The 57,109-nt window shown below is 60.5% G+C and carries 52 protein-coding genes, 1 tRNA gene and 5 pseudogenes (1 of these 58 running past the window's edge); 31 read left to right on the forward strand and 27 right to left on the reverse strand.

Annotated elements, in window-relative coordinates:
• The 3 genes from NKH21_RS05185 to NKH21_RS05195 all read left to right on the forward strand — a co-directional run.
• Nucleotides 1-35, forward strand: partial view of a S10 family peptidase gene (locus NKH21_RS05185; protein ID WP_352863329.1) — the 3' end only. Its footprint begins 1,483 nt before the window's first position; only the last 35 of its 1,518 coding nucleotides appear in the window; its start codon lies off the left edge, out of view; it ends in the stop codon at nt 33-35.
• A 535-nt stretch (nt 36-570) separates the two neighbouring features.
• Nucleotides 571-1,626, forward strand: a complete 1,056-nt coding sequence (locus tag NKH21_RS05190; protein WP_352664492.1) for a sensor histidine kinase — start codon at nt 571-573, stop codon at nt 1,624-1,626.
• A complete protein-coding gene (locus NKH21_RS05195; RefSeq protein ID WP_352664494.1) occupies nt 1,623-2,297 on the forward strand; it encodes a response regulator in 675 nt (224 codons plus the stop codon). Before NKH21_RS05190 ends, NKH21_RS05195 begins: the two co-directional genes overlap by 4 nt.
• Nucleotides 2,298-2,336: 39 nt before the next feature.
• Here the strand turns inward: NKH21_RS05195 and NKH21_RS05200 are convergent, their stop codons facing one another.
• The gene (locus NKH21_RS05200; protein WP_352863332.1) at nt 2,337-2,801 is read right to left on the reverse strand and encodes a hypothetical protein; all 465 of its coding nucleotides are present in this window, start codon (nt 2,799-2,801) and stop codon (nt 2,337-2,339) included.
• Between the two features lie 898 nt (nt 2,802-3,699).
• Here NKH21_RS05200 and NKH21_RS05205 point away from each other — a divergent pair.
• The 5 genes from NKH21_RS05205 to NKH21_RS05225 all read left to right on the forward strand — a co-directional run bounded on the left by NKH21_RS05205 (nt 3,700) and on the right by NKH21_RS05225 (nt 9,140).
• The gene (locus NKH21_RS05205) at nt 3,700-4,704 is read left to right on the forward strand and encodes a LacI family DNA-binding transcriptional regulator (RefSeq protein ID WP_352664498.1); all 1,005 of its coding nucleotides are present in this window, start codon (nt 3,700-3,702) and stop codon (nt 4,702-4,704) included.
• Between the two features lie 73 nt (nt 4,705-4,777).
• On the forward strand, nt 4,778-6,130 hold the full coding sequence (locus NKH21_RS05210) for an ABC transporter substrate-binding protein (RefSeq protein WP_352863334.1): 1,353 nt from the start codon (nt 4,778-4,780) through the stop codon (nt 6,128-6,130).
• A 27-nt stretch (nt 6,131-6,157) separates the two neighbouring features.
• Nucleotides 6,158-7,084, forward strand: a complete 927-nt coding sequence (locus NKH21_RS05215; RefSeq protein WP_352863336.1) for a carbohydrate ABC transporter permease — start codon at nt 6,158-6,160, stop codon at nt 7,082-7,084.
• Complete coding sequence (locus NKH21_RS05220) at nt 7,077-7,919, forward strand: carbohydrate ABC transporter permease (protein WP_352863338.1); 843 nt, start codon at nt 7,077-7,079, stop codon at nt 7,917-7,919. Before NKH21_RS05215 ends, NKH21_RS05220 begins: the two co-directional genes overlap by 8 nt.
• Nucleotides 7,920-7,943: 24 nt before the next feature.
• Entirely contained in the window at nt 7,944-9,140 is a 1,197-nt protein-coding gene (locus tag NKH21_RS05225) for a glycoside hydrolase family 172 protein (protein WP_352863340.1), read from the forward strand.
• Nucleotides 9,141-9,220: 80 nt separating this feature from the next.
• On the opposite strand, the gene NKH21_RS05230 is transcribed toward NKH21_RS05225, so the two are convergent.
• Nucleotides 9,221-9,667, reverse strand: a complete 447-nt coding sequence (locus NKH21_RS05230) for a VOC family protein (protein WP_352863342.1) — start codon at nt 9,665-9,667, stop codon at nt 9,221-9,223.
• Between the two features lie 160 nt (nt 9,668-9,827).
• Here NKH21_RS05230 and NKH21_RS05235 point away from each other — a divergent pair.
• A pseudogene (locus NKH21_RS05235) lies at nt 9,828-10,267 on the forward strand (DUF2267 domain-containing protein).
• A gap of 85 nt (nt 10,268-10,352) precedes the next feature.
• Here the strand turns inward: NKH21_RS05235 and NKH21_RS05240 are convergent.
• The 9 genes from NKH21_RS05240 to NKH21_RS05280 all read right to left on the reverse strand — a co-directional run bounded on the left by NKH21_RS05240 (nt 10,353) and on the right by NKH21_RS05280 (nt 18,714).
• Nucleotides 10,353-10,631: a hypothetical protein gene (locus tag NKH21_RS05240; RefSeq protein ID WP_352863344.1), complete on the reverse strand. Its 279-nt coding sequence runs from the start codon at nt 10,629-10,631 to the stop codon at nt 10,353-10,355.
• Complete coding sequence (locus tag NKH21_RS05245; protein ID WP_352863346.1) at nt 10,597-11,595, reverse strand: flavin-containing monooxygenase; 999 nt, start codon at nt 11,593-11,595, stop codon at nt 10,597-10,599. The genes NKH21_RS05240 and NKH21_RS05245 overlap by 35 nt, the downstream gene beginning before the upstream one ends.
• A gap of 217 nt (nt 11,596-11,812) precedes the next feature.
• Entirely contained in the window at nt 11,813-12,625 is an 813-nt protein-coding gene (locus NKH21_RS05250) for an SDR family NAD(P)-dependent oxidoreductase (protein WP_352863348.1), read from the reverse strand.
• The gene (locus tag NKH21_RS05255; protein WP_352863350.1) at nt 12,622-13,623 is read right to left on the reverse strand and encodes a sugar phosphate isomerase/epimerase family protein; all 1,002 of its coding nucleotides are present in this window, start codon (nt 13,621-13,623) and stop codon (nt 12,622-12,624) included. Before NKH21_RS05255 ends, NKH21_RS05250 begins: the two co-directional genes overlap by 4 nt.
• Nucleotides 13,624-13,672: 49 nt before the next feature.
• Complete coding sequence (locus NKH21_RS05260) at nt 13,673-14,446, reverse strand: SDR family NAD(P)-dependent oxidoreductase (protein WP_352863352.1); 774 nt, start codon at nt 14,444-14,446, stop codon at nt 13,673-13,675.
• Between the two features lie 3 nt (nt 14,447-14,449).
• The gene (locus NKH21_RS05265) at nt 14,450-15,547 is read right to left on the reverse strand and encodes an ABC transporter ATP-binding protein (protein ID WP_352863354.1); all 1,098 of its coding nucleotides are present in this window, start codon (nt 15,545-15,547) and stop codon (nt 14,450-14,452) included.
• 10 nt (nt 15,548-15,557) lie between these two features.
• A complete protein-coding gene (locus NKH21_RS05270) occupies nt 15,558-16,460 on the reverse strand; it encodes a carbohydrate ABC transporter permease (RefSeq protein ID WP_352664524.1) in 903 nt (300 codons plus the stop codon).
• Nucleotides 16,453-17,391 carry a carbohydrate ABC transporter permease gene (locus NKH21_RS05275; RefSeq protein WP_352863356.1) on the reverse strand — a complete coding sequence of 313 codons (939 nt, stop codon included), beginning with the start codon at nt 17,389-17,391 and terminating at the stop codon, nt 16,453-16,455. The genes NKH21_RS05270 and NKH21_RS05275 overlap by 8 nt, the downstream gene beginning before the upstream one ends.
• 57 nt (nt 17,392-17,448) lie before the next feature.
• Nucleotides 17,449-18,714 (reverse strand): ABC transporter substrate-binding protein, encoded by a 1,266-nt coding sequence (locus tag NKH21_RS05280; RefSeq protein WP_352863358.1) that lies wholly within the window; start codon nt 18,712-18,714, stop codon nt 17,449-17,451.
• A 143-nt stretch (nt 18,715-18,857) separates the two neighbouring features.
• On the opposite strand from NKH21_RS05280, the gene NKH21_RS05285 reads away from it, so the two are divergent.
• A complete protein-coding gene (locus tag NKH21_RS05285) occupies nt 18,858-20,054 on the forward strand; it encodes an ROK family transcriptional regulator (protein WP_352863360.1) in 1,197 nt (398 codons plus the stop codon).
• Nucleotides 20,055-20,122: 68 nt separating this feature from the next.
• Here the strand turns inward: NKH21_RS05285 and NKH21_RS05290 are convergent, their stop codons facing one another.
• The gene (locus NKH21_RS05290; RefSeq protein WP_352863568.1) at nt 20,123-21,082 is read right to left on the reverse strand and encodes a DMT family transporter; all 960 of its coding nucleotides are present in this window, start codon (nt 21,080-21,082) and stop codon (nt 20,123-20,125) included.
• A gap of 356 nt (nt 21,083-21,438) precedes the next feature.
• Between NKH21_RS05290 and NKH21_RS05295 the strand changes: the two genes are divergently transcribed.
• Nucleotides 21,439-22,788 (forward strand): PQQ-dependent sugar dehydrogenase, encoded by a 1,350-nt coding sequence (locus NKH21_RS05295; RefSeq protein WP_352863362.1) that lies wholly within the window; start codon nt 21,439-21,441, stop codon nt 22,786-22,788.
• A gap of 281 nt (nt 22,789-23,069) precedes the next feature.
• Here NKH21_RS05295 and NKH21_RS05300 read toward each other — a convergent pair whose 3' ends face one another.
• From NKH21_RS05300 to NKH21_RS05345, 10 genes and pseudogenes are all read right to left on the reverse strand, one after another.
• On the reverse strand, nt 23,070-23,327 hold the full coding sequence (locus NKH21_RS05300) for a hypothetical protein (RefSeq protein WP_352863364.1): 258 nt from the start codon (nt 23,325-23,327) through the stop codon (nt 23,070-23,072).
• Between the two features lie 339 nt (nt 23,328-23,666).
• Nucleotides 23,667-24,206: an NADH-quinone oxidoreductase subunit B family protein gene (locus NKH21_RS05305; protein WP_352863366.1), complete on the reverse strand. Its 540-nt coding sequence runs from the start codon at nt 24,204-24,206 to the stop codon at nt 23,667-23,669.
• Between the two features lie 12 nt (nt 24,207-24,218).
• Entirely contained in the window at nt 24,219-25,736 is a 1,518-nt protein-coding gene (locus NKH21_RS05310) for a hydrogenase large subunit (RefSeq protein ID WP_352863368.1), read from the reverse strand.
• Nucleotides 25,737-25,754: 18 nt separating this feature from the next.
• A complete protein-coding gene (locus NKH21_RS05315; RefSeq protein ID WP_352863370.1) occupies nt 25,755-27,206 on the reverse strand; it encodes a hydrogenase 4 subunit F in 1,452 nt (483 codons plus the stop codon).
• Complete coding sequence (locus NKH21_RS05320) at nt 27,203-27,865, reverse strand: hydrogenase-4 component E (protein WP_352488877.1); 663 nt, start codon at nt 27,863-27,865, stop codon at nt 27,203-27,205. The genes NKH21_RS05315 and NKH21_RS05320 overlap by 4 nt, the downstream gene beginning before the upstream one ends.
• The gene (locus NKH21_RS05325) at nt 27,865-28,821 is read right to left on the reverse strand and encodes a respiratory chain complex I subunit 1 family protein (protein WP_352488879.1); all 957 of its coding nucleotides are present in this window, start codon (nt 28,819-28,821) and stop codon (nt 27,865-27,867) included. Before NKH21_RS05325 ends, NKH21_RS05320 begins: the two co-directional genes overlap by 1 nt.
• On the reverse strand, nt 28,812-30,833 hold the full coding sequence (gene hyfB / locus NKH21_RS05330; protein WP_502911850.1) for a hydrogenase 4 subunit B: 2,022 nt from the start codon (nt 30,831-30,833) through the stop codon (nt 28,812-28,814). The genes NKH21_RS05325 and hyfB overlap by 10 nt, the downstream gene beginning before the upstream one ends.
• Nucleotides 30,830-31,144 (reverse strand): helix-turn-helix domain-containing protein, encoded by a 315-nt coding sequence (locus NKH21_RS05335; protein WP_023675522.1) that lies wholly within the window; start codon nt 31,142-31,144, stop codon nt 30,830-30,832. Before NKH21_RS05335 ends, hyfB begins: the two co-directional genes overlap by 4 nt.
• Before the next feature lie 375 nt (nt 31,145-31,519).
• Nucleotides 31,520-32,287, reverse strand: a pseudogene (locus tag NKH21_RS05340) (YoaK family protein); the annotation flags it as partial.
• 115 nt (nt 32,288-32,402) lie between these two features.
• Nucleotides 32,403-32,675, reverse strand: coding sequence for a helix-turn-helix domain-containing protein (locus NKH21_RS05345; protein WP_352863373.1), 273 nt, complete (start codon nt 32,673-32,675; stop codon nt 32,403-32,405).
• A gap of 422 nt (nt 32,676-33,097) precedes the next feature.
• On the opposite strand from NKH21_RS05345, the gene NKH21_RS05350 reads away from it, so the two are divergent.
• The 10 genes and pseudogenes from NKH21_RS05350 (at nt 33,098) to NKH21_RS05395 (ending at nt 45,346) form a co-directional block, all read left to right on the forward strand.
• Nucleotides 33,098-33,163: transfer RNA gene (locus tag NKH21_RS05350), tRNA-Leu, on the forward strand.
• 692 nt (nt 33,164-33,855) lie between these two features.
• Nucleotides 33,856-34,311 (forward strand): annotated as a pseudogene (locus NKH21_RS05355) (HAMP domain-containing protein); the annotation flags it as partial.
• 240 nt (nt 34,312-34,551) lie between these two features.
• Nucleotides 34,552-35,643, forward strand: a complete 1,092-nt coding sequence (locus NKH21_RS05360) for an HlyD family secretion protein (protein ID WP_352863375.1) — start codon at nt 34,552-34,554, stop codon at nt 35,641-35,643.
• Between the two features lie 23 nt (nt 35,644-35,666).
• A complete protein-coding gene (locus NKH21_RS05365) occupies nt 35,667-37,253 on the forward strand; it encodes an MFS transporter (protein WP_352863377.1) in 1,587 nt (528 codons plus the stop codon).
• A gap of 309 nt (nt 37,254-37,562) precedes the next feature.
• Nucleotides 37,563-40,958: a PAS domain-containing protein gene (locus NKH21_RS05370; RefSeq protein ID WP_352863379.1), complete on the forward strand. Its 3,396-nt coding sequence runs from the start codon at nt 37,563-37,565 to the stop codon at nt 40,956-40,958.
• 399 nt (nt 40,959-41,357) lie between these two features.
• The gene (locus tag NKH21_RS05375; RefSeq protein WP_352863381.1) at nt 41,358-41,999 is read left to right on the forward strand and encodes a response regulator transcription factor; all 642 of its coding nucleotides are present in this window, start codon (nt 41,358-41,360) and stop codon (nt 41,997-41,999) included.
• 2 nt (nt 42,000-42,001) lie between these two features.
• Entirely contained in the window at nt 42,002-42,379 is a 378-nt protein-coding gene (locus tag NKH21_RS05380) for a response regulator (RefSeq protein ID WP_027026534.1), read from the forward strand.
• A 2-nt stretch (nt 42,380-42,381) separates the two neighbouring features.
• Nucleotides 42,382-43,074: a response regulator transcription factor gene (locus NKH21_RS05385; protein ID WP_352863383.1), complete on the forward strand. Its 693-nt coding sequence runs from the start codon at nt 42,382-42,384 to the stop codon at nt 43,072-43,074.
• Nucleotides 43,075-43,459: 385 nt separating this feature from the next.
• On the forward strand, nt 43,460-44,452 hold the full coding sequence (locus NKH21_RS05390; RefSeq protein ID WP_352863385.1) for an alpha/beta fold hydrolase: 993 nt from the start codon (nt 43,460-43,462) through the stop codon (nt 44,450-44,452).
• A gap of 144 nt (nt 44,453-44,596) precedes the next feature.
• Nucleotides 44,597-45,346, forward strand: a complete 750-nt coding sequence (locus NKH21_RS05395; RefSeq protein WP_352863387.1) for a glucose 1-dehydrogenase — start codon at nt 44,597-44,599, stop codon at nt 45,344-45,346.
• Between the two features lie 286 nt (nt 45,347-45,632).
• Here the strand turns inward: NKH21_RS05395 and NKH21_RS05400 are convergent, their stop codons facing one another.
• Nucleotides 45,633-46,079 (reverse strand): DUF680 domain-containing protein, encoded by a 447-nt coding sequence (locus NKH21_RS05400; protein WP_352863389.1) that lies wholly within the window; start codon nt 46,077-46,079, stop codon nt 45,633-45,635.
• 171 nt (nt 46,080-46,250) lie between these two features.
• On the opposite strand from NKH21_RS05400, the gene NKH21_RS05405 reads away from it, so the two are divergent.
• The 8 genes from NKH21_RS05405 (at nt 46,251) to NKH21_RS05440 (ending at nt 51,298) form a co-directional block, all read left to right on the forward strand.
• Nucleotides 46,251-47,042, forward strand: a complete 792-nt coding sequence (locus NKH21_RS05405) for an alpha/beta fold hydrolase (protein ID WP_352863391.1) — start codon at nt 46,251-46,253, stop codon at nt 47,040-47,042.
• 66 nt (nt 47,043-47,108) lie between these two features.
• The gene (locus tag NKH21_RS05410; RefSeq protein ID WP_352863393.1) at nt 47,109-47,867 is read left to right on the forward strand and encodes an SDR family oxidoreductase; all 759 of its coding nucleotides are present in this window, start codon (nt 47,109-47,111) and stop codon (nt 47,865-47,867) included.
• 80 nt (nt 47,868-47,947) lie between these two features.
• Nucleotides 47,948-48,346, forward strand: coding sequence for a cupin domain-containing protein (locus NKH21_RS05415; RefSeq protein WP_352863395.1), 399 nt, complete (start codon nt 47,948-47,950; stop codon nt 48,344-48,346).
• Nucleotides 48,347-48,386: 40 nt separating this feature from the next.
• Nucleotides 48,387-49,034, forward strand: coding sequence for an HD domain-containing protein (locus tag NKH21_RS05420; protein WP_352863397.1), 648 nt, complete (start codon nt 48,387-48,389; stop codon nt 49,032-49,034).
• Between the two features lie 59 nt (nt 49,035-49,093).
• Complete coding sequence (locus NKH21_RS05425; protein ID WP_352863399.1) at nt 49,094-49,531, forward strand: CBS domain-containing protein; 438 nt, start codon at nt 49,094-49,096, stop codon at nt 49,529-49,531.
• Between the two features lie 120 nt (nt 49,532-49,651).
• Nucleotides 49,652-50,476: a sensor histidine kinase gene (locus NKH21_RS05430; RefSeq protein ID WP_352863401.1), complete on the forward strand. Its 825-nt coding sequence runs from the start codon at nt 49,652-49,654 to the stop codon at nt 50,474-50,476.
• Between the two features lie 73 nt (nt 50,477-50,549).
• Complete coding sequence (locus tag NKH21_RS05435) at nt 50,550-50,831, forward strand: GNAT family N-acetyltransferase (protein WP_027026545.1); 282 nt, start codon at nt 50,550-50,552, stop codon at nt 50,829-50,831.
• Nucleotides 50,832-50,866: 35 nt separating this feature from the next.
• The gene (locus tag NKH21_RS05440) at nt 50,867-51,298 is read left to right on the forward strand and encodes a DUF1810 domain-containing protein (RefSeq protein ID WP_352863403.1); all 432 of its coding nucleotides are present in this window, start codon (nt 50,867-50,869) and stop codon (nt 51,296-51,298) included.
• 95 nt (nt 51,299-51,393) lie between these two features.
• On the opposite strand, the gene NKH21_RS05445 is transcribed toward NKH21_RS05440, so the two are convergent.
• From NKH21_RS05445 to petA, 4 genes and pseudogenes are all read right to left on the reverse strand, one after another.
• On the reverse strand, nt 51,394-52,302 hold the full coding sequence (locus NKH21_RS05445; RefSeq protein ID WP_352863405.1) for a pirin family protein: 909 nt from the start codon (nt 52,300-52,302) through the stop codon (nt 51,394-51,396).
• Nucleotides 52,299-53,846, reverse strand: a complete 1,548-nt coding sequence (locus tag NKH21_RS05450; protein ID WP_352863407.1) for a mechanosensitive ion channel family protein — start codon at nt 53,844-53,846, stop codon at nt 52,299-52,301. The genes NKH21_RS05445 and NKH21_RS05450 overlap by 4 nt, the downstream gene beginning before the upstream one ends.
• A 31-nt stretch (nt 53,847-53,877) precedes the next feature.
• Nucleotides 53,878-55,167: a cytochrome b gene (locus NKH21_RS05455; RefSeq protein WP_352863409.1), complete on the reverse strand. Its 1,290-nt coding sequence runs from the start codon at nt 55,165-55,167 to the stop codon at nt 53,878-53,880.
• Nucleotides 55,168-55,184: 17 nt separating this feature from the next.
• Nucleotides 55,185-55,604: pseudogene (gene petA, locus NKH21_RS05460) on the reverse strand (ubiquinol-cytochrome c reductase iron-sulfur subunit); the annotation flags it as partial.
• A gap of 763 nt (nt 55,605-56,367) precedes the next feature.
• On the opposite strand from petA, the gene NKH21_RS05465 reads away from it, so the two are divergent.
• Entirely contained in the window at nt 56,368-56,616 is a 249-nt protein-coding gene (locus NKH21_RS05465; protein ID WP_352863588.1) for a hypothetical protein, read from the forward strand.
• A 212-nt stretch (nt 56,617-56,828) separates the two neighbouring features.
• A pseudogene (locus tag NKH21_RS05470) lies at nt 56,829-57,032 on the forward strand (DUF3788 family protein); the annotation flags it as partial.
• Nucleotides 57,033-57,109: the final 77 nt, after the last annotated feature.

Consider the following 57,109-nt stretch of genomic DNA (forward strand, 5'->3'; position numbering starts at 1 on the left):
AGGCCGCGTCCGAGCTTTACCGAACGACGCAATGAGACGGTTTGCGCAAAAAAGCGCCGGATGCGCTGTTCGCCCTCTCATCAGGCCCTAGTTCCATCGCGATTGATCGGTTACACACCTAGGATGGCGTCTTTTAGCGACGTTCGACAGCGGATTAGCCGGCTCTCCAGAATCGCGCCACTGGTGCGGCGTGCTGCCGAGCGGGCCATTCGGAATACCAGGCCACACAGGCTGACAAGCCTTGTCGACCGCTGGAATGCGCTGTCGCTGGCAACGCAGTTCCTGCTCGCGGGCGGTCTATTCTCCCTGTCGGCGATGGTGGTGGTGGGGATTTCCGTCACGAACCATATCGAAACCGTGGTCACGCAGAATTCGGCTTCCGCTACGGCTCTTTACGTGGATAGCGTTATTGCGCCGCTGCTTCCGGATATGCGCAAGAGCGAAGTCCTCGACGAGAGCGTCGCCCACGCGCTCGATGAAACGCTGGGACAAGGGGCACTCGGCACAAGGCTCGAATCCTTCAAGCTCTGGCGTCGCGACGGAACCATCCTGTATTCGACCGACAAGACATTGATCGGCAAGCGCTTTGAACCCGGCGACAATCTTCGGGCGGCATTCGCAGGCCAAATGGTTTCGGAGTTCGACAAGCTCGACGATCCGGACAGCGAGGCCGAAAGAGCCAGCGGCTTGCATCTCCTCGAGATCTACAATCCGGTGCTGCAGCCATGGTCGGGGGAAGTGGTGGCCGTTTCGGAATTCTACGAGGTCGCCACTGATTTTGAAAGAAACCTGCATCAGGCACTCATTCGAACCTGGCTGGACGTTGCCGCCGTCACGGCGGCCTTCTTTCTCGGGCTGTCGGCAATCGTGTTCCGTGGCAGCCGCACGATCAGTTCGCAGAGCCGCTCGTTGAAGCAGCGCATTGCCGAGCTTTCCGATCTGCTTGCTCAAAACAGACTGTTGAGGCTGCGGGTCCAGCGTGCCTCGCAGCGTGCCACCGCACTTAACGAACGCTATCTCAGGCGCATCGGTGCGGACTTGCACGATGGCCCCGCGCAATTGGTCGCTCTCGCGGCGCTGGGGATCGACAGCCCCGTCATTGCCGATCCCGCTACGCCGCAATCGAAGCGTGCACAGGAATTGCTGGCCATCAAAGCACATCTGGACGATGCCATGCGCGAGATCAGGAGCATCAGCAAGGGCCTTGTCCTGCCGCATATCGAGCATGCCGAGCTGGGTGAAATTCTCCAGCTAGCCGTACAGGCGCACGAAGAACGAACCGGCGTCAAAGTGAGATTATCGATGACCGGCGGCCATACCCCGTTGTCGCCGGCGGCCAAGATCTGCATCTTCCGCTTCGTCCAGGAGGCGCTGAACAATGGATTCCGTCATGCCGGAGGTGAAGGTCAGTCGGTGGAGAAACATTTCGACGGCGAGCGCGTTTGTATCGAAGTGGCCGACGCCGGCGCGGGTTTTGACCCGCGAATCGTGCGTCCCGAGAGACTGGGACTCGTTGGGCTGCGCGAGCGGGTTGAAAGCCTCGGGGGCCAGTTTACCGTGACTTCCTCACAGAGTGGCACAGTCGTAAGAATGGCCCTCAACATCGTTGAAATGGGGCAGACATGACAGTAGCCATCAAGCTCGCCATCGTCGACGACCACCCGCTGTTCAGGGAAGGCGTTGTGCGCACGCTCGATCAGATCGGCGGGTTCGAGATCGTCGGTGAAGGAAGCAGCAGAGACGATGCCCTGCGGATAATCGAAGACCAGCGGCCCGACATTCTGCTGATGGACATCTCGGTTCCTGGAGGTGGCCTTGGCGTGATCGGACCGGCCCTTGAGCGGCATCCGGCACTGAAAATTGTGATGCTGACCGTTTCGGAAGAAAACCAGCACGTGATGACCGCGTTGCAGAGCGGGGCAAGGGGCTATGTACTGAAGGGGGTCGGGTCGAGGACGTTGGCTGCGATCCTGCGCACGGTAGCGTCGGGCGAACGATATGTCTGTCCACAATTGTCGGCGCGCCTGTTGGCGGATCTGTCTGCTCAATCAAAAGAGCCGGCGAAAGCTGACGGACTTGCCGATCTCACCAGCCGCGAAAGGGAGATCCTGACGCTGGTTGCCGGGGGACTGAGCAACAAGCGGATCGGGCTTCGACTGAACCTGCACGAGAAGACGATAAAGCACCACATGACGCGAATCCTGGCCAAGCTCAACGTAAGCAACAGGACCGAAGCCGCGATGACCTTGCGCGATGCGACTGAGCGCCAGCATCCGACTGTTCGCGATCATGCTTGAGCCGAAATTGCCGCACGGCGCGGCGATGTGAACTGAGCCTCAGTTGATCATTTCAAGCAATCTGTCCCGATCGGAACGCGTCGCCAGGCGCCGAATGATGGTGCGACCCTTGGCATCCCGCATTTCATATTGGCCGCTATCAATGCGCTCGCTGAGGCCGTTCGAATGCACCACGCCAATGCTCGGCCCACTTACCTCGACCCGGTCTCCCGTGATGGCATTAATAAAGAGTCTTGGCCTGCTGTCCGGGTTTACCGCAGGGACGGGATCAGGGAGATTGTCGTCCTGCGACTTTGCTTTGCCCTTGCCGGCACCGGCGTTCGAGTTCGAATTGCCGGAGTTTCCACCCGAATTGCCCGAATTGCCGTTCCCATTCCCGTTCCCGCCCCCGTTCCCGCCATTGCCGTTGCCGCCGTCTTTGGCCCAGGCAGCCTGCAGGCCGAGCGTCGGCGACGGTCCATCGAACATGACGCGATAGGGGCTCACGACGAGAACGAAGGTCAAGACGACTACAGAAATGCCGACACGACGTCCTCGTGAAGATCCGGTCCTTCGTCTCCGGGTCGTCATCAATGAACTTGCCAGTCGCATGTCGGAAATCCCTTTAATCATACGGACCTGTCGTGCTGCCTCCTGTTCGAGTTCGTTTGATGCTTAAAACAACGGTTTGTATCCGGTAAGGTCAAGACCCACCAGTCCCACGATGGTAACTGGTGGGTCTCGCTAGCGCAGGAAGGGACTATTTACTGCGCAAGTCTTTTGCCTTCCCTTGGTTGCGTCTCTCTGCGGTAGCGCCGACTTCCACCGTCAGCCAACAATAAATCCAATGGCCGCGACCCCGAAACACAGGCCAAATAACGGAAAAAGCAGCCAACGTGCCTGGTGAATGCTCGGGTCCATGGCGGCCTCCTGTAACAGTCGGCATCGCAACGGGGCTCCTCGGAACTCAGTTCCTGAAACTCTCGCATTTCGGGCTTTTGCGATAGCAGCCTCGGACCAAAGTTTGGCTGCGCGGGTCCTTGGTCGATAGGCCTACAGACTGAAGTCCCTATCCCAGGAGCCGCCCTGCATTCGGCGACCTTTGTGTCCAACTGGCAGTTGCGATCCACCGCCCCCTTCGAATGCTTTGCGTTTCTGGCTCTATGGCAGCAACGCCGTTGGTCTACTGCCGCATCGTTGAAACGGCACCAATACAGACCCATATGCGAATTGCGTCGGATGTCTCCTCCCATTGCGTCCGGCGCGTTCCCCTCTGGAGGTTGTAGACCTTCACACTTGGCCGGGCTTAACAGTCCGGCCTTTTCTTTTGGCATTTGCGCAATCCGCCTGACGGCCCTAACTTGCGAGACATCGGTAAAAATCGATTTGCAAATGCATTCACATGCTCATAACCTGCCAAACCATGAGCACGATTTCCAAAGTTGCTACGCGAGCGGGCGTGTCGCGCACGACCGTGTCGCATGTCATCAACCATGCGGACCGGGTATCGAAATCGCTGCGTGAACGTGTACAAGCGGCGATCGACGAACTCGGCTACACGCCGAACCCGCAGGCGCAAAGTCTGCGCACCGGCCGCACCAACATCATCGCGATGCTGATCCCGGACATCCGCAACCCGTTCTATCCGGAACTGGTGAAAACGGCGCAGTCGACGCTCGAGGTGGTGGGCCTCGACATGCTGATCTTCAACACCGACGTGCCGGGCGGACATTCACAGGATCACGGCCGCGAATATTTACGCCAGATCGGGCGCAAGCGGGTCGACGGCGTCATCGTTGCCGACTTCGCGCTGCACGGCATGCACAGCGAACTGCTCAGCCTCGATCTGCCCGCCGTCTTCATCGGCCATCTGCCGAACCATGCTGTCGACAGCGTCCAGCTGGACGATTTCGGCGGCGGCTATCTGATGGGCGAGTATCTGGCGAAGAGGGGCCATCGCCGCGTCGCCCATGTCACCGGGCCTTCCTTTTTCAAGGAGGCGATGGCGCGTGCCGCCGGCTTCGAAAAAGGGCTCGCCGACAATGGCGTGCCAATCTCCGCCGATCTGCGGTTCGAGGGAAGCTATCTTGCTCCGTCGGGACGGGAAGCCGTTACCTGGCTTAAGGAGAAGCACGGCGGAAACCTGCCGTCGGCGATGTTCTTCGCCAATTATCTGATGGCCTCCGGTGCGCTGACCGAATTCTACGACCATGGGATCAATATCCCTCAGGATATCGCCATCGCAGTCTTCGATGACCTGCCTCAACTGGAATATGTCAGGCCGAAGCTGACCCGTGTCGGCAACAGTCCGACAATGCTTGCCAAGCTCGCCACGGAAATGCTGCTCGAACGGCTGGGTGCCAAAGTCGAGGGCGCGCCGCGCACCGAAGTGATCCCATGCGCGTTGAGCCCATTCGACAGCGCGTGACGCCAGATGCCGGCAATGGGAACGGAGGTCCCTTCGCCAACGTTCGACCGAACAACATCAAAGGGAGGAATTGATGACTGACAAAACGACCCGCGGCCGGCCATTGGCCAGCCTGAACCGCCGTCGGCTGATCCAGGCCGGCGCTACTTTCGCCGCCGGCCTCACAGGCTTCCCGTTTATCAACAGGATGGCCGTGCGCGCTCAGGAAGCGCCGCTGAAATTCTGGCAGTTCTATGCGCCTGGCGGAGACGTGAAGCCGCAGGTCCAGTGGTTCGAAAAGCTGGTGGCCGACTGGAACGACGGCCACGACCAGAAGGTCGAGCTCGAATATGTCGTCAACAGCGAATACATCTCCGGCTCCAAGCTGGCGACGGCCTTCGCGTCGGGCGAGGGCCCCGACATCTTCCTCATCAGCCCCGGCGATTTCCTGCGTTATTACAATGGCGGCGTGCTTGCCGACCTGACGCCGCATATCGAGGATGCCGCCAAAGCCGATTTCCCGGAAAGCGTCATCGCCAACCGCATGGTGGACGGCAAGATCTACGGCGTGCCGATGGAAGTCGAGCCGATGGCCTTCTACTATTCGGTCAAAGCGTTCGAGGATGCAAAGCTCAACGAGAACGACGTGCCGAAGACCTGGGACGAGCTGTTGGCGGTCGCCAAAAAGCTGACGACGCCCAGCCGCTACGGCGTGCTGTTCGAAACGACTCCCGGCTATTACCAGAACTTCACCTGGTATCCGTTCCTGTGGCAGGGCGGCGGCGAATTCCAGGGCAAGGACGGCAAGAGCGCCTTCGATTCTCCGGCCACCGTCCAGGCGCTGAAACTCTGGCAGGACGCCATCAATACCGGCGTGGCGCCGCGTCAGGTGGTCGGCGGCGGCTTCGACATCGTCGCCAATCTCGGGGCGGGGCTGTGCGCCATGCAGAACTGCGGCATCTGGGGCATTTCGGCGATGGACAACAACGCCAAGGACGTGCCCTACGGCATCTTCAAATTGCCGACGCCGGCCAATGGCAAATACGTCACCGTCGGCGGCGGCTGGGCCTTCGTCGCCAATGCCGGAGGCAAGAACCCGGATGCCTCCGCCCAGTTCTGCGCCTGGGCGCTGGCCTCGATGGACCAAGCCTCGATCGACCGTGTCGTAAACTGGTGCACTGTCGCCAAGAGCGATATGCCGCCGCGCAACAGCGCGCTGAAGGCCGGCGCCGATGTCTTCAGCACGGGCAAGTTCGGCACCTTCGCCAAGGAGATCCATCCGGGGACGCGCGCCGAGCCGCGGGTTCCGCCGGAAGCCTACAAGATCATCTCCGACGCCATCCAGTCGGCACAGCTTGGCGGGGTTGATGCCCAGCAGGCGGCGACGACGGCCAGTCAGCAACTAGACGCGTTCCTCGCCTCCTATTCCGGCGCGCCGATCCTTTAGGCGCTTTCCAACATGCATGTGGACCAGATGAAACCGCCAGCCGCGAGCACCAAATCCGCTCGCGGCCTTACCGCCAAGCAAAAGGAACTCTGCGCCGCATGGCTGTTCGTCCTGCCCGATGCGCTCGGCCTGCTGGTGTTCGTCGGCGTGCCGATGCTGCTTTCGCTCGCCGTCGGGTTCTTCGAAGTCAACGGCTTCGGCGGCTATAGATTCGTCGGGCTCGGCAATTATCGGCGCATGTGGGGCGACCCGCTGTTCTGGTCGTCCGTGAAGGTGACCGTGGCCTATGCCGTCATGCTGGTGCCGGCGCTCTACGGCGCCGGACTGGGACTGGCGCTTCTGGTGCAGAAGACCAACCGCTTCAACGCGGTCATGCGCTCGATGTTCTTTGCGCCGCAGATGGTCAGCCTCGTCGTGGTGGCCCTCGTGTGGCAGCTCATGCTGGTCGAAAAGGTCGGCATCGTCAGCCGGCTGGCACCGCTCGTCGGCCTCGGCGGAATTTCGCTGCTCGGCGACCCAAACCTGGCGCTGTTCACGCTGGTCCTGGTCAGCGTCTGGTTCCTGATGGGCTTCTATATGCTGATCTTCCTCGGTGGGCTCCAGGACATCCCGGCGGAGTATTACGAAGCCGCGAAGATCGACGGCGCCGGGCCGGCGACCAGCTTCTGGTACATTACCTTGCCCCTGCTCAAGCCGACCAGCTTCTTCGTCCTCCTGGTCTCGCTGGTCGCTTCTGTCGCCGGCGGCCAGGTCTTCGACCTGATCTATGTGATGACCAAGGGCGGTCCGGTCAATTCAACCTCGGTACTGATCATCTACATCTACAAGCAGGCATTCCAGTTCGGCGCCTTCGGCTATGCGTCGGCGATGGCATCGCTGCTGGTGCTGGCGCTGATGCTGGTCACGGTCTTCTTCTTCGTGCTGACGCGTGGCGGACGCTTCGAGCATGACTGACGGTCGAACTCCTTCCGGCCGTTCGCAGATACGGGCGGCGAGACTTGCCTGGATGCTGGCAACCGCCGCACTTGGCCTGATGACGGTATTCCCGCTTGTCTGGATGCTGGTCATCTCGCTCAAGCCGGCGAGCGACGTCTTCACGCCGAGCCTCATTCCGGAACGGCCGACACTCGGCAATTTCCTCTATGTGCTGACCGAGGTGCCGTTCCTGCGCTATCTCTTCAATTCGTTCTTCGTGTCGGCGACGGTGACGGTCGCTGCGCTGTTCTTCCATTCGATGGCCGGCTACTCGCTCGCACGGCTGCGTTTTCCGGGCCGCGACACCCTGTTCCTCGCCATGTTCTCGACCTTCCTGGTGTCGCTTCCGGTCATCATCGTGCCGCTTTTCATCCTGACGCGGATGCTGCACATGCTGGACAGCTATGCCGGGCTGATCATTCCGGCGATCTTCAACGCATTCGGCATCTTTCTGCTCAGGCAATATTACCTGTCGCTGCCCAGGGAACTGGAAGAGGCCGCGATCATGGACGGCGCCGGCTACTGGCGCATCTATTGGAGCATCATCCTGCCGCTCAGCCGGCCGATCCTGTCGGCGCTGGCGATCCTGTTCTTCCTCGCCAACTGGAACGCTTTCCTGTGGCCGCTGACGATCACCTCCGACCTCAACCTCTGGGTGGTGCAGGTTGCGATCGCAAATTTCAAGAGCCAGTACGCCGCCGCCTGGAATTACGTCATGGCCGCTTCGACCATCGTTGCCGTGCCGATGCTGGTTCTTTTCGTGATCTTCCAACGCCAGATCATGGAATCCATCAAGACAAGCGGCCTGAAATAACCGCTGAAGCAAGAGGAGAAACACATGGACAATGCCGGCCTGTCGCCGCTTCGCGGGCTCGCCAAATTGCGCGACGCCAAAACCCGCCGGTTTTCAAGCTACGACCGCACCGGCGGCAATGACGACCGGCTGCATATAGAACCCGGCCAGACGGTGGTGATTGCCGAGCACGACGGTGCCGGCATCGTCACGCATATCTGGGCGACGCTCGCCTGCAAGAGCGAGGCGTTCCTGCGCAAGATCGTGCTGCGCGCGTACTGGGATGGCGAGGAACATCCGAGCATCGAAACGCCGATCGGCGATTTCTTCGGCATGGGCCACGCCCGCACCCGCAATTTTGCCAGCCTGCCGGTGCAGGCAAGTCCAGAGGATGGCAAGGCCTTCAACTGCTACTTTCCGATGCCGTTTGCCAGCCACATGCGCTTCACCGTCACCAATGAGGCCGAGGACGACCTGCTTTTCTATTACTATGTCGATCTCGAACTGCATGAGGAACTCGAGGAAGGCCTGGGCCGCTTCCACGCCCAATACAGGCAGCAACGACCTGATGGCATAGACGAGACGGGGCTGGCCAACGAGCAGGTCCTGTTTGGCGGCGAAAATACCGACGGGAACGGCAACTACACCATCCTCGAGGCGGAAGGTCACGGCCACTATGTCGGCGTGCTCTATTCCGTCTATTCGCGCCGCCGCTCCGCACTATGGGACTGGTATGGCGAGGGCGACGACATGATCTTCGTCGATGGCGAACCGGGCATTTCCGTGCCGGATACGGTGCGCAAGCCCGATCCGCGCATCGGACCGAAGGCCGAACTGATCGACGATCGCGGCGAGACCAGCCCCGGCGCCAACGATGCCTGGCCGCCGACCCTGCACGGCACCGGCACCGAAGATTATTTCAATACGGCATGGTGCCCGACACAGGACTACAGCGCGCCCTATCACGGCATCATCGCTGCCGGCGGGCCGAACTGGACCGAGCCGGTTACGCTCTATCGCTGGCACATAGAGGACCCGGTCATCTTCCACAAACGCATCCGGGTGACCATCGAGCACGGTCACGCCAATCGCCGCTCGGACGACATCTCGTCGGTCGCCTTCTGGTATCAGGCCGAACCGCACAGACCGTTCGAAGCGCTTGCCGATGTCGAGGACCGCATCCCCACCTATCGCGCGCCTTATCACAACTGGAAGGCCGCCTTGGACGAGCAGAGGCGTTAGCTAGGCCGGCGTGCGTTCGAATTGAGCCGTGCATCCCGCGCTATCTGCGTCGGGGCATCACCCTGCCGTAGTGCGGCGCCTCAGCTGCGAGGTGGAAGTTGCTGGACAGACCAGGTGTTGCCGTCGGGATCCTCAAAGAAGACAAATCTGCCCCAGGGAAAATCCTTGATATCGCTGACCTCGATGCCTTGAGCGGCCAGGTACCGGTGCGCCTCATCGATATCGGGCACGACCAGTTGCAGGCCCCTCATGGATCCCGGCGGGCTGTCGACGAGGCCCTTGCCCATGGCAATCGAACAGGCCGAACCGGGCGGCGTCAACTGCACGAAACGTATCTCGTCGCTTACGGTGTGATCGTGATCGAGATGAAAGCCGACCTTGCCAACATAAAAGCCGATTGCTCTATCGACGTCCGATACGGGGACCGGGACGAGTTCCAGCTTCCAATCCATGACAGTCCTTTCGCAGCTTGATCGCCAAGTGGTGCCGGACACCGTGGGCGACATCCCGCCTTCTTCCCATGCCATTGTCGGCAAGGGCCGCTCAGTCAGTCAAGAGATCTAGGGTTCGGTCGGAGACTTCAAGGCCGGGTCGGCCAAAGCTCCCCACGCCGGACATTTTCACAGGACCACGAAACAATTATCTCCGGTCGCAGTTTTGCCCGCAGAACCTTTCGAGGAGGCGACGATGAGCGCAACCGGCTTGGACGTTTTTGACAAAACGCTGCAAATAACAAACATCTGGCTTGACGAGATCATGGCAGATCTTGGTCCGGATCGACACGTCGCCTGGCATGCATTGGGCGCCGTTCTGCGAACCCTTCGCGACAGGCTACAGATCGGACTGGCGGCTAAATTGGGAGCGGAACTGCCGCTGCTCGTGCGGGGCGCCTACTATGATCGCTACCGGCCCGCCGACATGCCCGACAAGACACGCTCGCTCGAGGAGTTCCTGCAACACATTGCCGATGAATTGAAATCGACCCGTCCTGTCGATCCCGAGGATGCGGCACGTTCAGTGCTGCGTGTGCTTGCCGGCATATCGACCTTGGCCAGTCGGCAAAGGTGCGGGATGCGCTGCCAAAGGAAATCCAGGTGCTCTGGCCTGAAAGCGTGGGCGTCAAATAGTGGCGACCCCGCTCATGCGGACGCGCGACCGACCAACTGCCTCGAAACGCTGACGTTTAGAAACCTGCCGACGGTGTCCAGGTCGTCACGAATGCCGCACGATGTGTTCGACAAGGCGATGTGCCTCCTCGGCGATCGCCAATATTATGCCTGATTTGCGCGTGGAGGCGAAATCCAACCCGGCAAAGTAGATGCCTGGCAGGGCGGCCACGCCATCCTCGTGAACAGGCTGTCCTTCCGGGTCGAGCAGACCGGAAAGCCTCACCCAACTGAAATCGCCCTTGAAGCCGGTGCACCACACCACGGTCGTGATGCCGGACTCGGCAGAATCAAGAGAACGGACAGCCGGATTCGGCAGCTGCACTGCGACAGTCTCCGCTGGTCGGGTTCCGAAACGGGGCATCGATTCCGGAGCGGCTGATGTATTCGTCGATATAGCGTTTGACGTTGGCGGAGGCCTCATCCGCAAAACGAACATGCTCTTCGAGATCGTCGGCGAATGACAGACGGCCGTCATCTTCGACACCTGCGAACCGCCCCAGCAGCACGACACCTTGGGCGCCGAGCCCTTGCAGGCTTATCGTGTGTTCTACCCCAAGCAGACCACGAGGTGGAATGCGCCCCGCAAGTCGAATGATCTCGTCTCGACGCACGTCGAGAAATCCGCTTTCGACGAGCCAGAGCATGATGTCGCGACCTCGGTAGCGCCGCGAGAGCCGCCCGACCCGGCTGGTGGCAAGGAAGACTCTTCGGCCTGCTTCCGCCAGTTCTTCCGCGATCTGGGCATCGGACTGGCCGCTTCCGACCACCAGCACCGCTCCAGCCGGGAGATCGGCGGCGCTGCGATAATCAGAAGCATCGATCTGGCGCAGGCCCAGCGGCAACGCAGCGGCGAACACTGGGCGCACCGGACAATTCAAGTCGCCGCTTGCGATCACCACGTTGCGTGCCAAAACTGTGCCGCGCGAGGTGGTCAACCGATAGACGCCATTCCGGTTCCCACCGGAGAGCTCGGTCACAACAGTGTCCGGTTCGACCGGTAGTTCGTTTCGCCTGGCGAAATCCTCAAGCAGGGCGACGAACTGGTCGCGCGTCAGGGCACCGAACGGATCTGAACCGTCATAGAAGTCGCCTGGCATGACGGTCTGAACGTTTGGGGTATTCATCCGGAAAGAATCCCACCGCTGCGTGCGCCAGGTCTCTCCGATGCGGCCTCGCTCCAATACGGCATGGTGCAAGCCTTGCCGTGCCAGCGAATAGCTGACGCCCAGGCCGGCCCAACCGGCCCCGACCACCACCGCATCAAGGATGTTGGCGTCATCCGTCATTTGCCGCGGATCCGGGTGCTAGCGCCGGAGCAGCACTTCGAGGCGGCACCAACGCCATCAGCGTAACGCCTTGGCCGGCGAACAACCGCCAAACAGCAGCCGATGCTGCCTGAACCCATCCTCTGCATGGCTTCGCCCCCGACGCGAGGGCACGATAACAGCTTTGTCGGATCACGGCACAACCAAATACTCATCCGAAACCGGCAACGGTCGCGGCTTAACCTGGAAAGATCGTGAAACCGCCATCGACTCGGATTACCTGCCCGTTGATGAAGCGCGCGCGCGGACCGGCGAGGAAGGCCACCGCTTCGGCGATCTCTTCAGGCTCCGCATACCGGTTCAGCGATTTCTTGCTCGAATCCATGCGCTGCGGATCGACCACGCGGCTCGCCTGGAACCGTGCCGTCTTGGTGGCGCCGGGGCTCACCGCATTGACGCGTACGCCATCCTCGATCAATTCCTTGGCGAGGCAGCGCGTATAATGGACGACGGCTGCCTTGAGCGTCGAGTAGACCACCTCGGGCGAGCATCCGATATGCGCCGCCGCCGAGGCGATGTTGATCACCGAGCCCGAGCCACGCTTCACCATCGGCGGAACGAACGCCTGGCAGACCAGCATCGTGCCGATGAGGTTGTTCTCGGTCAGAACCTTGATGTCTTCGTAGTCGATGTCGAGCGCGTTGTTGGGATTGGGCTTTACGCCCTTGGCGCCGATGTCGCCGCCGGCGCAGTTCACCAGAATGTGCACGTCGCCGAGATCCGCCTCGATCTTCCTCCTCATTTCGGCGACGGCTTGCTTGTCGCCGATGTTGCCGGTGACCGCGGTGATGCGCGTCCCGTGCTTCTCCAAGCCCCGGGCAGAGTCGCCGAGGTCCGCGAATTCGCCATATTGAGATGGCCGGACCCAATCGAGATCGTGGACCGCGACGTTTGCGCCAAGTTCGGCCAAGCGGTCGGCCATCACGCGGCCGAGGCCGCGTCCCGAGCCGGTGACGAAGGCGGTCAGACCGCTGAGTTCTCGGGCAGTCATGCTGATTTCTCCATTGCAATGAAATCGAATTTCATCATGTTGGCAGCGCTGCGCCGGATCATGTCGAGCTCGTACGAAACGAGCGCACCGTCATCGTCCCGTTCCCATGGCGTACGGTAGTCGGCGTCGTCCGCAAGCCGGTTCAGGCGCGCAGCACTCAGGCAGGCCGCGAATTCGCGGGCGGTCTTCGGCGCATATCCGTTCCACCAGTCGTCGGTGAGACAGCGAACGTGACGGGCCTCCAGTGCGCCGGGCTCAAGCACGGCCGTCAGCGTGTCGTGGTGCTCGCCAAGGATGGCTGCCAGCTCGGCGAATGGCACGGCGCCGTCGCCGATGGCGCAGCGGACCAGGCGGTAACCCTCATCCGTGAACTGGACGCGATAGTCCTTGAGGTGAACGTGCCGGACATGCGGCGCTATCCGGCGCGTGAAGGCAAGCGGCGCCTCGCCGACAGGAAAGGTGTTGCCGGTGTCGTAGGTGATGCCGACACCCGGCCCGCCGAGTTCGCAGAATGCAACCAGTTCGTCGCTGCCGAAGTCCTGATGGTTCTCGATGCCGAGCACCCGGCTCTCGGCCGCCGCACGCGGCCCCCATTCCGTCAAGGCAGCGCGAATCGTTGCGTTGAACTCGCTCCATTTCGGACCCCACGCATTGCGGTCGCCGCACAGGACAGGCGTCAGTGCGATGCGGATCGTCGTCGCCTCGAGCAGGCGCGCAGCCCGAAAGGCGTTGTCCAGTGGACCTGCCACGAGCAATCCGCCGCTCACCACCGGGACGATGTCCAGCGCGGCCAGACGCCTGCGGAGCGCGACAATCTCGGCGTCAGTCAAGTCGGTCAACCAGGGTTCGTAGATCTCGAGCGTGCGCGCGCCCAGTTCCTGCGCCAGTGCTATGAAGCCATCCAGCCCTGCGCCGTCCGGATTGTGCCGCGGCGTGCCGCGGCCCTGCAGGCCGAGATAGTAGGTCAGTCCATAGGGGTTGAGGCCGAGACGAAGCATCAGCTTGGCGGTTCCAATTGAGATTCCAATTGAGAGCGGAGAGGCATCACTAGCGCAGACCGGCATCGACGGTGATGGACTGCTTGGTGATCATGCGGCTGTCGTCTGCTGCCAGGAAGAGCACGGTGCGTGCAATCTCCTCGCCCAGCAGGACGCGGCGGATCAATTGCCGCTGCACCGTCTGGTCGACTGCCTCCTGCGTCTTGAACCACAGCTCGCGCTGCCGCTCGGTCATCACGGCGCCGGGTTCGACTGCATTGACGCGGATGTTGTCGGGTCCGAACGACCGCGCCAACGCACGCGTTAGCGCCACCACGGCCCCCTTTGCGGTGGCATAGGCCACCATCTGATCCGCTCCGAACCGCCAGGCGATGGAAGAGAAGTTTACGATCGAGCCGAAGCCGAGTTCCTTCATGTGCGGATGCACAGCTTGAGCGGCGAAGAAGTGATGCCTCAGATTGACGTCGAAGCTGCGGTCCCAGTATTCGGCCGTTACCCCGTCGATGGGATGGCGCTGATCATTGGCGGCGTTATTCACCAGGACCGCAATCGGACCAAGCCGCGCGCGCACGCTTTCTACCGACGCCTTCAGCGCATCGACGTAGGTCACATCGCAATGGAGGTATAAGGGAGCCTGCCCGGCGGCACCACCGAGCTCGCGCACCAACGCCTCCGCTGGCTCATCCTGCACATCGAGAAAGGCCACCCGGGCGCCATTCGAAGCGAAGGCGCGGACCATATCGGCGCCGATGCCGGAGGCGCCGCCGGAGATTAGCACGACCCGATCGGTCAAGCTCGGATAAGTCGCGAATTGTACGGACATCGATTACAGAAGCGCCTTGGTTGTTGGATCGAACAGGCAGGCGCGCGACATGTCGATGCCCAGCGTTATCGTCTCGCCCATGACGGGAGCGTCGTCCGGCTCGAAACGGCCGGTGATCTCCAGGTCGCCCAGCCTGAGCACGGCAAGCGTCTCGGCCCCGGTCGGCTCGACCAGTTCGACCGGCGCCTGCATGGACGCCACAGCCGGTTTGCGTGACTTCAGGTCGGTCGTGAAACGGTAGATGTGTTCCGGCCGGATACCGAGCACGACGTCCTTTGGCGCACTGGCGGGCATCGGCGCGGCAAGGGCGAGGCTGGCATCGCTGCCGTCAGCGGCGCGTACCGAGATGCTGGTCGAGCCCGTAAGCCGGGCGGGGATGAAATTCATCGCCGGCGATCCCATGAAACCGGCAACGAACATGTTCGTCGGCCGGTCGTAGATCCGCTTCGGCGTGTCGAACTGCTGTACCGAGCCCTGGTTCATCACCGCAATGCGGGATGCAAGCGTCATCGCCTCGACCTGATCGTGGGTGACGTACACCGTGGTCTTGCCGACGCGATGGTGGAGCTTCTTGATTTCGGCACGCATATCGACGCGCAGCTTGGCGTCGAGGTTGGACAGGGGCTCGTCGAACAAAAACAGCTTCGGGTCGCGGACGAGGGCACGCCCCATCGCAACGCGCTGCCGCTGGCCGCCCGAGAGCTGGCCGGGCTTGCGTTTAAGCAGCTGTTCGATCTGCAAGAGTGCGGCAACCCGCTGGACAGCTTCCGCTTGCGCCGCTTTTGGCACGCCGCGGCTTTCCATGCCGAAGGTGATGTTCTGGCGCACCGTCATCGTGGGATAGAGGGCGTATGACTGGAACACCATCGCAATGTCCCGGTCCTTGGGTTGCACCGAGTTCACCAGCCGGTCGCCGATCCAGATCTCTCCCGACGTGACCGTTTCCAGGCCGGCGATCATGGCGAGCAAGGTTGACTTGCCGCAGCCTGACGGGCCGACAAGGGCGACGAATTCTCCGGTCTTAGCCTCGAGATTGATGCCGGCAAGAATCTCGAGCGAGCCGTAGCTCTTGTGAAGGTTGCGGATCATCAACGCGGACATGGGCGACGCTTCATTTGATGGCGCCCTGGGTGAGGCCGCGCACGAAGTATTTTCCACCGAACAGATAGATCAGCAGCGGAGGCAGCGCGCCGATCAGCACGGCTGCGCTCATCACATCATAAGCACGCGCGGTCGTGCCGCCGGCCGTGAGTGCTACCAACGCCGCCGTGATCGGCTGCTGCTGGCCAGATGTGAAGACGACGCCGAACAAATACTCGTTCCAGATGCCGGTGAACTGCCAGATGACGGTGACGATCAGAATGGGTGGCGACAGGGGCAGGATGATCTTGCGGAAGATCCGCCAGAAGCCGGCGCCGTCGATGCGTGCCGCCTTGATCAGGTCGTCCGGTATGCTGACGTAGAAATTGCGGCAGAACAGGGTGGTGAACGAGATGCCCTGGACGACGTGGATCAGCACCAGCCCATATGTGGAATTGGTCAGGCCGAGCTTGCCGAGCAGGAATGCCCACGGCATCAGCGAAATCTGGCCGGGCATGAATACGCCGAGCAGCATCAGATTGAAGATCAGTTCAGAGCCCCTGAAGCGCCATTTGGAGAGGATGTAGCCGTTCATGGCGCCGAGAATGGTCGAGATGATGGTGGCGGGGATCGTCATCGCCAGCGAGTTGAAAAAATTGCGCTTCATCCCCTCGCAGGTACCGCTGACGCAGTAGGATCCCCAGGCCTGCGCCCACGCATCGAACCGGAAGCTGCGCGGTACGGAGATGAGGCCGTTGCGGGCAATCTCCGACTGCTCGCGCAATGAGTTGAAGATCACCACCAGCAATGGCACGAGATAGACGACCGCGAAAAGCGTCAGCACGGCATAGACAAGGAAGCGGCTCCAGAAATGCCGGCGCGTGGCGGCGGCTTCTTCCGGATCAAAACGGGCATTGGGGGAAATTTCAGCCATTGCGGCCCTCCGCCTGCCGGCGCCAGACGATCCACAAGGAGTACGGCACCAGCACCACCGCGACCGCCGCGAGCATCATCATCGCCGCGGCGGCACCTTCGCCGATTTGGCCGCGCTGGAACATCAGGTCGTAGACATAGATGGCGGGGAAGGTGGTGGACACACCTGGCCCGCCTCGCGTCAACGCCGCAACCAGGTCGAAGGTCTTTATGGCGAATTGTATCTGAATGACCGCCACCGCCAGGAATATCGGGGCGATGGTTGGCAGGATGACCCTCCGATAGGTCCGGAAAATCGACGCGCCGTCGATTTGCGCGGCTTTGACGAGGTCCGGATCGACGGACCGCAAGCCGGCCAGGAAGAGCGCCATTGCGAAGCCGGACGACTGCCAGATACCGGTTATGATCACCGCATAGATCGCAGTGTTGCGGTTGGCCGTCAGGGCGAAGCTGAAGTCGGTCCAGCCAAGCCCTCGAACGAAGGCCTGGATGCCGTCGACAGGGTTATACAGCCAGCTCCACACCGTACCGGTGACGATGAAGGACACCGCCAACGGATAGAGGAAGATGGTGCGCCAAACCGCCTCGCCGCGGACGCGCTGGTCGATTGCGATCGCGAGCAGCAGGCCAACGGCCATCGAGCCAACGATATAGAAGCCGCTGAACAGGAAGAGATTCGTATAGGCGATGTTCCAGCGCCGGTTTGCCCAGAGCGAAGCGTAATTGTCCAGGCCGACGAACCCATATGTCGGCAATAGCGACGAATCGGACAGCGAGATGTAGAGCGTCCAGAGCGTGAAGACGAAAACATAGATGAAACTCGCAGCTATCGACGGCGCCAGCACCAGAATGGGCACCATCGTGCCCAGGCGCTCGCGCCACGGTCGGGCCGCGGCAGCTGCAGCTGGTACAATCAGATCATGGGTGGACATCGGGCTGCTCCGGCGAGGTCTGGCCGGGAGCTTCGCCCCCGGCCATCATCGGCAGCGTCATTTCTGCGCTTCGGCCGCATCCGCCATCGCGTTGGCCGCGTCCTGCGCACTCATATCCGGCGTTGCTACAAACTCCGTGATGCTATCCATTATTGCGCCGCGGACCTTTTGCGGAACCGTCATGTTGTGCGCCATCGAACGCACGAGCGTGCCGGCGGCGATCGAGGCTTGCAGATCCTTTTGCGAGAGTTGCTGGCAGGGATTGAAGCCGTTCGAAAGATCGACGTCGAGGCGGGCCGGAATGGACCCTTTGGTCTGATTGAAAATGGTCTGGAATTCGGGCGACAGGATGATGCTGGCAAGCAGCTTCTGTCCCTCGATATAGTCCGGGTCCTTCTGTTTGAAGAACACGACCGAGTCTGAATTCAAGATGAAACCCGGCTTGCCCCAATCGGTCGGCGCCTGGGCGCAGACATAGTCGGTGCCCTCCTTGAAGCCGCCGGCCGTCAGCAGGCCGATCGTCCAGTCGCCCATGATGTGGAAGGCGGCCTCGCCGCGGCCGACGAGATGCGACATGGTATCCCAGTCACGCCCGTTCATGCCGGGGTCCATGTACTTCGAGGTCATGGTGCGGAACTGCTCGAAGGCCTTGACCATGCCATCGCTGCGCATGGCATCGACGTCGCCCTCGACGAAAGCTTTCCTGTAGAGATCGAGGTCCTGACCATACACGACCACTTCGAAGACGGTCGAGTCGGTCCAGTCGGCGGTCGAGTGCGAAATGCAGATCTTGCCGCTGGCCACGATCTTGTCGCAGGCGGCGTTGAATTCCGCCCATGTCTTCGGCATCTGGGTGACGCCCGCGTCCTTCATGACCTTCGGCGATGCCCACAGCCAGTTGATGCGGTGGATGTTCATCGGCGCGGCCACCCAATTCCCGGTCGGCTTCATCACCGGCAGTAATTCGGGAGCGACGACCTTCTCCCAATTTTCCGCCTTCGCCAGGTCGTCGAGATTGGCTGTCATGCCCGTCTCGTTCCATTCGGCGATCTCGGGGCCTTTGAGCTGCACAGCGGGAGGTGCGTTGCCGGCGATCACATCGGCACGCAGTTTGGCCAGGGTATTGGCCGTATGGCCTGCGATGGAGGTCTGCTGCCAGGTACCACCCTTGGCGGTAAACATCTCGCCGAGCTTGGCGATAGCCTGGGCGTCCGATCCGGTGGCCCATTGATGCAAGAGATTGGTCTTGGGCTCCGCGAGGGCTGTTCCGCTGACCAAGGTGAAGGCGGTAGCGGCCGCAAAGGCCGTCCTCAGGTATTTCATCGTTTCACTCCCATATGTGATGCACGGTTCGTATCGACCGCTTATGGCCCGCGATTTGAGGTCGTGGCCGGTGAGATGCAGTAATCTCCGTTCTTTCCAAGATGGCATATTTGGGCTATCAGTCAACGTGCTTTGTGCTCATGATGAACAAACCTTCGCTTAGAAATTGGCTGATCGACAAGCCGTCCGCGTCGCCGGAGAGCTTGATCGTCCGATGCCTGCGTGAGCGCGGCGTGCTTTCTGCGTCGCAAATTACCCGCATTACCGGCTTGGCGCGGTCGACGGTTTCAACCGCGCTCAATGGCTTGAGAAAGTCGGGGATGGTGATCGAATCCTCGGCCCATCATGACGCGGCCAGGGGTATCGGCAGGCCTGCCACGACATTGACGCTCAATCCCGCTGTGGGCACCTGCGTCGGCATCCATCTGGGCCTCGACGAAATGCGGTGTGTCGTCGCCGACGTCTCGCATTCTTTCGTTGCTGAACAAACTATCCCCATGGGTCTGGACTACCAGCCGCAACAGGCGGCCCAGCTTGCCAAGTCAGTAATTGCCCGATGCTACGAAGAGAACGGTCTGCCGATGGCGGGGCTCCTGGGGGTTGGGGTCTCCGTCTCGGGCCCAGTCAGCCGCGAAGGAGTGGTGCTGCGCGCGAGTATCGTTCCGACCTGGGCCGGGGTCAACATCCGCGATGTGTTCGGGCCGGTCCTCGAACAGCCGATCTTCGCCGACAATGAGAGCAACTGCTCGGCCATTGCCGAGCTGATGTGGGGTGCGGCCGTCGGCCAGGACGATTTCGTGCTGTTCAAGGTCGATCTGGGCGTCGGCGGGGCCATTGTCCAGCACGGCCGGCTGGTGAGCGGCATCGCCGGCGGCGCCGGCGAATTCGGGCACATCAGCATCGATCCCGGTGGCGACCTTTGCCGGTGCGGCAATCGAGGATGCCTGGAGCTCTATGCCAGCTTTGCCCAACCGCTCGAGCAGATTTCGCGCATCGTGCGGCGGCCGGTCACGATGGACGACGTGATCATGATGGCCGAGAAGGGCGACGTGAGGGCGCTGCGGATGATCGAGGACACCGCCGAGTTCGCCGGTCGTGGCCTTGGCTTGATCGGTTCGGTGCTCAATCCGCCGCTCATCATCATCGGCGGCCGCATGGCCTTGGCGGGCGACATTCTCCTGGCGCCGCTGATCGCGTCATATGAACGCCACACGCTCATTAAGTCCCGCGATGTGGCACCCGCGCTGCGCACACGGATAATCGTTGGCAAGCACACGGAGAACGATGCATTGCTCGGCGCGGTCGGCCTCGTGCTGCGCCACAACAGCCGACTGCGATGATACGGCCCCGCTTCGAGCGGTGCCCTGATTTTGCGAGCTGCTCGCCGCTCCAGCGGAGCTGAGGTTCACTACGCGACACGGACCGTGCGCTGCCTCGGCTTGATCGCGGTGGCGAGCAGCAGGCCGGCGACGATGAGGGCGGCACCGGCGAGATCGTAGTCTTGCAAGCTTTCGCCAAGGAACAGATAAGCGAGAACGGCGACGAAGGCGGTCTGGAGATAGAGCAGCATGCTGGCGCGCCCCGCACCAAGCGTCTCGACGCTACGGTTGTAGAGATAGTACATCAGAGCGCCGCCTGGGCCGGCAACATAGGCGAGAGCCAGAAGGCCGTTCGCATGCAGCGCCGAACGATCCCCGGAAAACAGTTCCCAGAGATAGAAAGGCAGTGCGGCCAGCGCGCCGGCTCCCAGCAGCAGGACCACCATCGGCAGAAGCTCGATAGCGAATTTGGCGCGACGCAGCAGCACGGTGTAGAGGCCCCAGCAAAACGCGCTGCCGACGATCCACAACTCGCCGGGATTGAACTGCAGCTGCGTCAGCGCAGCAAGGTCGCCGCGCGCCACGATCACCACCATCCCGGCCAGAGCGACCAGCGCTCCAAGCGCTTTCCAGACACCGAGGGGCTCGCCGAGCACGAAGCGGGCAAGCACCATGGTCATGATCGGCGACAGCGCCATGATGATGCCGGCGGTTGTCGCGTTGGTGTAGTTGAGGCCCGTGTAGATCATGCCCTGACACAAGGTCAGCCCGATGGCACCGATGACCAGCACCTCGATCACCCGGGATTGGATCAGCACGAGCATAGCCCCGTGATGACGATGGACGATAGGCAGCAGGATCGCGCAGGCAAGCGTCAGCCGCCAGAAGCAGAGCGCCCAGGGCGGCATCTCGGGGGCAACCCACTTGGCGGCGATATAGACGCCGGCCGACAGGAGCCAGCAGAGCGTCGCGAGGGAATAGGCGAGCGGAAGTGATGCGCCGGGTATCGCCTTCGCTACACTTGGATGTGCAATCGGCAGCGATTGGATGTCCGTTTCCTCCCACCGCAGACTTTTAGCAGATTTGCAGCGTCTTGCTAAGCAGCAACAACAGCTGTTTGACCAGCTGGTGCAATCGGCGGGTCATTATGGGTCCCGCCGTTCATGGTCTCGTTCCATTCGAACGCATGTTGGCCCATGAGCAACTCGACACCGAAAGGCGCAAGCCGTATCGATTTCGCGCGGTTGCCGCAATCTTCGCGCGCCATATTTCTTAGAGCGCAGATCTGTCGCGAATTCCTGGCCCTCGGATCACGAGCGCCGCTGTTTCGAAGCAATTGGAAGAATAAGCCACTGACTTGCGTTTGCACAAAGAGCGCGACACAGATCCATGCGGAGGACGTCCGATGCATGCCGGCTTCCGAGGAAGCGTACTCGTAGCGGTGCTGGGCACCGTCATGGCAAGCTGCGCTGGCATTCCGGCGCAAAAATCCGGAACGGCGCAAAAAACGGGGGCAATAACTGGCTATGGCCCCAACCCCACTTTACCGAAACCAAGACCGACGCTGATCCCGACTGTTAACATCGCCGAGGCGAAAGGCTGGCAGAAAGGCGGTATGCCGACCCCGGCGAAGGGGCTGACAGTGAACGCCTTTGCCACCGGCCTCGACCATCCGCGCTGGCTACATGTGCTTCCGAACGGCGACGTGCTGGTTGCTGAAACCAATGCCCCTGCCAAGCATGACGAAGGCTTTAGTCTTAGAAAGGTCTTCATGGACCTGGCGATGATGCGGGCTGGCGCCGCGACCAAAAGCGCCAACCGCATCACGCTCCTGCGCGACACCGATGGCGATGGCATTGCGGATGTGCGCACGACATTCGCGGAAGGCCTCAATTCGCCCTTCGGCATGACGCTGTCCAAAGGCAAGCTCTTTGTCGCGAATACCGACGCGCTCGTCGCATTCCCCTACTCCAATGGCCAGACCAGAATCAGCACGCCGCCGGAAAAGATCATTGACTTGCCGGCCGGGGACCTCAACCATCATTGGACCAAGGACGTGATCGCAACTCCGGATGGACGCAAGCTCTATGTCACCGTTGGTTCCAACAGCAACGTTGGAGAAAACGGCATAGCCGCGGAGAAGAACCGCGCCGCTGTCCTTGAAGTGGATCGGTCGACCCGCCGCACTCGGGTCTTCGCCTCGGGCCTGCGCAACCCGAACGGGCTCTCCTGGAATCCTGAAACTGGCCAGCTTTGGGTCGCCGTGAACGAGCGTGACGAGATCGGCGACGACCTCGTGCCGGATTACATGACCTCGGTTCGTGACGGCGCTTTCTACGGCTGGCCCTACAGCTACTACGGACAGAACGTCGACGAACGTGCCAAGCCGCACCGCCCCGATCTCGTGGCGACGGCGATCAAGCCCGATTACGCCCTGGGCTCTCATACCGCCTCGCTGGGACTGACCTTCTCCAAAGGCGCCCGGCTCGGTCCGGCCTACGGCAACGGCGCCTTCGTCGGCCAGCACGGCTCGTGGAATAGAAGCGTGCACAGCGGCTACATGGTGATCTTCGTGCCGTTCCATGGTGGCAAACCGAGCGGTCCTCCGAAAGATGTGCTCACTGGCTTCATCGGGCGTAATGGCGAGGCGATGGGCCGTCCGGTCGGCGTTGCTATCGATCAGACTGGCGCACTGCTCGTCGCCGATGACGTCGGTAACGTCATCTGGCGGGTCCGCCGGGCGAATGGCCGTTGAGCGCAGGTGTCTTTCTGATTCCGACCTCACCAGCCTTCGGCTACGGCGCCACGCCCGGTATGGCTTCATTCGGCTGCGATTTCGATGCATATGCCAGATGACAACATCGCGCCTGCCGCATGTCGGCCGTTGCGGAGAGGTCTATTTTGCGCATGGCTGTGCAATGAGGCCGAGCGACGCCACCAAGCGACCAACGGTTGATTTCGCGGCAATGGCCGCGAGTCAGTCCCTGCCTTGCTCCAAAGCCTGAGCGTCGATAGACCTGCCTGCGGTTTCCTCAGCTAATAGATCGATATGATTGCAGGATTAACCGTTTCATAGCCCAGGCGCGGCTTCGATTTGTCTTTCGAAATCGCGCTGGAGACAGTTCCGGTTGAACTGCAATCCACCTTTGTTTCCCTCTTTTTCTTGATCGTGCTGCCCGACAGGTCGGTGCAGGCCGACGTTACTGCTGTACTGACCACCCTCTTTTTCTCGTGCGCAACGGCGGCGGTGGATAGGGCAATCACAATTGCCGCGCAAACAATCGTCAATCTCATTGATTTTCCCCCTTAGAGCACCGCAAACGTGTGGTCGACTGCCTTGAGACGCCGGCGAAGACGGTACTCGCGCCTGGCCGGCCCATCCGGCTTTCGACGGCACAAGATTGTAACTACATTAGCTACAGCGCAAGTAACCATTTCGGACTAGGGAACGGGGTTCACCCTTCGACGGAAAGCGGCTGGGCTGCCGGCGAAAAAGCAGGCGTTTTAGCCGTTCTCGCCGCCGAGCGCCTTCCGATTTTGGGACAGAGGTTGGCTGATGCCCTTAAACTCACGGCTACGCATTGGTTGGATCTATGCAGCGACAAGGCCAACCCTGGCAAAGCCTCTGCACAGTCACCTTCGAGCAGCACCAGTCTTGGAATTCACGCCCTCTAGCAAGGCGAGCAGGCCTTTCAGAATTTCGATTGGCGGCGGCGGACAACCTGGAATGTGCAGATCGACAGGCAAGACCTCGGACACTCCGCGCACCACGGCATAGCTACCGGCGAAACAGCCGCCATTACCTGCGCAATCTCCGAGTGCGACCACCCATTTTGGGTTGGGTGTTGCGTCGTAGGTCCGCTTCAATGCCTCGCGCATGTTTTTTGTGACCGGCCCGGTGACGAGCAGTACATCGGCATGGCGGGGTGATGCGACGAACCGGATCCCAAAACGCTCGATGTCATAGAAGGCGTTGTTCAGCGCGTGCATCTCAAGTTCGCAGCCGTTGCAGGAACCGGCATCGACCGCCCGGATCGACAGGCTTCGCCCCAATCGTTTGTGAGCAGCCCCATCGAGCGCACGTGCGAGTTCGTCGACCGCCGTGCTGCTTGCCGACGGCGGACGCTCGGTGAGAGGGGGGCGTATCAGGCTTTCAAAAAGAAGCTTGCGCATGACAGCGTGCCTTCAGAGATCATGGCCCGAATAAGAGCAGTTGAACGATTTGTTGCACAGCGGAAAGTCGGCAACGATGGTTCCTTCGATCGCCGCTTCAAGGAGTGGCCATTGAAACCATGACGGATCACGGAGGTGACAGCGCTCGACCAAGCCGCCCTTGCCAATGCGCAGCCAGGCCAGAATGTCGCCGCGGAAACCTTCGACCAGCGCCATGCCTTCATGCGGTTGGTCTGTCTGCGCGAAATCGACACGGATCGGTCCGTCTGGCAGTTGTTGCAGGACTTGTTCGATCAGGGACAGGCTCTGTTCGACCTCGTGGATACGAATCCAGACACGGGCGTTCACGTCGCCTTCTTGGAGTAGAGGCACATCGAAAGCGAGCTCGTCATAGGGTGGATAGGCGACATTGCGGCGGGCATCGAAGTCCCGACCGGAGGCCCGGCCAACATACCCGCCGGCGCGATACTGTCGGGCGAGATCCACCTTCAGCCGGCCAGTTGCGACTGTCCGATCCTGTAGCGACGCCGTGTTATCGTAGAGCTCGACCAGCGCGGGAAACCGCTGCCTGATCTCTGCGATCAGGGACCTGAGCGCTGTAGTGCCATCATCGGTTAGGAAGCTTGCCACGCCTCCGGGCACGATGCGGTCGCGCATCAAACGATGACCGAAGGCAGCATCGCTTGCCCGCAATACGCGCTCACGCAGCACACCACAGTGGGCATGCATGAGCGCGAAGGCGGCATCATTGCAGATAGCGCCGATGTCGCCCAGATGATTGGCCAGGCGCTCCAATTCGGCCATGAGCGCTCGCAGCCAGACCGCGGGTGGGGGAACCTCGACACCCAGCGCCGCTTCGACCGCGCGGGCAAAAGCGAGGGAGTATGCCACGGTACTGTCGCCGGAAGTTCTGCCCGCCAGTTTGGCTGCACGGTCGATGTCGGACCCCGCCATCAGGCCTTCTATACCCTTGTGCGCGTAGCCGAGGCGCTCCTCCAGCCGGACGACCGTTTCGCCGCTCGCTGTAAATCGAAAATGGCCTGGCTCGATGATGCCGGCATGCACGGGTCCGACCGGGATCTGATGCAGGCTCTCCCCCTCGGCAGGCAGGAAAGGGTAGGGGGAGGCTGTCGCAGCAGACGTCCGGACGCGGGTACTCAACGGATAGCTGACACCCCAATGGCCATGATCAAGCCACCGTCTCGTATCAGGCGCGCCTTGTGGCAGGAGCCCGAACAGGTCAGCAGCCGCGCGTTCGAGCCGCAATGCGGGCGGATGCAGCCGGCCGACCGATGGGTAGCGGCCACTGGGGCATTCCAGGCTGACGACGCCGATGTCCCCGGCGCCTTCATCGAGAAGTGCCATGTGGACGGCACCTGGCTCACCCCATAGGCCGAGCAAGCTCCAGTGGCCGTCGGCCAATTGCTCGACGGCAAAGCCCCATTTTTTCGGAGTCACCACGGCGCGCGACCACGGGAAATGATTTTCGACACGTTGGCCAGCAAGGATGAGATCGATCAGCGCGGGCATGCTCTTTCTCTCCTCTGCTCACCCCAGGATACTTGCGACGTGCTGGAACCATGTGACCAGCGGTGGCGGCAGATAGACGCCGGCGGCAAACACCAACGCCAAGTGGGAATACATCGGAATGTAGGACGCCTCAGCGGGTGCCGTGCTGCCGCGCGGTTCGCCGAAAGCGACGCCGGTCAGTCGAAGCAGCAGGGCGCCGAAAGCGAGCAGAATCCCGAAAACCAACGGCATCGCCAAAAGGGGGTGTCTTGCAAATGTCGAACTCACGACCAGGAATTCGCTCATGAAGATGCCGAGCGGGGGGAGGCCGGCAATGGCAACGACGCCGATGACGAGCGCCCAGCCAAGCGCAGGATGCGTTTCCGTCAGTCCCCGGATTTCGGCGATGTTCTGTGTCCCCTTGACTTGGGCAATGTGGCCGACCGTGAAAAAGATCGCCGACTTGGTCAGGCTGTGCATGACCATGTGCAGCAGGCCGGCAAAATTGGCGAGCGGGCCTCCTATGCCGAAAGCGAACACGATGATGCCCATGTGCTCGATCGAGGAGTACGCGAACAAGCGTTTGATGTCGCGGCGGCGGTAGAGCATGAAGGCCGCGAAAACAAGCGACGTCAGTCCCATCGTGATCATCAATGGCCCAGGTGCGATCGCTTCCGGGCTTGCCGCGAGCAACAGCTTGAAGCGCAGCACGGCATAGAGCGCGACGTTTAACAGCAAGCCCGACAGCACTGCGGAAATCGGCGTCGGACCCTCAGCATGCGCGTCTGGCAGCCAGGCATGCAAGGGCGCAAGGCCGACCTTCGTCCCGTAGCCGAGCAGCAGAAAGATGAAGGCGACATTGAGCAGAGCCGGATCGAAGCGCGCGGCGTGAGCGATGAGCACCGTCCAGACCATCGCATTCGTCCCCTCGCCAACAACCGGCTGTGCAGCCATGTAGACGAGGATGGTGCCGAACAGTGCGAGCGCGATGCCGACGCTGCCCAGAATGAAATATTTCCAGGCGGCCTCCAGCGCTTCGTGCGTGCGGTAGATGCCGACCATGAGCACGGTGGTCAGCGTGGCAAGCTCCACCGCCACCCACATCAAGCCAATATTGTTCGACACGAACGCCAGGTTCATGCCGAACATCATGACCTGGTACATTGCGTGATAAAACCGCAAGTTCGGGACTGTCAGCCGCCCGCTCTCCAGTTCGTGGGCAATGTAGGAAGCGCTGAAGACGCTGGTGGTGAAGCCGACGAATGTGTTGAGCACGATGAAGACGATATTGAGATCGTCGACGAGCAGATACTGCCCGGGCTGCGGGCGGTCGGTGACAAGAAGCGACAGTGCGGCGAGCAAAGTCAGCAAGCTCGCAGCGACATTGACGCCCGCCGATATGCGGTATTTCGGCAGCACCGCCAGGAGTGCGGCCGCGAAGACCGGTATCAGCAAAATGGCGGCCACCGCATCGAGGGAAAACGCGGTCAACGGTGTTCTCCCCTGTAGTCGTCGAGCGCGCCGACATCCACCGAGTCGAACCTCTCGCGGATGCGGAACAGGAAGACTCCGATGACGATGAAGGCAATAAGGATCGAGAAGGCGACACTGATCTCGACGACCAGGGGCATGCCCTTGGCCCCAGTGGCGGCGAGGACCAGACCGTTCTCGAGCGACATGAATCCGACAACTTGGCTGACGGCGTTGCGGCGGGTGACCATCACCAGCAGCCCCAGCAAAATGATGGACAACGCGAAAGCCAGGTCCTCGCGGGCGAGGGGATCAGCCTCGGGAGTGACGCGCAGCATGAGGACCATGGACAGGGCCACCAGGCCTATCCCCGCAAGCATGGTCGTACCGATGCCGACGGCGGTCTCGACGTCACGATGGATGCCGAGCCGCTGAATGATGCGATGAAGCCCGACAGGAATGACGATCGCCTTGAAGACGAGGGCGATCGCCGCCGTGACGTAGAGATGATGCGCGTCCTGGATATATGCCTGCCAAGCTACCGACAGGGCCAGCACGATTGCATGAAGCGCAAAAACGTTGATCAGCGCAAAGAGGCGATCCTGATACAGCATCATGAAACTGACCAGCACCAGGCCGCCGGCGAGCAGGTGAGCGATGTCGAAGGTGAGGCCGTTCATCAGAGGCTCCGCGAGACGAACAGCAGGAGCGTGCCGAGCAGGGCCAGCATCAGCGCTGCCCCGAGGAAATCCGGGACGCGGAAGACGCGCATCTTGGCGATGGCAGTCTCAAACACAGCGAGGAGAACGCCACAGACGGCAAGCTTGCCGACATAGGCGACGACACCCGGAGCAAGGGATTCCAGTCCTGCCCCGGCGCTCGCCAGTCCCCAAGGTAGGAAGACGCAGGAAATCAGCGACACATAGAGCAGAAGCTTGAGGAAGGCGGCAAACTCGATCATCGCCAGATGGCGACCGGAATATTCCAGCACCATCGCCTCATGAACCATGGTGAGTTCCAGATGGGTCGATGGGTTGTCCACGGGTATGCGGGCGTTTTCGGCGATCGCCACCATCACGAGGGCGATAAGCGACATCCCGAGCGACACCCGCAGGCCAACCTCCGGTGACCCCATGAAGGCGGCGACCGTCGAGAGTTGCGTAGCACCCGCGACGAGTGCCAGGCTGAACACGATGAGCAGCATGGCGGGTTCGGCCAGCGAAGCGATCATCACCTCGCGGCTCGAGCCGATGCCGCCAAAGCTCGTGCCGACGTCCATGCCTGCCAGCGCCAGGAAGAACCGGGCGCTTCCCAGCAGTGCGACAATGGCTATGAGATCGGCGGTCCAACTGAATGTAAGGCCGGCGGCGAATGTCGGGATGAGCGCCGCGCCGACCCAGGTGGTGGCAAAGATCAGATAGGGCGTCACGCGAAACAGCCAGGATGCGTTGTCCGCCAGAACGACTTCCTTGCGCATCAGCCGCAAGAGATCGCGGTAAGGTTGGATCAGGGAAGGACCCTGGCGGCGCAAGAGCCGTGCCTTCACCTTGCGCACGAATCCGGTCAGGAGCGGCGCCAGCAAAAGCACCAGCGCCATCTGCGCGCCTTGAACGGCCAACTCGAGAGTCACGGCCATAGTGCGAGCACCAGGAGCAGGACAATGAGAAAGAGAAAGACGAGGGTCAGGTAGCGCCTGATCGTCAGGAACTGCAGATGGTTGAGGTGGTCGGTCGCAAAGTCGAGGGCCCGGCCGATAGGCAGGTACAGCGTCTCCCAGATCACATCATGCATTTCGACATTCAGACGAGCCGGACCGGTCTCGCCAGGTGCCGGCATTTCGACGGTTTCCCTTGCACGGAATACAAACGTGCCGAAGACGCGGCGGATAGGCTGCGCGAAGCTGACGGCCGTGTACTGCGAGCTTGGGACCACATCCGGGAAGCCACAACCCCAGGCGGGACCCCGACGGAGTGCATGTGATGCAAAGCGATGGATCACATATGCCGCAGCGGATGCGGAAAAGGCGATGAACAGGAACACCAACAGGCCGTTGTAGGAACTGCGGCTCGCTGCAATCGGCACGATAGACAGCCAGGGCTGCGCCATCTGCACAGGCATCCGGCTGCCGATCAGTGGCAGTGTCACCGATGATAGGCCGTCTATCACAAGACCGGGCAGAATGCCGGCCAGGAGACAAAGGGCAGCGAGAACGAACATTGCCGCCAGCGAGTGGCGGTCGACCTCATGCGCCAGTTCCACCGCGGCCGAGCGTGGCCGGCCGAGGAATGTAATCCCGAACGCCTTTACAAAGCAGGCCGCGGCCAGTGCCGCTGACAGCGCCAGCAGACCGCCAACGGCGGGCACCATGACCTTCAGTCCCCATTGTGGCAGATCGGGGCTCTGCAATATGGCCTGAAAGGCCAGCCATTCGGAGACAAAGCCGTTGAAGGGTGGAAGTGCCGAGATCGCGACGCAACCGACGAGAAAGGCAAAACTTGTAAAGGGCATGCGATGGATGAGACCGCCCAGCTTCTCCATATCCCGCTCTCCGGTTGCCGTCAGCACGGCGCCCGCGCCGAAAAACAGCAGGCTCTTGAAAAAGGAATGATTGAGGACGTGGAACAGCGCGGCGGTGAGCGCCAGCGCTGCAGCCGATGGCATGGCGTTCGCCTTGAACGCGAGCGCGAGACCAAGGCTTACGAAGATGACGCCGATGTTTTCAATGGTGCTATAGGCGAGCAGTCGCTTCAGGTCCTTTTCCATCAGCGCGTAGAGGATGCCGAGAACCGCCGTCAGGCCGCCAAGAAAAAGCACGGCAACGCCCGACCACCATGCCCGCTCACCGAGCAGATCGAAAATAACGCGTATGAAGCCATAGACTGCGACCTTGGTCATCACGCCGCTCATGAGAGCCGAGACGTGGCTTGGCGCAGCCGGATGAGCGAGTGGTAGCCAAACGTGCAGCGGGACGAGTCCAGCCTTGGAGCCGGCACCCAGCAGCATGAGAACCAAGACGAAAGCAGCGGCGAACGGGGTGGGGTCGGCGGCTCGCATCGCGTCGAATGTATAGGTTCCATCGGAGCCGGCGAGCAGGCCGAACGCAAGCAGCAGCGCGAGTGTGCCGAAGCTCGCCATCACGAGATAGATGTAGCCCGCCCGCGCATTGTCCTGCTCGCGATGGTGCGCCATGACGAGCGCCCAGGAGGCGAGCGACATGAATTCCCAGGAAAGCAGGAAAGTGAAGGCGTCGTCGGCCATCACGACAAGGTTCATTCCGGCTAGGAAAGCCGGGAAGAACGGCAGCACCCGATGCGGCGCAGACTCATGCCTGCCATAGCCGAGGCCATAAAGACTGGCCATGGAGCCGCCGAAGTTGACGACGATGAGGAAGAAAGTCGAGAGCGCATCCAAACGGAAATGAGCGCCAATCCATGGCAATCCAAGAGGCAACACCACAGTCGACGGGGTGACGGGATTGTCGGCGATGCGGCTCGCCAGAACCATGAGCACAGCCGCCGATATACCTAGCGTCAAGCCGTAGATCAGGCGTGTTCCCGAGTCCGATCTGCGGCTTTCCGCAATCGCAAGCACCGCAGTCCCCAGGAGCGCAGCAACGCCCCACAGGAGGACTGCGGCCCCCGAAATCACGCCACGCTCCTCACGGGGAGTTTGGCATCCGTATCGACCCCGCCCAGAATCTTGGCGGGGTCAAAATCCGCTTTCAGTCGCACGCCGCGCCCGCCGATTTGGCTGGAGGCGCCTTCAGCGATCAATTCCACGCCGGCGAGGTCAAGTGCCCCGATCAGCTTCATGAGAGAATCGACGTTACCCCGAATAATCGACTCGCTGGCTTCCATGCGTTGAATTGTCGGCACGGAAAGACCGGACAATTCGGCAAGCCTGCGCTGGTCGATGCCAAGGAGTGCCCTCGCGGCACGCAACTGTGGAGCAGTTATCACGGTCGCATCCCCCTTTTTGATCAGCTTTGAGATATTATCTCTACGCCTTGCAGCATATATTAAAATGCGGCGTATTCAATTAATGATGCGTGACGCATCTGTCTTGAAGTTGTAGAAAACCGGGCGATACGTCCTGCGCCTCGAACCAAGCATGCGACCAGTCCCGTCACGGCCAGTGTTGTCGCCAGCCATCTCGGATTGCGCGTGATGGGGCTGGAAATGGGCCTTATCTCGGCCGGCTCTTGCCGTTGGGGCCGGTCTCATCGTGCTTCAGGATCAGCCCAACAGATAGCTGCCGAAATCTAGGAACCGCGCCTTCGCGAATGTGCTGCCAAATCTGGCATGCGGCAAAGCTCTGTAGCGCTACTGCCAAAGCCGCCTCATGCGAACGGAGACGTCCTCCAGGACTGGCATGGAGGCCAGCACGAGGAGAATGGCCGCGAGAAACAATGTCGCCGCGAAGCCGACATGCTTGAAACCCACAGCGCCGATGACGCCGCCCAGAAAGAACAATGCCACAAGCGACGCCAGCAGCCTCAGCTTTCTTCGATCTGCCTTCACGAACAGTTCGTCCGAGTCACTCCCCGAGATGTTCCAATAAAGCAGCTTGCCGAGCTCGATGCCCATGTCAGTCACCAGGCCAGTGACATGCGTTGTCCGGATTCTGGCTTCCGACAGCTTGGTGATGATGGCGTTCTGCAAGCCCATGATGAAGCAAAGCAGCATCACCGTCATCGGCACAAACAGGGCTTCATGACGCGCAAGATGGCTGCCGAGCAGACCGAAGCAGATCAGCAGAACCGCCTCCAGGACAAGCGGGAACGCGTACTCGCCCTGCAGACCCTGCCGCCTTCCCCAGTTGACCAGCACCGCTGAGCAGGCGGCGCCTGCGACAAACGACAACAAGGCCCCCAATCCGGAAAGCGCCAGTTCGACATTGCCGAGTGCCAGGTGATCAGCCATCGACGAAACGATGCCTGACATGTGGGATGTATACTGTTGGACCGCCAGAAAGCCGCCAGCATTGGCGGCTCCTGCGATGAACGTCAGAAAGCGAGCGAGGTGCCGGTCGGCTCTTTCGCTACGCTCTTTTCCGGTCAGCCGGCGCAGATACAGGATCATGAGCGAACCTTGCCTTTCCATGCGGAAAAGCGGGACCGCAAGCTGACATGCCGGGAGAGGCTCATTGGGTGTTTCGGGAAGAAAGGGAAGACGAAGGACGGTGAATGCGTGGCGCCGAGGGCGTGCTTTGTATGATCTAGTCTGGCATGCCCAACAGCGTATCTGGATGCCGGAACCTGACGCCACGGCCGCCATCGTCGCTACGCATATGTTCGCTGAGAAGGTCGACACCGGCGCGGTTCAGCGCGTTGATCACTTTCATCAAACTATCGACAACGCCCCGCACATTGCCTTGGCTGGCTTCCATTCGATGGATCGTGGGCAGCGAGAGGCCTGCCATTTCCGCCGGGGTTTTCTGGTCGATGTTGAGAAGGGCGCGGGCGGTACGAAGCTGGGAAGCAGTGATCATCGAGGTGTCAGTGTCTGAATATGAGAAGTGATACTCGCGATAGTATCATTGACGTATCAGACATCAATACAAAGCGAAAAATAATGATCTGCCCTTCGCAGAGAGAACCTTGGCGATTATCGTGTCCGCATGACTCAACGCTACAGACCTTTCAGGATCCGACCGGCACCTGGACCGTCAAGGATGCTCGTACCGGGCGGCCCCCCGGGATGGGCAGCCGAACCATCGTTGGAATGAACCAGCACGATGCCGAGGAACTCGCCGATCTCCTCAACGGGCTGAATGCACAAAGGCAGGAAGCGAAATCATGAAGGAATTTGGTAGCGGGAGAGCGCTACCACCTTTCCCCCCACTCATCGAGCTGCCAGTTCCGACTTCGCTGCAGCGGCTAGCGAAACGAGCCCGTCCTGCCTACGAAATCTGGCGCAGGGGAGTGCCTTGCCCTCAAAAGGCAGAGGTCACAAGTTCGAATCTTGTCGGGTGCGCCAATCATTTCAACGAGTTAGCCTCAGACACACCAGCGATTGTGCGAAGGCTGCTCACCAATCGCTCGCAAGCTCTGGCGTAGTTGGGCGAAGATGGGGCTTTTGATTCTGGTAAAGGATAGCCAGCAGGAGACTGGCCGCAGTTGATTCAATCTGATCGTCTATGGCAGCTGTGCACCAGTCAGACAAACCTGTCGGACGACGAGAATACGCGCTCGGAAGGTGAGAGTTTGACCCGTCAAGACCTTCATTCTCGGCGTTGCGGATGGCAGCAACGCGCCTCATCCCGGTCCCTTGCCAGTGCCAAGAGCAGACGTCATCCGAAAACCATCCCCTGTCTGTACTAGGCCGCGTTATCTCCTTCACCAGCTCATGGATTCCGAAAGACCTGCATAACTTTGACCTCATCGCCTGGGTGCGTGGCTGTCCTGGAGATGATGACAGCATGGCGGCCGTTCGAAGCCAAGCCAAGCTGATGCGTTTCACTTCGAAGGCGGCAAGCGGATCAAGGCCGTTCAGGGACTCATCGAGGATCAGCAGGGATGGTGCACCGAGCAGTGCGGCGGCAATGGCGATCTTTGCCTGCGCAGCGATGGAACCAACGTCAAGCTCGGCGTTTGGGGCGGTATATCGTCTGCCCGCGAGGGGCGATAATCCGAAGCAAGCCGTGGGGGAGGGGCTGTGACCCTTGAGGCATCCAAAGGCAGTTAGACCGTCGAAACATCCTGAAATCTCTAAAAGCCTTCAGACGCCGCGAATTTTCCGTCCGCATCGACGACGTCTATGAAGTCCTCGATTCCGAGATCGCAGACACCTTTAACGAAATCGTCGATCTCAATGACCAAGTGACGCGTGAGTTCGATCACTTGAGCCGGGTTGTTGGTAAGGAGGGGCGGATAAACGAACGCGGCCGGGTCCGCAACGCCACCGGCAGTTGGGAATCCAGCGTCCGGTCGGTTAACGATCTGGTCGAGGACATGGTTCAGCCCACGGCTGAGGTTGCGCGTCATCGGCGCCGTCGCCAAGGGCGACCTCTCGCAAACCATGACGGTCGAATTTGATGGCCGACCCCTGCGCGGCGAATTCCTGCGCATCGGCAAATCGTCAACACCATGGTGGGCCAGTTGGCCTCTTTTGCTTCGGAAGTAACCTGTGCCGAGGTCCAATACGAACTACCGATCGGGCGAGTTGGAATGTTCATTCGTGTGATAGCCGCGGGACCATGAAATCCGCGATCGTTCGGCAGCTCTGCTTGGTGCAGAACCGCAACTCGACGGAGACATTCTCGTGAAAGCCTATCAGGCACCGCGGCTTGCAGCCTTGCCGACCATCTCTCTCTCCGGGAGTTACCGCCGCGATGGAGCGTGCGTTGACTTGAGGTCGAGGCGATCATGAGCCGAGCCCGCAAGATCGCACTCGCCATCGTTGCCCTTATGGTGGTTCCATCGGCAGCGATATGGAGTTGGCAATGGTTCACGATGGGCCGATTCGAGGAAGCGACCGACAACGCCTATCTCCGCGGAGACACTACCAATATCGCTCCCAAGCTGGCGGGCTATGTCGTCGAAGTCGATGTGGATGACAATGCCAGCGTTGCAAAGGGGGCTGTTCTCTTTCGCATCGACGACAGCGACTACAAGGCCAAAGTGATCCAGGCGAAGGCCAACGTCGCCGCCCGGCACGCGGATATCGCCAACATCGGGGCGACCCGAAAACTTCAGGACGCGTTGATTGCGCAGGCTGAGGCGCAGAAGCAATCCGCCGCGGCTGACCTGCAGTTCGCGCGCGCCAACCTGAATCGCTACGTGACGCTGCAGAAGAACGGGACAGCAAGCGATCAGAAGCTGCAGGATGCACAGGCTGGCCATGATAAGGCACAGGCATCCCTGGACGGCGCAGAAGCCAATCGATTGGCTCAAAAGCTGAAGCTCGACGTGCTGGATGCGCAATTGTCCGCCGCGCAGGCCGCCCTGTCGCAGGCGCAGGCAGCGCTCGAACTGGCTATGCTCGACCTGGACAATACAATCGTGAGAGCTCCGGTCGAGGGAATCGTCGGCAATCGCCAGATCCGTGTCGGCCGCTATGTCACTCCGGGAGCGGCAGCCTTGGACATCGTTCCTGTCAATGACGTCTGGGTCGTCGCCAACTTCAAGGAAACCCAGCTGAAGCAGGTGCAGATCGGTCAACCTGTCCGCGTCAGGGTCGACGGATATCCAGATCTGGAAATCGCTGGTGTTGTCGACAGCTTCGCACCCGGCAGCGGTGCTGCATTCAGCTTGCTGCCGCCGGACAACGCGACTGGAAACTTCATTCGCGTTGTCCAGCGCGTGCCTGTCAAGATCAGGATGACGCGCAACCCGTTGCCCGGCCGCCTGGTTCCGGGGCTCTCGGCTCGCGTTGCGATCGCCGTTAGTGCCAGGGATGCGGCTATTGCGCTGGAAACGCAGCCCGGCGGAACCGAGAACGGACGCTCGGTACAGTGACGCATCTCGCTGAAGGAGGAGCCGTGCAGCATCATCTTGGCGCACCATTGCGCGCCTCGCTCATGGCGACGGGCATCGTGCTGGCCGCCGTCATGGACGCGGTCGCGTCCACTGCACTGTCCATCGGCCGGATCGACATGCTTGGCGATACCTACGCAACGCCGGATGAACTTGCGATGGCCGACGTTGTTTTCATCGCTGCCAAACTGACGGTTTTCCTTGTCGCACCGCTTTTTATCAGGGCAGTCAGCCCGACCGCCTGTTTGCGTGCAGGGATCGTCGCCCTTCTGCTGGCATCCGCGGCAATGACGTTCTCGGTTAACCTCACTTGGATCGACATCTGCCGTGTTGTCCAGGGGCTGGCCGGCGGGACTATCCTTGTCGCAGGCCAGACCCTGCTGTTCTTCCGGTTCCCGCACAGAAACCAGCCGGTCGTTCAGGCAATTTTCGCTGTAGGCGCCGTGATGGCCCCGGCGACCGTCACGCCAGCCCTGGAGGGCTGGCTCGTAGACCATCTCACCTGGGAGTGGATATTCCTGAGCAACATTCTCCTCGGCATAGCCTCCCTTGTCCTTCTTGGGGCTGACGGCGACCGGACTTACCGGCGGGAAATCAAGCTTCCTGTCCTTGAGGTCTTATTGCTCGGCCTGGGTGCCGCGCTTTTGACCTACGTCCTGCTGCAAGGCAACAGGTTCAACTGGTTCGACGACACGGATATCACCGTGCTTGCCACAATCGGTGTCGTGGCCGTCGGCTTTCTGGCCATTTGGGAAATCGCTTTCCGTTCAGAAGGCTCACTGCTGACGGTTTCGCCACTCAATAGTCCCGACTTCCGCTTTGGCCTCCTCGTCAGCATCGTCGCGGGCTTTGCTCTTTCGGGCAGCGCCTATCTCATCCCGGCTTTTGCCCTCAACGTCCTCGATTTTACGGCCACGGGCGCAGGAGTGCTTCTGCTACCCAGTGGGGCCGCCCTCGCGCTGGGACTTCTGTTCGCTGGCTTCGTCATCGAAAAGGCTGGAATTCACCCAATTGCGCTTGTTCCGTTTGGTGTTTTGCTGTTCGCCGGAGCCATGTGGCTGCTGTCGGGTTCGACCAGCGCGAGCGGCTCACCGGACCTGAGCCTTCCATTGTTTCTGCGGGGATTCGGCTTGGGTCTCCTGTTCGTGGCGTTGACGCTGGTTACGCTTCGGGGACTTACAGCCGATGCGCTGCCGTTCGGCATCGGCCTGTTCGACTTCGGCAAACAGGTGGGCGGTATGACCGGCACAGCCCTTTTGCAAACGTACATTGATCATCAGAATGTCCACAACCGAACCATACTGGCTGCCCACCTCATGAATGGCGACGCGGCCGTGGACCAGCGCCTGCGGGCCACCGCGAACGTCCTGCTGACAAACGGTATGGACAGTGCCACTGCGACGAAGGCCGCGCTCCCGCTGCTGCAGCGCGCCCTCGAGAAGCAGGTCGCCACGATCTCGTTCGATGAGGCTTTCTTCGCGCTTGTCGTGCTGTTCGCGGTCGCTGCGCCCTGTCTCATTCTCACCAAGCAATTCCTCGGCCGCCGAGCCGCTCGGCCGAACCGAACAGGCTTCAGACCCCAGCGCCTCTAGGCCATATACAGTGGAACTTATGTTTGCCGGCAGGGCTCTGGATTTATAATGCGAGCGGTGTCGACCGGACGAGATAGGCTGGGGGATGCAGGGGCATTCCGGGTTCGCTGTGCAGCAGACAAAGCGGCACGCGACATGAACTGGCCGTATCGTCCAGTCTTCTCGCGATGCATGGATTTCCATGAGATGCGGCTGGGGCGCGGCGGGTTTATTATGGGCTGCGAGTTCGTCAGCCTAGATTCCAGCTGCTGAGAGCAAGTGCTATACGGAGAGCCGACAAGGCTTTTGTGTGTCCGTCAGGAGCAGCCGATGACGACAGCATCCATCTCGCCTAGCGAAACCGAGTCCGAAGCAACGCGCGCGCTGAAGCATGGGTTGGATCAACCCGGATTTGGATCGCAAGGAAGGGATCGACCTCGCGCGGCAAATGAACCAGGCCTGCCTCCCGGCAATATTGTCAGTGATCTTGAAACAAGCAATTCGTCTCGTCTCTGGGCGCATCGCCCTCGATCCTTGCATCTGGGACTTTTTATCGCGGTTTACGTCTTGGGCTGCGGATTCGCACAGTCGCTCGCGATCGTACCTGGAACGGGCATCTCCATTTGGCCTCCGAGCGGGCTTTTCATCGCCACGCTCCTCATTGCCTCCAGGTATAGCTGGCCGTGGTGGATGGTGGCAGCCTGTGTGGCTGAACTGACCAGCAACCTGTTGTGGTTCCACACTCCGCTGCCTGCCGCCTTCCTGATCTATGCCGGAAACGCTCTTGAAGCGGTCGCCGGGGCATGGCTCGTGAATCGGGCTTGCAAGCGCCCGCTTCGGCTGGAAACCTTGCAGGAAGTTCTCGCATTCGTCGTATTGGCCGCTGGAATCGCGCCAGTCGCAAGCGCTACGGTGGGAAGTGCAACGCTTGCGTGGTTCGGCATTCAGTCACAGAGCTTCGCCGCGGCCTGGCCTCTATGGTGGATCGGCGACGCAACCGGGGTCCTGATCGTGGCGCCGCTGGCGCTAGTCGTGTTCCAGAACTGGCGCGGCACGGCCCGGCTTTCGGCTGCGCGATGGATCGAAGCTGGCGTCCTGGGGCTGATCTTTCTCGGCGTTGCCGCCCTCTCCTTGAGCGGTTACCTGCCCTTCGCCTACATAATCATGCCGCCTCTTCTTTGGGCCGCGGTGCGCTTTGAGTTCAGGGGCGCCGCAGTCGCCTTGATCCTGCTTGCGCTGATCACGGCGGTATTCACAGTGTCCGGCGCCAGTCAATTTGCCGGCGATCCCGGTTCCCAAAAGAACAACCAGATCATGCTGCAGCTTTTTCTGGTCATTTCGGCGTTCTCGGCTCTGATCGTGGCCGCCATTTCGCGGCAGCACCAGCAGGCGGTGCTCACATTGCACGAAAGCGTCGAGGCATTGAGGCGGAGCGAACGGCAACTCCAGCAGATGATTGACGCCGTGCCGGTCCGCATCTGGAGCGCCGTGCCGACGGGCGGGCCGGCCTACTTCAATAAGCGGTACCAGGACCATTTCCGTTCCGTCATCGCGAACTTCGAAGATCTGGGCGAGCCGCGCATCGATGAATTACTGCAGAAGCTGATCCATCCCGAAGATGCTCCCAGGGTGCAGTGCACGCTATCGAATAGCTTCGAGACCGGCGAGGGCTCCACCATGCGGTTTCGCTGGCTTGAAAAGGATGGCTCTTATCGCTGGGCGGAGTGCAGGGTGGAGCCCCGACGTGATGAAAACGGCGCCGTTGTGCAATGGTACGGCGTTTCTCTCGATGTCGATGATGAGGTACGAGCGCAGGAGGCATTGCGCGAAAGTGAGCGACGCCTTCAGCAACTCATCGACACGGTGCCCGCCTTGATCTGGAGTACGACACGGGAAGGAACGCCATCCTATGTCAACAAGCGGTTCACGGACGTCACCGGGGCCACTCTTAGCGACATCATCGCCCCGGACGGCTCGCCGTCCCTAAGTGTGATCCATCCAGACGACATCGATACGGCACGGCAAGCGATCCGCCATTCATTCGCAACGGGCGTGCCTTACGTGCAGAGATATCGCCAACGGCGCGCCAACGGCAACTATCGCTGGACCGAGACGCGCGCGGAGGCGCTCCGCGACGAAGATGGCCATATTCTGCAATGGTACGGTGTGAGCGTCGACATCCACGATCTGGTGACCACCCAGGCTGCGTTGCACAACCGAGAGCAGGCGCTCTCGCAACTCGTCAACATGGTTCCGAGCTACCTCTGGCGGCTGTCTTCGAACGGCGAGCCGACCTTCTTCAACAAGCGCCTGATCGATTTTCTCGGCCTCGGCATAACGGACGCGGACATGCCGGACACGAACCGGCTGGCGGCCTTCATAGCCACCGTCGTTCATCCCGACGATGCACCCAGCCTGCGGGAAGCACTCAACAGTTGCTTCGCCACTGGCGAGCGCTTTTTCATGAAGTATCGCCTGCGTCGTGCCGATGGCGTTTACCGCTGGATGGAGGGCCAGGCCGAGCCGCTGAGAGATGAGAGCGGACGCATTGTCCAGTGGTACGGCCTTACGCACGACATCGACGATCAGCTACGGGTCGAGGAAGCGCTGCGCGAGAGAGAGCGCGCGCTTTGGCAACTCGTAGAAACGCTGCCGGCAATGATCGATTGTGCCGCGCCGGATGGCGAGCCGATGTACCGCAGCCAGCAGCTCCGCGAATTTCTCGGCTACAATCTCGAAGAACTGGACGAAGCGGGAAAATCGCGGCTGGCCGGCACACTCGAAGCGGGTGTTCATCCCGACGACTTGGCAGGTGTCAAGGAGAGATATGCCCATTCCTTGACCACAGGCGAGCCTTACGCGCGAAGGCACCGTCTACGGCGCTTCGATGGCGAATATCGCTGGGTCGAAACGCGAGCTGCACCGATGCGCAACACTGAAGGGGCCATCGTGCAGTGGAACGTTATCTGCCTGGACATAGAAAACGAGGTGCGTGCACAAGAGCAGCTTCGGCTGGCGCAAGATAGACTTGCACGTGCGAGCCAAGCGGCGAGCCTTGCTGAACTCTCCGCATCCATAGCTCATGAGGTGAACCAGCCGCTGGCCGCGATCGTCGCCAACTCCAATGCATGTCACCGTTGGCTGTCCGCCGAGCCCCCCAATCTCGACCGCGCAAAGATCACAGCCGAGCGCATTATCCGGGACGCCAACTCGGCGGCAGATGTCGTTGGCCGCATCCGCGCCTTGTTCAGGCCGTCCCTTGAAATGAGAACCAGCACGCCGGTCCCCAGTGTCATTGTCGAAGCCCGTGACCTCATGGCCGAGGAAGCCATACGGTGTCGTGTTCGCATGGATATTGACGTCGAACGCAACCTTCCGCTGGTCGCGTTCGATCGCGTCCAGATCCAGCAGGTGCTGGTCAATCTTATTCGCAACGGCATCGAGGCGATGCACGCCATTGCCGGTGACAAGGTTCTTGGGATGCGTGTGCGCCAGTCAGGGGACACAATCCAGATTGAAGTCAGCGACTCCGGCCCGGGACTCGAACATCCCGATAAGATATTCGACCCGTTCTTCACGACAAAAGGACAAGGAATGGGCATGGGACTCGCGATCTCCCGTTCGATCATCGAGTCTCATGGCGGACGCTTATGGGCGGAGAACCGCGTTCCGCATGGGGCGAGGTTCGTCTTCACGCTTCCGGTTGAGGTGCAGGCTGCACCATGATCGGGCGACCGCAATAGCTTTTGGTCATACGCGGAACGCATCCGAGACGAGGGCACTGATTGCAGACGCCGCTTCGCTCTCCAGGCATCTCGGTATGAAGCGATTGTTTCGCACGGCAGCGCTTGGTTTTCATTCCGGTTCTCCAAAACGGGTGTGTCGGCCAGTCCGATGGAAATCCATGCATGGATTTCCATGAGATGCGAATGGCGTGTAGCGGGACTAGGATAGCGCCATGAGCATCCGCCCAAATCCAGCCACTGATAGAAGGTGCTATGCAGAGCACCGACAATCTCGAGCCTTTGTCGGTCCATCGGGAGCAACCGATGGCGGTGCTTCTCAAACACCCGTTCGCCCTTTCGATCTCGGCATTCTCGCGTCCGTCGATGCGAAAGTCGCGTCATGACTACGGACGAGCAAATTGTCTTCATCGTGGATGACGATCAACGCATCCGCGAGGCGCTCAGCGAACTGCTGGTTTCGCACGGCATGAGCGCCATAGGCTTCGGGTCGGCTGGTGAGTATATCAATGCAGACAAGCCGGATTTGCCTGCCTGTCTCATCCTCGATGTCGAGTTGCCAGATATCAACGGCCTCGATCTGCAGAGACAGATCGCGGTGGGCGGTCATCCGCCGATCGTTTTCATAACAGGACATGGCGATATCCCATCCTCGGTGCGTGCGATCAAGCACGGCGCCGTGGATTTCCTGACCAAGCCTTTCAGCGATGCGGACCTCATGACCGCAATCCATGCCGCGATTGCCCAGGATCGGGAACAGAGATCGCAGCGCGCCGGACTTGGCGTGTTGAAGCAACGTTACCTCGAGTTGACGCCGCGCGAGCGCGAGGTGCTGCCGCTGGTGGTGAGTGGTCTGCTCAACAAGCAGGCCGCCGCTGAACTGGGAATCAGCGAAGTTACGCTGGAAATTCACAGAAGGAATGTGATGCAGAAAATGGGCGCCGCGTCGCTTGCCGACCTCGTCCGCATGGCGGAGCGATTGGAAATACCGATCACGCACTCGCGCCGATCGGGAGGGGGCTGAACGTGAGCAAGCGAAGGCCCGTCGTGGCGGTGGTTGACGACGATCCGAGGCTGCTTGAATCGCTGGAGGATCTTCTGGAGTCCGCCGGCTATATAGCCCGCAGCTTCTCGTCGGCGGGATCGCTGGTCGTCAGTGGGTTGTCGGACGTGGACGTGCTCATCACCGACATCGGGATGCCCGGCATGGACGGCTTTGAGCTTCGTGACCTGGTCAAGAGGGCGCGTCCAAACCTTCCGGTATTCCTGATTACCGGCCGGCACGAGCTAGCGGATCAGTACCGCGCCAAAGGTATCAGCGGGTTTTTCCGCAAGCCCTTCGATGGCCAGGCCCTGCTTGTGGCGGTGGGTGACGCTTTACGCAACCAAGAAACCGAGGGATGATCATGACAGTTGACCAGCCGCTCCAGCGGAGATCGCTATCGTCGGCGCCGCAGCGCAGGAGTGAAGCGAAGCAGCCGCTCGTCATTATTGTCGACGACGATGCGTCTGTCCGGGAGGCGCTATCGGAATTGATCCTGTCGGCGGGTTTCGAGCCAATTTGCTTTGCCTCGACCCGCGAGTTGATCGACGCCGACATTTTGGACAGCCCCGGCTGCTTGATCCTCGACGTACGCATGCCAGGATCGAGCGGCCTCGATCTGCAGCAGCATCTTGCGAAAAACGGCAACCCCAAACCCATCATCTTCCTGACTGGACATGGCGACATCCCGATGACTGTCCAGGCGATGAAGGCCGGCGCCGTGGACTTTCTCACCAAGCCGGTGCGGGACCAGACGCTGCTTGACGCCGTCATCGCGGGTATTGCGATGGATGCCAAGCGGCGGGCGGATGCCGTGATCGTCAAGCGCAACATCGAGCGCGTTGAAACGCTGACGCCACGCGAGCGTGAGGTTCTGCATGAAGTGGCGCGCGGACGCCTCAACAAGCAGATCGCCTTTGACCTCGGCATTAGCGAAGTGACGGTCAAGCTCCATCGCGGCAATGTCATGCGCAAGATGGAAGCCGCTTCCATCGGCGAGCTGATCCGGGCATGGGAGACACTGCCCGCGCCGATGCGACAGGCCCACGCGACATAGATCTCTGCCCCAACCTTCCTGCAAGTATGATGCAGGGACAGCCGATTGATCGCGGATTTGCGCGAGTCCACTCCACCTACATTTATCCAGCGATGACGCTTTGGCGACTGCTGCGTCAAATCGGTGCCGCACAGGATTGGGGGCAGCGTAGACCAAGTACTCCGCCGAGCCTTTTCTCAGCGTATCGCTCCTACACCTTGGCATCGCACGACAGACCCTTCCGTAGAATAGGTTTGCAGGCCGGATAAGCGCATCCTCTTCCTCGCAAGCCATCACGATCGTCGAGTGTCGCCCGCTCCTTCGCTCACCCCTCCCCGAAAGCGACCATGCAGGTCGGATCGATGATCGTGATGGTGAGCCAGTTGTTGAAGGCCAAGCATCAGGGATGGACACGATGAGCAGGGATGGACTTTTCACGATTGGCGCATCCCGCCGTGACGTCTTGGTGGGCGGATTGATCCTCGCCACTACGGCCGGACTGCCGGTCGCTTCGCAATCTACCGCGGGCCGAAAGCCAAACGCCGCCATCCACCAAAAAGGCAAAGGAACCAGGACTATGAGCACAATCACGACCAAGGACGGCACCGAAATCTACTACAAGGACTGGGGCAGGGGGCCGGTTGTAACCTTCTCGCATGGCTGGCCGCTGAATTCCGACGCCTGGGACGGGCAGATGCTCTTTCTTGCCCATAACGGCTTTCGTGTGGTTGCACATGACCGGCGTGGCCACGGCCGCTCCAGCCAAGCTACGTCCGGCAACGACATGAACGGCTATGCGGACGATCTCGCAGCGGTGATCGACGCGCTTGATCTGCGGGACGTTACGCTGGTCGGACATTCCACCGGAGGAGGCGAGGTTGCTCGCTATATCGGACGGCACGGGACGAAGCGGGTGTCCAAGGCTGTGCTGATCGCTGCCGTCCCGCCAATCATGGTGAAGACGCGAGCCAATCCGGAGGGCCTGCCGATCGAGGTGTTCGACGGTATACGGGCCGGCCTCCTCAAGGATCGCTCGCAGCACTACCTGGACCTCGCACCACTGTTCTATGGTGCAAACAGGCCAGGCGCCAAGGTCTCCCAGGGGATTCTGAATCAGTTCTGGCTCTGGAGCATGCAGGTCGGTCTCGTGAATGCATATGAATGCGTCAAAGCGTTCTCCGAAACCGATTTCACCGAGGACCTCGGGAAGTTCGATATACCGACGCTGATCCTGCATGGCGAGGACGACCAGATTGTCCCGGTCAAGGATTCGTCAGTCAAGTCGGCGCGGCTGATCAGGGGTGCAAAGGAAATATATTACCCCGGTGCGCCCCACGGGATCACGGCCACGCACCAGGATCAGGTCAATGCCGACCTGCTCGCCTTTATCAAAGGATAGCTTCCCGCAATCATGACTACGCGTGTTGCGTTCAGCTGCGGCCATTCGAGTTCTGGAGACCTCTGGCCGCAGCTTCTGCACGCCGCGGAAGCGTTCGCCGCCTTCAGCAGGGCCGGCGCCAATCGTTCGGAGGCAAGAAACGACATGGGCACACTGTCAGGTAAGATCGCTGTGGTCACCGGCGGAAACAGTGGGATCGGACTATCGGCTGCAAAAATCTTTGCTGCGGAGGGAGCGCAAGTGGTCATCACCGGCCGCCGGCAGCAGGCGGTCGAGGAAGCGGTCGCACAGATCGGGGCAGGCGCGCTGGGCATTCAAGGAGATGTGGCCGATGTGGCGCACCATGATGACGTCGCGCAGCAGATCCGGCAGAGGTTCGGGGCGCTCGACATCTATATGGCGAACGCCGGCTTAAACACCATCACACACTCGGCCGACGTCTCCGAGGCAGAATATGACGCGCAGTTTGCCGTTAATACGCGCGGCGTCTTCTTCGGTGTCCAGAAGCTGATCCCGATCATGCGGAACGGCGGCGCAATCATCCTCACAGGGTCGCTGGCCAGCGAGAAAGCCCTGGACGGGCATGCTGTCTATGCTGGCTCGAAGGCAGCGATCAATGCGTTCGCGCGCAGCTGGGCGATCGAGCTGAAGTCCCGCGACATCCGGGTCAACGTGCTCAGCCCAGGACCGGTGGATACGGCTATTCTCGATAAGCTAGGCTTACCGTTTGAACAGCGGGGGCCGTTCGAAAAGGCGATGGCGGAAGCAATACCCCTAGGTCGTATGGGACAGCCGGAGGAGCTGGCAAAGGCCGCCCTGTTCCTTGCCTCGGACGCGAGCAGCTTTGTCACGGGTATCAACCTGCGGGTTGACGGGGGAATGGCGTTGCTCTGAGTCGCGCTTGCTCCGTTGTCCGCCGTCGCCACGCCCTTATTCCACCCACCGGGGAGCGAATCCGAACGCTAGGATCGGCGGTGACGTCGACCGCGTCGCGCGGTGGGAGCCGGATCGAAGGCGAGAACGTTCGTCGCGGTGGTACAAATTAAGCCGATACAAGCCGTCACGGACGCTTACTGAGGGATCGGCTGGCAGAAGTCGGTTCACCTCTCAAGGAAGTAACTCAGATACCACGAAGGGCCGAGGTCGCGCCCCGGCCCCTTAAATTTTGTGTCGGTCAGGATCAGTGACCCCAGATGCCTTGGCCATATTCGTCGTTGAAAACAGGCTTGCGTACGGTTTTGGGCACGCCGGCATCGTTGTTCATTTTTCTGGTCGAGGAGGTATACGTGTTGTCAGATGCAGTTGCAGGCTTCTTGCCCTCGTTTGATCCATAGTGGTCGCTTCCGGCAATTGCGCTTCCTGCTGTAAAAACAAGAGCGGCGGCAGCAAGAGCTGTCATTTTCATTTTATTAACTCCATTGTTAGCTTGGTGGTCTTCACCCATCCAAATATAAAGTCTCGCTCCCACGAGACGATTAGACGATCCGGCTGTGTGACCCATACGTTGGCATTGGGCGATGCAAGCCAATAGCAGCGAACAATGTCGTTGACGGGAGGCAGCCTTGCCTCTGCGCTGAACATTCGTCGTGGCGGAGTGGTGTTTGGAAGCAGCCGCTTCATCGATCATTGTTAGCCGCCGCCCGGCACTCTGCAGCGTGCCACCGGTCACCTGGTCTCAGCGATGACCTACCCTGGACTTTGGCATCATATGACTGACCATTCCGCACAATAGGTCGACGCGCGGGGTCGGCGCATTCTTCTGCGCATAGGTCATGAAGGGCCGCAAAGGAGAAAGCAAATGCCGAACATTACTAGGATCCTGGCGCTCGCAGCGGCAGTTGCCGTATCGAGCACCGCGATGGCGCAGCCGGTCGGCCCAAAGGCCAAGCCGACCGTCGTGCTGGTGCACGGCGCCTTCGCCGAGTCGTCGAGCTGGGATGCAGTCATCACGAGGCTCAAACGCGACGGTTATGTAGCGATAGCAGCAGCCAATCCGCTTCGCAGCGTCGCCAGTGATGCGGCGGCGGTTTCGGCCATCGTCCGGACGGTTTCCGGGCCGGTCGTTCTGGTGGGTCATTCGTATGGCGGACCCGTCATCACCGAGGCCGCCAATGGCAATGCCAATGTGAAGGCCCTGGTCTATGTGGCAGGATTTGCACCGGAGACCGGTGAATCGAGCCTGACGCTTTCTGGCATGTTCCCCGGCAGCACTTTGGGCAGTGCGATTGTTCCGGTCGCATTGCCTGCCGGCGGCCAGGACCTCTTCATCCAGGCCGACAAGTTCCGCGCCCAGTTCGCCGCCGACGTCCCGGAAGAGCAGGCGTCCCTGATGGCAGCCACTCAACGTCCCGTCGCGCAGGCAGCTCTGGCCGAACCCTCGGGCGTTGCCTCATGGAAGACGCTGCCGTCTTACATGATCTACGGCACGGACGACCGAAATATCCCCGCAGCCGTCATGAGCTTCATGGCCAAGCGCGCGCATGCCGTAAAAACCGTCGTCGTCGAGGGTGCCTCCCACGCCTTGATGGTCTCGCACCCAGACGAGGTCACGTCCCTTATCGAGGATGCTGCTGCATCGGCCAGTCAGTAGCTGGTCAAAAACACGGGCATCCGATCAACAACGCAAAATCAACACGCCCAAACAGGAGTTTCGAAAATGAATATCGTCGTCATCGGCGGAACCGGGCTGATCGGTTCAAAGACTGTGGAGAGGCTGCGGAAAAAGGGACACGACGTGCTTGCGGCGTCGCCGAACTCCGGAGTGAACACCGTCACGGGAGAAGGGCTGGCCGCCGCGCTCGCCGGGACGCAGGTCGTCGTCGATCTTGCGAACTCGCCGTCGTTCGAGGAGAAGGCCGCGCTGGAATTCTTCGCGGCGTCCGGGCGTAATCTTCTTGCAGCGGAAGCCGCCGCCGGCGTCCGTCATCACGTGGCATTGTCAGTCGTCGGCACCGACCGGCTGCAGGGCATGGGCTATTTCCGCGGAAAATTGCTCCAGGAAAAACTGATCAAGGAATCCGGAATCCCATATACGATCGTCCACGCCACACAATTCTTCGAATTCACGGCCGCCATCGCAAACACCGGCGCCGTCGGCGATACCATCCATATGTCACCGGCGTACTTCCAACCCATGGCGGCCGATGATGTCGCCGACGCAATGGCGGACGTCGCGCTTGCCACTCCGTTGAACGGCACGACCGAAATTGCCGGCCCGGAGCGCGTTCGCATGAGCGAACTCGTCGGTCGCTTTTTGAAGGCCACCAACGACCCCCGCAAAGTCGTCGCTGATCCTGGTGCTCTCTACTACGGTCAAGTGGCGATCGACGATCGAACGCTTGTTCCCGGCGAGAACGCGCGCATCGGCGCCGTGCATTTCGATGACTGGCTCAGCCGGTACACACCGCCGACATAAACAAACAAAGCTAACGCCGGTCTTGTGACCAATCGGATCGGCGTTCCCCAGCCACGCATATTCCAACAAGGAGACCAGACATGATCAAGACACTTCTATGCGCAGCGCTCATTGCCACTTCGGTCACCGCGGCGAGAGCCGATGACGCGGACGTAAAGCTTGTCTACGACCAGGCTCTTCCAAACGTGCCCGGCAAGAGCATGAAAGCGGTGCTCGTCGAGTACGCACCGGGCGGTACATCGCCGGCGCATACCCATCCCAAATCCGCGTTCATCTATGCGACGGTGCTCGAGGGGGCGATCCGGAGCCAGGTCAATGATGGACCGGTGAAGACCTATCGTGCCGGCGAAAGTTTCTCGGAATTTCCCGGCGACCGTCATGCGGTGAGCGAGAACGCCAGCAAGACGGAACGCGCCCGCCTGCTTGCGATCTTCGTTGTCGATACCAACGAGAAGAACCTGACGACATACCCGAAATGAAATCGGGCTGATCGTCGGCCGTAAAGGAAAGGTCACCGACATGGATGGGACTGCCAGGCGCACGCTTGCAGGCGTTTCGGTCCCCGACACGCCGATTGTTGGCCGAGCGATCGAATATGCTCGTCAGCGATGTGAACCCTACTTGTTCAATCACGTCGTCCGATCCTGGCTTTTCGCGGCCAGGATCGGGCAGCTTCAGAATGTCGAGCACGACGCGGAAGTTGTCGCTGTCGGAACCCTGTTGCATGACATCACGCTCAATGGGTCCTTCGCCGGACCTCGCCGTTTCGAGCTGGAAGGCGCCGATCTGGCTCGAACTTTCGTCCGGGACGGGGGCTTCGACGAACGTCGCGCTCAACTGATCTGGGATAGCGTCGCCCTCAACTCGACGCCGTCGATCGGCCTCTACAAGGAAGCCGAGGTGGCGCTGTGCACTGCCGGCATCTGCCTCGACGTCGTCGGCTTGCAGTACAAGCTTATCTCTTCCGCAGAGATGGCAAGGATAGTTGGCGAATTCCCGCGGCTTGGAATGAAGCGGCGGATGACGAGATGCTTTTGCCACATCGCGGATGTCAGTCGCGAAACCACCTACGACAACTTTGCCCGGGATTTTGGCGAACGCTTTGTCCCCGGCTACAGGGCTCCTTCGGCAGTTGATTCCGTGATGAATGCTCCCTTCCAGGAGTGAGGAAAACATCGAACCCCAGCCTCCCCGCTGTGGCCGCGAGGCGCTTTCAGGAGGGCGTCATGCGCATTGACAGTCTGCATCCAATAACGTCGGCCCGCCTCTCAGTGATCGATGTCGACGCTCCGCTTCGCGGTGCCGCACTCTCGCTTTCCAAACCAGCAACAGGCCTGGTCGTCGTGTGCCACGGCAACGGGGAGGCCGCAGGTGTGCTGAGCAAGTCCGATATCATCCGCCATCTGGCCAATTCAGGGCCAACAGAAGCGCCCGTTGCGACGTTGATGAGCCGATCCATCGTCTCTTGCGGTCCCGATGACGACGTCCATTCAGTCTGGCAGACGATGGCCGCGCGGGGCCTTCAGAACGTGCCGGTACTTGGGGCGGACCAGAAGCCTATAGGCGTGCTTGATATCCGTGATGCAATGAAGGCGCTCTTCGATCAAGAGGAGCTCCAGGAGCAACTCCTGGCCAACTACATCGGCGGGATCGGCTACCAGTGATGCAGGAGCAAGGCACCGGACAAGGCCACAGCAGCCCCATCCGGGCGATGTCTTGTTCCTCGTGCTCGTCAACATGATCGCTGGGCCCCGCGCCGCGATAGCAAGACATATACCGCGGTATTGCTCGCCCTCTTCCTCGACCCAATCGACCACAGATGCCCTTCATTTAAGCTTCTTCCAGCAACCAAGAGTCGACCGAGCAACCGGGGGAATGGAATGTCACGCCTAAAGGAAGATGTCTTCGACCGGCCTGCCGATGTTCCGCGAAGCGGCCTACCCGTGCAGATATCGACCGCCGGCATTGTTCATGACCTTGGCAATCTCATCCAGGTCGCCTCATCGGCGTTGAACCATTTGGCTCGCGACCCGAACGTCTCGGCGGCTCCAGATCTTGGGCTTGTAATTGCCGGCGCCAAAACGGCCTTGGAACGAGCTGGCGGCCTTGTCAGGCAGACCATCGGCGTAGCCCGAGATATCCACGCCGAAATCGAGCATGCGGACGTGGGCGCCTGCCTGGCTGAGGTCGAATCCGTCGTTCGAAGCGCTTGGGGTGCCAATTTGCGCCTCGAGGTTCGAGTTGGCTCCGATCTGCCTCAGGTAAAGGGCGATCCGATTGGACTTCAAAATGCGGTTCTGAATCTTCTGTTCAATGCACGCGATGCAATGCCTGACGGCGGTCTGATCTCGATCGATGCCGCGTTGGCGCCCGAAAGTTCCACGGGTGGTCGGATAGATGTTCGTGTCGCCGACAACGGAATTGGAATGACCAGCGAGACTATGGTGCGCGCATTCGATCCTTTCTTCACTACGAAACGTGGAGGCCTCGGCGGCGTTGGGCTGCCAATGGTGAAGCGCTTCGCCGAGGAGGCGGGGGGAAGTGTCGACATCGAAAGCGAGCTCGGGTCGGGCACTGCCGTGACGTTGCGGCTGCCCGCAATACGATAGAGGGCCAACGACCGATCAACCTGCCTCGGCAACCACCAATACCGACCAACCAGTGTACAATCGAGAGTTAAAGATGGATACGGAAGTCATCGAGAACACTCAACAGCATCGTTTCGAGTTGCCGATCGCCGATGAACTGTTCGCTGCGGCCTATTACAGGATCGAGAGCGGGAAGATTGTTCTCATACACACCGAAGTCCCGTCGGAGTTTTCCGGACAGGGGATCGCAACGCGATTGGCTCAGGGTACGTTTGAACTGCTGCGCAAAACCGGCCGAAAAGCGATCTTGAAATGCCCCTTCATGAGCCGGTTCTTCGCAAAGCAGCCGGAATATGCCGATGTCGTCGACGGATAGGTACAGGCTGGTTGCGAAAAAAGGCATCATCTGAAATGAGCGACGAATATGATTTGCAGAGGTTCGTCAGAGCGCAGGACGCTGTCTATGAAGACGCGCTAGGTATTCTGCGCCAAGGAATGATGTGCACGTCCTACATGGAGTTCATCTTCCCAAGGTTGGCTGTCAACCGAAGCGACGCTGCGCCTGCACCATATGCGATCACATCGCTCGACGAAGCGAGCGCCTATCTCTCATCTCCGATACTGGGAGATCGTTATCGGGAATGTATCGGGGCACTGCAACGGCTCTCCGGCTCAAGCGCTCACGCTGTCTTCGGTGATCTAGACGCGAAGAAATTACACGCCTCTCTGACGCTTTTTTCCGAAGCGAGCAACGACGAGTTCCTGCTCGAGACCATCTTTGACGTGTGGTTCGACGGTTTGCTCGACGAGGAAACAATGATCGAACTCTACCCGACATCGTAGCGTCGCCAACGAGAGGCATTCTTGTGGGCGCTGGGGTGGGGAATGGCGGCAGCCAAAGTGCGCACCGGTGAACTATCACTACGTCATTCCCACGCTCAGGTGTCGTCTGGCAGGGGTATGAATTCGCGCTCGCCCGGCACGCCGGGGAAGCGGCCTTCGCGCCAATCCATCTTCGCCTGCACGATCCGTTCGGCCGAAGAGGAAACGAAGTTCCAGTAGATGTGACGTGGTTCCGAAAGCGGCTCGCCCCCAATCAGCATCAGTCTTGCCGCATGAAAGGCAGGCGCCTGGAGCACGATCTCGGTGCCGGGCGCCAGAGCTATCAAATCGGCCTCATGGAACGTCCCGTCCTGGCCGACAATCCCAACCTCGCCGGCGGCAACGTAGATCGCGCGCTCGACATGTTCGGGTTTCACTTGGTATCGCGCGCCGCTCGTCAGCACAATTTCGGCATAGACCATGTCGGAGAAGGTCCTTACCGGCGAGACCAGGCCGTCGGATGCGCCAGCGATCAAAGTGAACTCGACCCCGTCGGCACAGATCCTCGGGATTTCGGGAGCGCCGTAATGCGCAAGGCTGGGCGCAATTTCTTCGTACTGGGAGGGAAGGGCCATCCACGCCTGAGCGCCAAAGAGATTGCCCCCCGACGCTCGGAGTTCTGGCGGCGTGCGCTCGGAATGGACGATGCCCGACCCGGCCGTCATCCAGTTGACCTCACCGGGACGGATGGTCCGCACTTCGCCGAGATTGTCCCGGTGAACGATCTCTCCATCGATCAGGTAGGTCAAAGTCGCAACGCCGATATGCGGATGCGGTCCCATGTCGAAACCGCGACCCGCGTCGAATACAGCCGGACCAAAATGATCGAACAGGACAAAGGGCCCGATCATCAGGCGGTTCGAGGAGGGCAACAAACGCCGTACCTTCAATCCGTCCGCGAACTCACGGACGCTCGGCTGGATGAGTGCCTCGATGCCCGCTATATGGCCTTGGCGGATGGTCATGGATGTTGATCCTTCTGTTTGACCTCTCGGCCAGGCGCTCCAGCATGCTTGAACGGAGCGGCGCGAAAGGCTGCCTGAATGGCTGTAAGGAGCGCGAATTTGGAGCTCGCGTGCTGGTGTCCCGGAATGCCGCTGTCGCCGAAGGCCGACACCCTCGTCGCCAGGATCGCGGCAAGATCTTCGGCCATTTCAGGCCTGGCGAGCAGCAGCGGCGCGATGCTTCTCTGGTCTATCTCATAAACCGCGACATGGGTCATTGCCCGCAATGTCGACTCCTCGCCGATCCCGGCGAGCAAGCCTGTCTCGCCGAAGAAGTCGCCCGGTGCGAGCCGGCCGATTTCCTGGGGGTGAGCATCGTCCTGGCCACGTTGCCGGGCGATGACGCCGGTCCGAACAATCATGAGGGACGGCAGCATCTCTCCCTGCCTTGCGATGATATCGCCCTTGCGGTAGCTGCGGACCGAGGTCGTCGCGGCAAGCGCCTCTTGCTCGGCATCCGTCAGCGCCGAGAAAATCGGTATGGACTTGATCAGTTCGATCGGGGTGAAGCTGCCAGAGGCTGCCTTATCGTCGCTTGGGCGGCTGGTCATGGCAATCGACGCCGAAAGCGGCTCAGCCAGCAGCATGCCGATAGACTTTGAATGGCGATAGATGAGATCGAAAACTTCGTTCCGAGCGCTAATTCGCTGGTCGAGACTTGCGACGCGAAACGAGAGCTCAATTTCGATTGCCGCAGCATCCAGGCTTCTGATGGCAACCGAAGGCGAAGGATCTTGGATGATCGAATTGCAACTCAGCAGGACGGAACGCATGGTATCCAGGATGATCGCCGGTGTCTTCGTTGGCGCCACTTTGACGGTCACCGCGAGTCCATGGCTCTCGTCTGGACCGCTGACATTCGTCACTCCCATCCTGGCGAGAAAACTGTTGGGCAGCGCAACGACATTGTGGGCTGGGGTAAGCAGGTTGGTCGACCGCCAATTGGTCTCGACAACGCGCCCTTCTGTTCCGTCGCTCAGGACAATCCAGTTTCCAAGCACGTAAGGGCGACCGAGGTTAAGCGCGATTCCTGAAAATACGTCGGCAAGCGTATTCTGGAGCGCCAGTCCCAGGATGACGGCAAATACCCCAGAGGTGGCGATCAACGTTCCGACTGGCACGGAGAAGACGAACGCCAGGATCGACAGCAGCATTCCGGTGTAGACGATGCCGACCACGACGTCCTGCAGGAGACGTGCCTCGCGCGGCTTTCGCTCGAAGACAAGATAAATACGAACAAATCCGATTAGCGCCCAGGCAAGGTGAACCCACCAGAGCAGCTTGACCGACCCGATCAGGATCGCTCCGCCGCTTGCCTCTTCGCCCCCCGCAGGTTCGTACGGGACAACGCGCAGGTCGAGAACGAGAATCGACATGGCAAGGAAAAAGCCAAGCTGGACGATCAGCCTCGCATTGGCGAAACGTCTGGGGATGAGGGCCCAAACGACGATCGCGGCGAGGCCGATCAACACGATGTAGACCAGAGGCGAGTCCCACCAGTTCATGACGGATCCAGATCGAGCATGTTCGCAATGTTCAGCGCCCTTCCGACGGATGTCGGATCTCCGGACCGGGCGCCTTGTTCTTTTCGAGGACCGCTTCGGTGATCGAATGCGGTAAAGGACGTGGTGTCTCGATCAGCCCAAGCAGCGGCATGACGATGATGAAAAATGCGAAATAGTAGAGTGTCGCCAACTGGGACATGACCACGTACGCGCCTTCCGCCGGCTGTGAGCCGAGCCAGCCGAGAAAGAGCGCGTCGGCCACGAATATCCAGAAGAACAGCCTGTACCAGGGCCGATAGACCGCCGAGCGCACCTTGGAGCTGTCGAGCCACGGCACCAGGAACAACACGGCGATTGAGCCGAACATCGCCAGCACCCCACCAAGTTTGGAATCGATCGGTCCCACATTGAAGGTGATGGCCCGCAGGATTGCGTAGAACGGCAGGAAGTACCATTCCGGCACGATATGCGCGGGCGTCTTCAGTGGGTTGGCCACCGTGTAGTTGTCCGGATGGCCAAGAAAGTTCGGCAGATAAAAGACGAAATAGGCAAAGAAAAACAAGAACACGATGATGCCGACCGCATCCTTGACGGTGGCGTAGGGCGTGAAGTCGACGACATCGGTTTTGGATTTCACCTCAACCCCTGTCGGATTGTTTTGGCCGACCACGTGAAGCGCCCAGATATGCAAGGTCACCACGCCTGCAAGCATGAATGGCAGCAGATAATGGAGTGCAAAGAAACGGTTCAGCGTCGGATTGCCGACAGCGAAGCCGCCGAGCAGCAGCTGCTGGATCCAGTTGCCGACCAGCGGGATTGCCGTGAAGAAGTTGGTGATGACGGTAGCGCCCCAGTATGACATCTGGCCCCAGGGCAGCACATAACCGATGAAGGCTGTCGCCATCATCAACAGCAGATTGGTGCAGCCGAGCACCCATAGAAACTCGCGCGGCGCCTTGTACGAACCGTAGTAGAGCCCGCGGCAGATGTGGAGATAGACGGCGATGAAGAAGAACGATGCTCCGTTCGAATGCAGGGAGCGAAGCAGCCAGCCAGAATTTACATCGCGCGTGATCTTTTCGACCGAATTGAAAGCCAGCCCCGTGTCGGGCGCGTAATGCATCGCCAGCACGACACCTGTTATGATCTGCGAAGCCAGCATGACCGTGAGAATGCCGCCGAACGTATAGGCATAATTCAGGTTGCGCGGGACGGGATAAACGATGAAGGAATCATGCACCAGCCGTGGCAACGGCAGGCGGGCATCCAACCAGCGTTCGATGCCGGTTTTCGGCACATATGTCGAATGTTTGTCGCTCATGGTAACCTGCCTATGCTTCAGCCGATACGGATCTTGGTGTCGGAAATGAACTGGAACGCCGGCACCAACATGTTCTCCGGCGCTGGACCCTTACGGATGCGTCCGGCGCTATCGTATTGAGAACCATGGCATGGGCAGAGCCAGCCTCCGAAATCGCCCTGCTGGCCAACCGGGATGCAGCCGCTATGCGTGCAGACCTGGACCATCACTATCCAGGCTTCCTTACCTGGCGCAGTGCGGTTTGCGTCGGTCGCCGGCGCGTCGGCGGGCAAATTGGCATTGCGGGCGATTGGATCCTTGAGCTCAGCGAGCTTGACCGCCTGGCCGTCCTTCATCTCTTGCTCGGTGCGGTTGCGTACGACCACGGGCTTGCCGCGCCATTGCACGACCAGCGACATTCCCGGCGCAACCGAGGAGACGTCAACCTCGACGGCTGCCGGCGCGTCGGCGGGCAATGTGTGCTCGGCGCTGCCGGATTCGGGTTCGGAAAGGTCGGCCATGACGAGGACTCCTGGCGTTGGGAAAGCTGCTTCAGCGCGTCGGCGGCATCGAGCAAAGGCAGGACACGGCCGTGGCTTTTCGAATGCGTAGCGTCGGGTTCAATATGCCGGCCATGGTGGGACATCAGCCATCGTGCCTAGGGCGCGTTCGTCCAATACTTTCGGTCATGATTTACTGAGCGAAGGACTGGCCGGACTGTCGAGGAGGCCATGAATGGTCACCGGGTTTCTGAATTCTCCGGTTAGCGTTCCTCAGATCCGGCATTGTTCACGCCGCAATCACAGAACAATCGCTCAGCCCGATCATACCTCGGCATAGGCACCTCTGGCTGTCGGTGTGATGGCCGTCCCTCCCCGGCAGATGCAAGTTTCCTGATGCAATCGTCTTGGAGGTTGCTGGCAAGGATAGCTAGCGCGTGGGCCATGCAGGCTTCCGCCCGGACAACAACAAATCAGCGGAATGTCATCTGCGTTTGGAAAACAAAGGCACGCACGACGAAATTGACGACGGTTAGCGCTGCGGCGATGGCAGTTGCCGACGCCAGTTTGGGTGCACCTGCGCTGGCTGTACCTTGGTAGCAGATTCTATCGGAGTTGAGACAAATCGGGTCGTGTACTCGTGAAAGCTCATGTTGTTTCGGGGCCGCCGTCCGCAGATAGCGCATCGTCGTGCGAGCGCTCTCAGATTTGGAGACTCGATATGAAAATTGTAGTCATCGGTGGCTCACATTACATCAGAGCGAGCACTGTCAAAAAGTTACAAAGCAAGGGCCACGAGGTTGAAGCGGCGTCCACGCCCCGCGGTGTCAATACCTACATTACAGACTATCGCGATGCTGGCTACGCTGGCCAACATCTGAGGCGCCGCCTCGTGTATTTGGGGTCGCTGATTCATGAACTGTGGCGCCAGGGACGCGCGTGGCGCAACAAACTTAACGCTCACTTCTAGAGTCGTGCACCCGAGTCGGTATCAATCCCAAGCGGATAGAGGCATTAGCCCCCAGTTGCTCATAATGATCTGATCGGCAGTATTTTGTTTCGCTGCAAGTCCTCGCAGCCGATGTCGCTCCATAGCGGCGGGGAAATCGCGTTCCCGAGCGCAATCTCTTCGACCAAGCTGCCGATCGGCTCTCGGCCCGTTCCGGTCGTTCCGAGATGCACGTCCGAAAGGCTATCAAAGAAGTCTACCCTGGAGTTTTCGCGCCGGACTGGCTCTACGGTGGCAAGAACCGCGGTTGGTCCCTGCGCTACAAGAAGACCAGGGCGTTCTGCACCTTGGTGCCGGAATACCGGCGGTTTTCGGCTGTCGTGGTCATGGGGGGAGCAGAACGAGAGAAGTTTGAGGGGCGGCGTTATGTCTGGCGCAACAGCGAACAGTGTGATTTCGGCTCCTGCTCTGCCGTCCGTCGGAAACCGAACCAATGGCGGATTCCGGCGGCCAC

The organism is Mesorhizobium sp. M1329 (genome assembly GCF_040318035.1).
Lineage (GTDB): Bacteria > Pseudomonadota > Alphaproteobacteria > Rhizobiales > Rhizobiaceae > Mesorhizobium.

Excerpts from the sequence above, each read along its gene's own strand:
- NKH21_RS05230 (WP_352863342.1), bottom strand. The coding sequence starts at position 9,667 with ATGGCATGGGAAGAAGGCGGGATGTCGCCCACGGTGTCCGGCACCACT.
- NKH21_RS05440 (WP_352863403.1), top strand. The coding sequence starts at position 50,867 with ATGAGCGACGAATATGATTTGCAGAGGTTCGTCAGAGCGCAGGACGCT.
- NKH21_RS05400 (WP_352863389.1), bottom strand. The coding sequence starts at position 46,079 with ATGATCGATGAAGCGGCTGCTTCCAAACACCACTCCGCCACGACGAAT.
- NKH21_RS05375 (WP_352863381.1), top strand. The coding sequence starts at position 41,358 with ATGACTACGGACGAGCAAATTGTCTTCATCGTGGATGACGATCAACGC.
- NKH21_RS05390 (WP_352863385.1), top strand. The coding sequence starts at position 43,460 with ATGGACACGATGAGCAGGGATGGACTTTTCACGATTGGCGCATCCCGC.
- NKH21_RS05210 (WP_352863334.1), top strand. The coding sequence starts at position 4,778 with ATGACTGACAAAACGACCCGCGGCCGGCCATTGGCCAGCCTGAACCGC.
- NKH21_RS05205 (WP_352664498.1), top strand. The coding sequence starts at position 3,700 with ATGAGCACGATTTCCAAAGTTGCTACGCGAGCGGGCGTGTCGCGCACG.
- NKH21_RS05395 (WP_352863387.1), top strand. The coding sequence starts at position 44,597 with ATGGGCACACTGTCAGGTAAGATCGCTGTGGTCACCGGCGGAAACAGT.
- NKH21_RS05385 (WP_352863383.1), top strand. The coding sequence starts at position 42,382 with ATGACAGTTGACCAGCCGCTCCAGCGGAGATCGCTATCGTCGGCGCCG.
- NKH21_RS05345 (WP_352863373.1), bottom strand. The coding sequence starts at position 32,675 with ATGATCACTGCTTCCCAGCTTCGTACCGCCCGCGCCCTTCTCAACATC.
- NKH21_RS05310 (WP_352863368.1), bottom strand. The coding sequence starts at position 25,736 with ATGCCCGCGCTGATCGATCTCATCCTTGCTGGCCAACGTGTCGAAAAT.
- NKH21_RS05245 (WP_352863346.1), bottom strand. The coding sequence starts at position 11,595 with ATGACGGATGACGCCAACATCCTTGATGCGGTGGTGGTCGGGGCCGGT.
- NKH21_RS05275 (WP_352863356.1), bottom strand. The coding sequence starts at position 17,391 with ATGTCCACCCATGATCTGATTGTACCAGCTGCAGCTGCCGCGGCCCGA.
- NKH21_RS05445 (WP_352863405.1), bottom strand. The coding sequence starts at position 52,302 with ATGACCATCCGCCAAGGCCATATAGCGGGCATCGAGGCACTCATCCAG.
- NKH21_RS05215 (WP_352863336.1), top strand. The coding sequence starts at position 6,158 with ATGAAACCGCCAGCCGCGAGCACCAAATCCGCTCGCGGCCTTACCGCC.
- NKH21_RS05270 (WP_352664524.1), bottom strand. The coding sequence starts at position 16,460 with ATGGCTGAAATTTCCCCCAATGCCCGTTTTGATCCGGAAGAAGCCGCC.
- NKH21_RS05360 (WP_352863375.1), top strand. The coding sequence starts at position 34,552 with ATGAGCCGAGCCCGCAAGATCGCACTCGCCATCGTTGCCCTTATGGTG.
- NKH21_RS05405 (WP_352863391.1), top strand. The coding sequence starts at position 46,251 with ATGCCGAACATTACTAGGATCCTGGCGCTCGCAGCGGCAGTTGCCGTA.
- NKH21_RS05455 (WP_352863409.1), bottom strand. The coding sequence starts at position 55,167 with ATGAGCGACAAACATTCGACATATGTGCCGAAAACCGGCATCGAACGC.
- NKH21_RS05415 (WP_352863395.1), top strand. The coding sequence starts at position 47,948 with ATGATCAAGACACTTCTATGCGCAGCGCTCATTGCCACTTCGGTCACC.
- NKH21_RS05250 (WP_352863348.1), bottom strand. The coding sequence starts at position 12,625 with ATGACTGCCCGAGAACTCAGCGGTCTGACCGCCTTCGTCACCGGCTCG.
- NKH21_RS05320 (WP_352488877.1), bottom strand. The coding sequence starts at position 27,865 with ATGAACGGCCTCACCTTCGACATCGCTCACCTGCTCGCCGGCGGCCTG.
- NKH21_RS05265 (WP_352863354.1), bottom strand. The coding sequence starts at position 15,547 with ATGTCCGCGTTGATGATCCGCAACCTTCACAAGAGCTACGGCTCGCTC.
- NKH21_RS05420 (WP_352863397.1), top strand. The coding sequence starts at position 48,387 with ATGGATGGGACTGCCAGGCGCACGCTTGCAGGCGTTTCGGTCCCCGAC.
- NKH21_RS05410 (WP_352863393.1), top strand. The coding sequence starts at position 47,109 with ATGAATATCGTCGTCATCGGCGGAACCGGGCTGATCGGTTCAAAGACT.
- NKH21_RS05280 (WP_352863358.1), bottom strand. The coding sequence starts at position 18,714 with ATGAAATACCTGAGGACGGCCTTTGCGGCCGCTACCGCCTTCACCTTG.
- NKH21_RS05435 (WP_027026545.1), top strand. The coding sequence starts at position 50,550 with ATGGATACGGAAGTCATCGAGAACACTCAACAGCATCGTTTCGAGTTG.
- NKH21_RS05300 (WP_352863364.1), bottom strand. The coding sequence starts at position 23,327 with ATGAGATTGACGATTGTTTGCGCGGCAATTGTGATTGCCCTATCCACC.
- NKH21_RS05450 (WP_352863407.1), bottom strand. The coding sequence starts at position 53,846 with ATGAACTGGTGGGACTCGCCTCTGGTCTACATCGTGTTGATCGGCCTC.
- NKH21_RS05225 (WP_352863340.1), top strand. The coding sequence starts at position 7,944 with ATGGACAATGCCGGCCTGTCGCCGCTTCGCGGGCTCGCCAAATTGCGC.
- NKH21_RS05465 (WP_352863588.1), top strand. The coding sequence starts at position 56,368 with ATGAAAATTGTAGTCATCGGTGGCTCACATTACATCAGAGCGAGCACT.
- NKH21_RS05295 (WP_352863362.1), top strand. The coding sequence starts at position 21,439 with ATGCATGCCGGCTTCCGAGGAAGCGTACTCGTAGCGGTGCTGGGCACC.
- NKH21_RS05220 (WP_352863338.1), top strand. The coding sequence starts at position 7,077 with ATGACTGACGGTCGAACTCCTTCCGGCCGTTCGCAGATACGGGCGGCG.
- NKH21_RS05305 (WP_352863366.1), bottom strand. The coding sequence starts at position 24,206 with ATGCGCAAGCTTCTTTTTGAAAGCCTGATACGCCCCCCTCTCACCGAG.
- NKH21_RS05195 (WP_352664494.1), top strand. The coding sequence starts at position 1,623 with ATGACAGTAGCCATCAAGCTCGCCATCGTCGACGACCACCCGCTGTTC.
- NKH21_RS05260 (WP_352863352.1), bottom strand. The coding sequence starts at position 14,446 with ATGTCCGTACAATTCGCGACTTATCCGAGCTTGACCGATCGGGTCGTG.
- NKH21_RS05425 (WP_352863399.1), top strand. The coding sequence starts at position 49,094 with ATGCGCATTGACAGTCTGCATCCAATAACGTCGGCCCGCCTCTCAGTG.
- NKH21_RS05255 (WP_352863350.1), bottom strand. The coding sequence starts at position 13,623 with ATGCTTCGTCTCGGCCTCAACCCCTATGGACTGACCTACTATCTCGGC.
- NKH21_RS05285 (WP_352863360.1), top strand. The coding sequence starts at position 18,858 with ATGAACAAACCTTCGCTTAGAAATTGGCTGATCGACAAGCCGTCCGCG.
- NKH21_RS05370 (WP_352863379.1), top strand. The coding sequence starts at position 37,563 with ATGACGACAGCATCCATCTCGCCTAGCGAAACCGAGTCCGAAGCAACG.
- NKH21_RS05325 (WP_352488879.1), bottom strand. The coding sequence starts at position 28,821 with ATGGCCGTGACTCTCGAGTTGGCCGTTCAAGGCGCGCAGATGGCGCTG.